The organism is Pseudoalteromonas sp. P1-8 (assembly GCF_001399985.1).
GTDB lineage: Bacteria > Pseudomonadota > Gammaproteobacteria > Enterobacterales > Alteromonadaceae > Pseudoalteromonas.
The window spans coordinates 230,687-287,844 of sequence record NZ_LJSO01000006.1 but is presented as its reverse complement, the minus strand read 5'-3'; the positions used below and the strand labels follow the sequence as shown (position 1 = coordinate 287,844).

General features: G+C 42.6%; 61 protein-coding genes (2 of these 61 running past the window's edge). 21 read left to right on the top strand and 40 right to left on the bottom strand.

Annotated elements, in window-relative coordinates:
* The 16 genes from rpsD to AN213_RS10955 form a co-directional block, all read right to left on the bottom strand.
* Positions 1–169: the beginning of a 30S ribosomal protein S4 gene (rpsD, locus tag AN213_RS11025; RefSeq protein WP_036974007.1), read on the bottom strand. The gene continues 452 nt to the left of window position 1, outside the view; the window shows 169 of its 621 coding nt (coding positions 1–169); it begins with the start codon at positions 167–169; its stop codon lies off the left edge, out of view.
* Between the two features lie 21 nt (positions 170–190).
* Positions 191–577, bottom strand: coding sequence for a 30S ribosomal protein S11 (gene rpsK, locus AN213_RS11020; protein WP_036974009.1), 387 nt, complete (start codon positions 575–577; stop codon positions 191–193).
* 13 nt (positions 578–590) lie between these two features.
* Positions 591–947: a 30S ribosomal protein S13 gene (gene rpsM, locus AN213_RS11015; protein ID WP_054562818.1), complete on the bottom strand. Its 357-nt coding sequence runs from the start codon at positions 945–947 to the stop codon at positions 591–593.
* 128 nt (positions 948–1,075) lie between these two features.
* Complete coding sequence (rpmJ, locus tag AN213_RS20070; RefSeq protein ID WP_002959476.1) at positions 1,076–1,189, bottom strand: 50S ribosomal protein L36; 114 nt, start codon at positions 1,187–1,189, stop codon at positions 1,076–1,078.
* 22 nt (positions 1,190–1,211) lie between these two features.
* Positions 1,212–2,540 carry a preprotein translocase subunit SecY gene (secY, locus tag AN213_RS11010; protein WP_036974013.1) on the bottom strand — a complete coding sequence of 443 codons (1,329 nt, stop codon included), beginning with the start codon at positions 2,538–2,540 and terminating at the stop codon, positions 1,212–1,214.
* Positions 2,541–2,550: 10 nt separating this feature from the next.
* Positions 2,551–2,985 (bottom strand): 50S ribosomal protein L15, encoded by a 435-nt coding sequence (gene rplO, locus AN213_RS11005; RefSeq protein WP_054554386.1) that lies wholly within the window; start codon positions 2,983–2,985, stop codon positions 2,551–2,553.
* Between the two features lie 4 nt (positions 2,986–2,989).
* Complete coding sequence (rpmD, locus tag AN213_RS11000; protein ID WP_016710201.1) at positions 2,990–3,172, bottom strand: 50S ribosomal protein L30; 183 nt, start codon at positions 3,170–3,172, stop codon at positions 2,990–2,992.
* A gap of 3 nt (positions 3,173–3,175) precedes the next feature.
* Positions 3,176–3,682, bottom strand: a complete 507-nt coding sequence (rpsE, locus tag AN213_RS10995; protein ID WP_036974018.1) for a 30S ribosomal protein S5 — start codon at positions 3,680–3,682, stop codon at positions 3,176–3,178.
* Between the two features lie 9 nt (positions 3,683–3,691).
* Entirely contained in the window at positions 3,692–4,042 is a 351-nt protein-coding gene (gene rplR, locus AN213_RS10990) for a 50S ribosomal protein L18 (RefSeq protein ID WP_036974021.1), read from the bottom strand.
* A gap of 9 nt (positions 4,043–4,051) precedes the next feature.
* A complete protein-coding gene (rplF, locus tag AN213_RS10985; protein WP_054554387.1) occupies positions 4,052–4,585 on the bottom strand; it encodes a 50S ribosomal protein L6 in 534 nt (177 codons plus the stop codon).
* Positions 4,586–4,598: 13 nt separating this feature from the next.
* Positions 4,599–4,991, bottom strand: coding sequence for a 30S ribosomal protein S8 (gene rpsH, locus AN213_RS10980; protein WP_054554388.1), 393 nt, complete (start codon positions 4,989–4,991; stop codon positions 4,599–4,601).
* Between the two features lie 21 nt (positions 4,992–5,012).
* Positions 5,013–5,318 carry a 30S ribosomal protein S14 gene (gene rpsN, locus AN213_RS10975; protein ID WP_054554389.1) on the bottom strand — a complete coding sequence of 102 codons (306 nt, stop codon included), beginning with the start codon at positions 5,316–5,318 and terminating at the stop codon, positions 5,013–5,015.
* A 10-nt stretch (positions 5,319–5,328) separates the two neighbouring features.
* Positions 5,329–5,868, bottom strand: a complete 540-nt coding sequence (gene rplE, locus AN213_RS10970; RefSeq protein WP_054554390.1) for a 50S ribosomal protein L5 — start codon at positions 5,866–5,868, stop codon at positions 5,329–5,331.
* 16 nt (positions 5,869–5,884) lie between these two features.
* Complete coding sequence (gene rplX / locus AN213_RS10965; protein WP_054554391.1) at positions 5,885–6,199, bottom strand: 50S ribosomal protein L24; 315 nt, start codon at positions 6,197–6,199, stop codon at positions 5,885–5,887.
* A 10-nt stretch (positions 6,200–6,209) separates the two neighbouring features.
* Positions 6,210–6,578: a 50S ribosomal protein L14 gene (gene rplN, locus AN213_RS10960; protein ID WP_010378257.1), complete on the bottom strand. Its 369-nt coding sequence runs from the start codon at positions 6,576–6,578 to the stop codon at positions 6,210–6,212.
* Between the two features lie 275 nt (positions 6,579–6,853).
* On the bottom strand, positions 6,854–8,797 hold the full coding sequence (locus tag AN213_RS10955) for an AsmA family protein (protein ID WP_055198636.1): 1,944 nt from the start codon (positions 8,795–8,797) through the stop codon (positions 6,854–6,856).
* Between the two features lie 249 nt (positions 8,798–9,046).
* Between AN213_RS10955 and AN213_RS10950 the strand changes: the two genes are divergently transcribed.
* From AN213_RS10950 to AN213_RS10935, 4 genes are all read left to right on the top strand, one after another.
* Positions 9,047–9,466: a hypothetical protein gene (locus AN213_RS10950; protein WP_055198628.1), complete on the top strand. Its 420-nt coding sequence runs from the start codon at positions 9,047–9,049 to the stop codon at positions 9,464–9,466.
* A gap of 8 nt (positions 9,467–9,474) precedes the next feature.
* Entirely contained in the window at positions 9,475–9,675 is a 201-nt protein-coding gene (locus tag AN213_RS10945; protein ID WP_054562820.1) for a helix-turn-helix transcriptional regulator, read from the top strand.
* Positions 9,676–9,826: 151 nt separating this feature from the next.
* Entirely contained in the window at positions 9,827–10,993 is a 1,167-nt protein-coding gene (locus tag AN213_RS10940) for a hypothetical protein (RefSeq protein ID WP_054563031.1), read from the top strand.
* Positions 10,994–11,281: 288 nt separating this feature from the next.
* Positions 11,282–11,959, top strand: coding sequence for a TorF family putative porin (locus AN213_RS10935; RefSeq protein ID WP_054554395.1), 678 nt, complete (start codon positions 11,282–11,284; stop codon positions 11,957–11,959).
* Positions 11,960–12,023: 64 nt separating this feature from the next.
* Here AN213_RS10935 and AN213_RS10930 read toward each other — a convergent pair whose 3' ends face one another.
* Entirely contained in the window at positions 12,024–12,917 is an 894-nt protein-coding gene (locus AN213_RS10930) for an aldo/keto reductase (RefSeq protein WP_055198635.1), read from the bottom strand.
* Positions 12,918–13,087: 170 nt separating this feature from the next.
* On the opposite strand from AN213_RS10930, the gene AN213_RS10925 reads away from it, so the two are divergent.
* From AN213_RS10925 to AN213_RS10910, 4 genes are read left to right on the top strand one after another with little or no spacing between them, the layout of a single operon-like run.
* Positions 13,088–13,798 (top strand): YIP1 family protein, encoded by a 711-nt coding sequence (locus tag AN213_RS10925; RefSeq protein WP_054554396.1) that lies wholly within the window; start codon positions 13,088–13,090, stop codon positions 13,796–13,798.
* 48 nt (positions 13,799–13,846) lie between these two features.
* A complete protein-coding gene (locus tag AN213_RS10920) occupies positions 13,847–15,013 on the top strand; it encodes an efflux RND transporter periplasmic adaptor subunit (RefSeq protein ID WP_055198627.1) in 1,167 nt (388 codons plus the stop codon).
* Complete coding sequence (locus AN213_RS10915) at positions 15,013–15,720, top strand: ABC transporter ATP-binding protein (RefSeq protein ID WP_054562823.1); 708 nt, start codon at positions 15,013–15,015, stop codon at positions 15,718–15,720. Before AN213_RS10920 ends, AN213_RS10915 begins: the two co-directional genes overlap by 1 nt.
* On the top strand, positions 15,713–16,951 hold the full coding sequence (locus AN213_RS10910) for an ABC transporter permease (protein ID WP_054562824.1): 1,239 nt from the start codon (positions 15,713–15,715) through the stop codon (positions 16,949–16,951). Before AN213_RS10915 ends, AN213_RS10910 begins: the two co-directional genes overlap by 8 nt.
* Here the strand turns inward: AN213_RS10910 and AN213_RS10905 are convergent, their stop codons facing one another.
* Positions 16,952–17,275, bottom strand: coding sequence for a Bor/Iss family lipoprotein (locus tag AN213_RS10905; protein WP_055198626.1), 324 nt, complete (start codon positions 17,273–17,275; stop codon positions 16,952–16,954). It lies immediately after the preceding gene.
* Complete coding sequence (locus AN213_RS10900) at positions 17,272–17,586, bottom strand: Bor family protein (protein ID WP_054554401.1); 315 nt, start codon at positions 17,584–17,586, stop codon at positions 17,272–17,274. The genes AN213_RS10905 and AN213_RS10900 overlap by 4 nt, the downstream gene beginning before the upstream one ends.
* 175 nt (positions 17,587–17,761) lie before the next feature.
* Here AN213_RS10900 and AN213_RS10895 point away from each other — a divergent pair, with 175 nt between their 5' ends.
* The 3 genes from AN213_RS10895 to AN213_RS10885 are packed head-to-tail and all read left to right on the top strand — an operon-like array spanning position 17,762 to position 19,694.
* Positions 17,762–18,616, top strand: a complete 855-nt coding sequence (locus AN213_RS10895) for an endonuclease/exonuclease/phosphatase family protein (RefSeq protein WP_055198625.1) — start codon at positions 17,762–17,764, stop codon at positions 18,614–18,616.
* Positions 18,617–18,624: 8 nt separating this feature from the next.
* A complete protein-coding gene (locus AN213_RS10890) occupies positions 18,625–18,987 on the top strand; it encodes a DUF5329 domain-containing protein (RefSeq protein ID WP_236702914.1) in 363 nt (120 codons plus the stop codon).
* A gap of 29 nt (positions 18,988–19,016) precedes the next feature.
* Complete coding sequence (locus AN213_RS10885) at positions 19,017–19,694, top strand: nitroreductase family protein (protein WP_055198623.1); 678 nt, start codon at positions 19,017–19,019, stop codon at positions 19,692–19,694.
* Here the strand turns inward: AN213_RS10885 and AN213_RS10880 are convergent.
* From AN213_RS10880 to AN213_RS10870, 3 genes are read right to left on the bottom strand one after another with little or no spacing between them, the layout of a single operon-like run.
* The gene (locus AN213_RS10880) at positions 19,687–20,748 is read right to left on the bottom strand and encodes an efflux RND transporter periplasmic adaptor subunit (protein WP_055198622.1); all 1,062 of its coding nucleotides are present in this window, start codon (positions 20,746–20,748) and stop codon (positions 19,687–19,689) included. The two genes, AN213_RS10885 and AN213_RS10880, sit on opposite strands and share 8 nt — an antisense overlap.
* Positions 20,738–24,025, bottom strand: a complete 3,288-nt coding sequence (locus AN213_RS10875) for an efflux RND transporter permease subunit (RefSeq protein WP_055198621.1) — start codon at positions 24,023–24,025, stop codon at positions 20,738–20,740. Before AN213_RS10875 ends, AN213_RS10880 begins: the two co-directional genes overlap by 11 nt.
* Positions 24,026–24,028: 3 nt before the next feature.
* Positions 24,029–24,334 carry a metalloregulator ArsR/SmtB family transcription factor gene (locus AN213_RS10870; protein WP_054562831.1) on the bottom strand — a complete coding sequence of 102 codons (306 nt, stop codon included), beginning with the start codon at positions 24,332–24,334 and terminating at the stop codon, positions 24,029–24,031.
* Positions 24,335–24,467: 133 nt separating this feature from the next.
* Between AN213_RS10870 and AN213_RS10865 the strand changes: the two genes are divergently transcribed.
* Positions 24,468–24,656: a DUF2892 domain-containing protein gene (locus AN213_RS10865; RefSeq protein ID WP_054562832.1), complete on the top strand. Its 189-nt coding sequence runs from the start codon at positions 24,468–24,470 to the stop codon at positions 24,654–24,656.
* A 1-nt stretch (position 24,657) separates the two neighbouring features.
* Entirely contained in the window at positions 24,658–25,002 is a 345-nt protein-coding gene (locus AN213_RS10860; protein ID WP_054562833.1) for a rhodanese-like domain-containing protein, read from the top strand.
* Here AN213_RS10860 and AN213_RS10855 read toward each other — a convergent pair.
* From AN213_RS10855 to AN213_RS10830, 6 genes are all read right to left on the bottom strand, one after another.
* Positions 24,999–25,541, bottom strand: a complete 543-nt coding sequence (locus AN213_RS10855) for a PH domain-containing protein (protein WP_055198620.1) — start codon at positions 25,539–25,541, stop codon at positions 24,999–25,001. The genes AN213_RS10860 and AN213_RS10855 overlap by 4 nt on opposite strands.
* 99 nt (positions 25,542–25,640) lie before the next feature.
* A complete protein-coding gene (locus tag AN213_RS10850) occupies positions 25,641–29,957 on the bottom strand; it encodes an alpha-1,6-glucosidase domain-containing protein (protein ID WP_055198619.1) in 4,317 nt (1,438 codons plus the stop codon).
* Positions 29,958–29,979: 22 nt separating this feature from the next.
* The gene (locus tag AN213_RS10845) at positions 29,980–32,874 is read right to left on the bottom strand and encodes a TonB-dependent receptor (RefSeq protein WP_054562836.1); all 2,895 of its coding nucleotides are present in this window, start codon (positions 32,872–32,874) and stop codon (positions 29,980–29,982) included.
* Positions 32,875–33,061: 187 nt separating this feature from the next.
* Positions 33,062–33,679 carry a LysE family translocator gene (locus tag AN213_RS10840; protein ID WP_054562837.1) on the bottom strand — a complete coding sequence of 206 codons (618 nt, stop codon included), beginning with the start codon at positions 33,677–33,679 and terminating at the stop codon, positions 33,062–33,064.
* The gene (locus tag AN213_RS10835; RefSeq protein WP_054554414.1) at positions 33,679–33,858 is read right to left on the bottom strand and encodes a DUF4177 domain-containing protein; all 180 of its coding nucleotides are present in this window, start codon (positions 33,856–33,858) and stop codon (positions 33,679–33,681) included. Before AN213_RS10835 ends, AN213_RS10840 begins: the two co-directional genes overlap by 1 nt.
* Before the next feature lies 1 nt (position 33,859).
* Entirely contained in the window at positions 33,860–34,264 is a 405-nt protein-coding gene (locus AN213_RS10830; RefSeq protein WP_055198618.1) for a DUF3224 domain-containing protein, read from the bottom strand.
* Positions 34,265–34,341: 77 nt separating this feature from the next.
* Here AN213_RS10830 and AN213_RS10825 point away from each other — a divergent pair, with 77 nt between their 5' ends.
* A complete protein-coding gene (locus tag AN213_RS10825) occupies positions 34,342–36,114 on the top strand; it encodes an ABC transporter transmembrane domain-containing protein (protein ID WP_055198617.1) in 1,773 nt (590 codons plus the stop codon).
* Between the two features lie 61 nt (positions 36,115–36,175).
* On the opposite strand, the gene AN213_RS10820 is transcribed toward AN213_RS10825, so the two are convergent.
* Positions 36,176–36,808, bottom strand: coding sequence for an OmpA family protein (locus AN213_RS10820; protein ID WP_054562840.1), 633 nt, complete (start codon positions 36,806–36,808; stop codon positions 36,176–36,178).
* A gap of 80 nt (positions 36,809–36,888) precedes the next feature.
* The gene (locus tag AN213_RS10815; RefSeq protein WP_082401673.1) at positions 36,889–37,668 is read right to left on the bottom strand and encodes an ABC transporter substrate-binding protein; all 780 of its coding nucleotides are present in this window, start codon (positions 37,666–37,668) and stop codon (positions 36,889–36,891) included.
* A 123-nt stretch (positions 37,669–37,791) separates the two neighbouring features.
* On the opposite strand from AN213_RS10815, the gene chrA reads away from it, so the two are divergent.
* Positions 37,792–38,928 (top strand): chromate efflux transporter, encoded by a 1,137-nt coding sequence (chrA, locus tag AN213_RS10810; RefSeq protein ID WP_055020515.1) that lies wholly within the window; start codon positions 37,792–37,794, stop codon positions 38,926–38,928.
* Here chrA and AN213_RS10805 read toward each other — a convergent pair.
* Genes AN213_RS10805 through speA form a run of 4 tightly spaced genes read right to left on the bottom strand, consistent with a single transcriptional unit; the run spans position 38,925 to position 43,904 of the window.
* Positions 38,925–40,175, bottom strand: coding sequence for a mechanosensitive ion channel family protein (locus AN213_RS10805; RefSeq protein WP_054562843.1), 1,251 nt, complete (start codon positions 40,173–40,175; stop codon positions 38,925–38,927). The two genes, chrA and AN213_RS10805, sit on opposite strands and share 4 nt — an antisense overlap.
* Positions 40,172–41,095 carry an acyltransferase gene (locus AN213_RS10800; RefSeq protein ID WP_055198616.1) on the bottom strand — a complete coding sequence of 308 codons (924 nt, stop codon included), beginning with the start codon at positions 41,093–41,095 and terminating at the stop codon, positions 40,172–40,174. Before AN213_RS10800 ends, AN213_RS10805 begins: the two co-directional genes overlap by 4 nt.
* 28 nt (positions 41,096–41,123) lie before the next feature.
* Positions 41,124–42,002 carry an acyltransferase gene (locus AN213_RS10795; RefSeq protein ID WP_054562845.1) on the bottom strand — a complete coding sequence of 293 codons (879 nt, stop codon included), beginning with the start codon at positions 42,000–42,002 and terminating at the stop codon, positions 41,124–41,126.
* Between the two features lie 21 nt (positions 42,003–42,023).
* Positions 42,024–43,904 carry a biosynthetic arginine decarboxylase gene (gene speA / locus AN213_RS10790; RefSeq protein ID WP_055198634.1) on the bottom strand — a complete coding sequence of 627 codons (1,881 nt, stop codon included), beginning with the start codon at positions 43,902–43,904 and terminating at the stop codon, positions 42,024–42,026.
* A gap of 198 nt (positions 43,905–44,102) precedes the next feature.
* On the opposite strand from speA, the gene speE reads away from it, so the two are divergent.
* On the top strand, positions 44,103–44,966 hold the full coding sequence (speE, locus tag AN213_RS10785) for a polyamine aminopropyltransferase (RefSeq protein ID WP_055198615.1): 864 nt from the start codon (positions 44,103–44,105) through the stop codon (positions 44,964–44,966).
* Positions 44,967–45,022: 56 nt separating this feature from the next.
* Here the strand turns inward: speE and AN213_RS10780 are convergent, their stop codons facing one another.
* The 3 genes from AN213_RS10780 to AN213_RS10770 all read right to left on the bottom strand — a co-directional run bounded on the left by AN213_RS10780 (position 45,023) and on the right by AN213_RS10770 (position 48,532).
* Entirely contained in the window at positions 45,023–46,624 is a 1,602-nt protein-coding gene (locus AN213_RS10780) for a methyl-accepting chemotaxis protein (protein WP_054562847.1), read from the bottom strand.
* Positions 46,625–46,698: 74 nt separating this feature from the next.
* The gene (locus AN213_RS10775) at positions 46,699–47,928 is read right to left on the bottom strand and encodes a hypothetical protein (protein ID WP_055198614.1); all 1,230 of its coding nucleotides are present in this window, start codon (positions 47,926–47,928) and stop codon (positions 46,699–46,701) included.
* Complete coding sequence (locus AN213_RS10770) at positions 47,915–48,532, bottom strand: methylamine utilization protein (RefSeq protein WP_054562849.1); 618 nt, start codon at positions 48,530–48,532, stop codon at positions 47,915–47,917. Before AN213_RS10770 ends, AN213_RS10775 begins: the two co-directional genes overlap by 14 nt.
* Positions 48,533–48,692: 160 nt before the next feature.
* Between AN213_RS10770 and AN213_RS10765 the strand changes: the two genes are divergently transcribed.
* Positions 48,693–50,735, top strand: coding sequence for a glycoside hydrolase family 97 protein (locus tag AN213_RS10765; protein ID WP_055198613.1), 2,043 nt, complete (start codon positions 48,693–48,695; stop codon positions 50,733–50,735).
* A gap of 133 nt (positions 50,736–50,868) precedes the next feature.
* On the opposite strand, the gene envZ is transcribed toward AN213_RS10765, so the two are convergent.
* Together envZ and ompR are read right to left on the bottom strand one after the other, a co-directional pair.
* On the bottom strand, positions 50,869–52,164 hold the full coding sequence (gene envZ / locus AN213_RS10760) for a two-component system sensor histidine kinase EnvZ (RefSeq protein ID WP_054562852.1): 1,296 nt from the start codon (positions 52,162–52,164) through the stop codon (positions 50,869–50,871).
* A 5-nt stretch (positions 52,165–52,169) separates the two neighbouring features.
* Positions 52,170–52,889 carry a two-component system response regulator OmpR gene (gene ompR / locus AN213_RS10755; protein WP_055198612.1) on the bottom strand — a complete coding sequence of 240 codons (720 nt, stop codon included), beginning with the start codon at positions 52,887–52,889 and terminating at the stop codon, positions 52,170–52,172.
* Between the two features lie 155 nt (positions 52,890–53,044).
* Here ompR and greB point away from each other — a divergent pair, with 155 nt between their 5' ends.
* The 4 genes from greB to AN213_RS10735 all read left to right on the top strand — a co-directional run bounded on the left by greB (position 53,045) and on the right by AN213_RS10735 (position 57,029).
* Positions 53,045–53,527, top strand: coding sequence for a transcription elongation factor GreB (gene greB, locus AN213_RS10750; RefSeq protein ID WP_054562853.1), 483 nt, complete (start codon positions 53,045–53,047; stop codon positions 53,525–53,527).
* Between the two features lie 114 nt (positions 53,528–53,641).
* The gene (locus AN213_RS10745) at positions 53,642–53,947 is read left to right on the top strand and encodes a hypothetical protein (protein WP_054562854.1); all 306 of its coding nucleotides are present in this window, start codon (positions 53,642–53,644) and stop codon (positions 53,945–53,947) included.
* Between the two features lie 49 nt (positions 53,948–53,996).
* Complete coding sequence (locus AN213_RS10740; protein ID WP_055198611.1) at positions 53,997–54,578, top strand: CBS domain-containing protein; 582 nt, start codon at positions 53,997–53,999, stop codon at positions 54,576–54,578.
* Between the two features lie 135 nt (positions 54,579–54,713).
* Complete coding sequence (locus AN213_RS10735) at positions 54,714–57,029, top strand: Tex family protein (RefSeq protein ID WP_055020521.1); 2,316 nt, start codon at positions 54,714–54,716, stop codon at positions 57,027–57,029.
* Positions 57,030–57,152: 123 nt separating this feature from the next.
* Here the strand turns inward: AN213_RS10735 and AN213_RS10730 are convergent, their stop codons facing one another.
* Positions 57,153–57,158, bottom strand: the 3' end of a protein-coding gene (locus AN213_RS10730) for a S8 family serine peptidase (protein WP_235576227.1). Its footprint extends 4,995 nt past the window's final position; 6 of the gene's 5,001 nt are visible here — the last part of the coding sequence; its start codon lies off the right edge, out of view — the gene reads right to left on this strand; it ends in the stop codon at positions 57,153–57,155.

The window sequence follows — 57,158 nt, the reverse complement described above, 5'->3', positions numbered from 1 at the left end:
CACGTAGCTGTAAACCGTAATCAGATAAGCGACCTTTACGAGCGCCGTGCTGACCAGGTGCAGTCTCAAGTTTACACTTAGAGTCGATAGCTCTTACGCCGCTCTTAAGGAACAGGTCAGTACCTTCACGACGACTCAGCTTGAGCTTAGGGCCCAAATATCTTGCCATGTTATTTCTCCTAACCTATTGTTAAACGCGACGTTTCTTCGGTGGACGACAACCATTATGAGGGATTGGCGTCACGTCAGTGATGTTGGTGATACGGTAACCAGCAGCATTCAAAGCACGTACAGCAGATTCACGACCTGGACCTGGACCTTTGATGAAAACTTCTAGATTTTTTAAACCGTATTCTTGAGCAGCAGTACCTGCACGCTCTGCAGCAACCTGAGCCGCGAATGGAGTAGATTTACGTGAACCACGGAAACCTGAACCACCTGCTGTTGCCCAAGATAGTGCATTACCTTGACGGTCGGTAATTGTTACAATAGTGTTGTTGAAAGAAGCATGAACGTGAGCCATACCATCAGCAACTTGCTTTTTAACCTTCTTACGACGAATTGGTGCTTTAGCCATAATCTACCCCACCTTATTTCTTGATAGGCTTGCGAGGACCCTTACGAGTACGCGCGTTAGTCTTAGTACGTTGACCACGTAGTGGTAACGAACGACGGTGACGTAGGCCACGGAAACAACCAAGGTCCATAAGGCGCTTGATATTTAATGTAACTTCACGACGAAGGTCACCTTCTACAGTGTACTTGCCAACTGCTTCACGCAATACGTCAAGTGTTTCGTCTGAAAGTTCACCGATTTTTGTGGTCTCGGCGATACCAGTCGCTGCTAAGATTTCCTTAGAGCGAGTCTTACCTATGCCATAAATAGCAGTTAAACCGATAACTGCATGTTTATGATCAGGGACGTTAATGCCAGCGATACGGGCCACTAACACATCTCCTATATTTGAATTTGGTAATCATCTGTTTGAAAAGCCCGTAAGGATACTCAAACGAAGACCAAATCACAACTAAAAACACAGGCCGAGTAAATAACTCAGCCTGCACGACTGTTTAATTAGCCTTGCCTTTGCTTGTGCTTAGGCTCACTGCAAATTACGCGTACTACACCAGCACGTTTAATAACTTTACAGTTACGGCATATTTTCTTAACGGAAGCACGTACTTTCATTGCTCAACTCCGTAAAATGACCTTATCGACCGTAGCCTTTAAGGTTTGCTTTTTTCAGCACAGAATCATACTGATGTGACATCAGATGCGTCTGTACTTGTGCCATAAAGTCCATGATTACAACAACGATAATCAAAATTGATGTACCGCCGAAATAGAATGGCGTTTGCCATGCCATAGTCATGAATTCGGGCACCAGACAGATAAAGGTTATATACAAAGCACCTGCCAATGTCAGGCGTGTCATCACTTTATCAATGTATTTAGATGTCTGCTCACCTGGACGAATACCTGGGATAAATGCGCCAGATTTTTTCAGGTTATCTGCTGTTTCACGCGGGTTAAATACCAACGCGGTGTAGAAAAAGCAGAAGAAGATAATAGCCGCAGCTAAAACCATCGCATATAAAGGTTGACCTGGAGTCAACGTTGTAGCGATTGCTTGTAGCACATCAGCGACCGGACCTTCACCCTGGCCGAACCAGCTTGCAATTGTACCAGGGAACAGAATTATACTGCTAGCAAAGATTGGTGGAATAACACCCGCCATGTTTACTTTCAGTGGTAAGTGCGTGCTTTGAGCAGCAAATACCTGACGACCTTGTTGACGCTTTGCATAGTTAACGACGATACGACGTTGACCACGTTCAAAGAATACAACTAGGTAAGTAACAGCGAATACGATTACAGCAATCAATAACAGTACAAGTACATTCAGATCACCTTGGCGCGCCATTTCGGCTGTCGAACCAATAGCAGACGGCAGGTTAGCTACGATACCAACAAAAATCAGAACTGAGATACCGTTACCGATCCCACGTTCTGTAATTTGTTCGCCCAACCACATTAGGAACATAGTACCAGTTACTAAACTCACTACAGCAGTGAAGTAGAAACCGATGCCTGGGTTAACAACTAACCCGTCCATCATGCCCGGTAAGCTGGTAGCAATACCGATTGATTGGATTGTAGCAAGCACAAGCGTGCCGTAGCGTGTGTACTGGCTAATTTTCTTACGCCCTTGCTCACCTTCTTTCTTAAGCTCTATAAACGGCGGATACATATGCGTTAATAGTTGCGTAATAATCGAAGCCGAGATATACGGCATAATACCCAGTGCTAACACTGAAGCTCGCTCAAGCGCACCACCGCTGAACATGTTAAACATTTCAACAATGGTGCCCTTTTGTTGCTCGAAGAAATCGGCAAGTACAGCGGCGTCAATCCCAGGGATCGGCACGAATGAACCTAGACGGTAAATAATGATAGCACCTAATACAAATAGTAATCGACGCTTCAATTCCGAAAGCCCACTTTGTGCACTTTTCATATCTTGACCTGGTTTAGCCATTAGTACTTCCTTAGTCTTCTACCTTGCCTCCGGCAGCTTCGATAGCTTCGCGAGCACCTTTAGTCACTTTAAGACCTTTAACGGTAACTGCGCGTGAAACTTCGCCAGATTTAACTACTTTAACGAACTGGATGTTCTTTTTAACTAGACCAGCTGCTTGTAACGCGTTTACGTCTACTACATCGCCTTCAACTTTAGCGATTTCAAAAAGGTTAACTTCAGTAGATACTAATGATTTACGTGAAGTGAAACCAAATTTAGGTAGACGACGTTGCATAGGCATTTGACCGCCTTCGAAACCAACGCGAACTTTACCGCCAGAACGTGATTTTTGGCCTTTATGACCACGGCCACCAGTCTTACCAAGACCAGAACCAATACCACGACCTAGACGTTTCTTTTCAGTTTTTGCACCAGCAGCAGGTGAAAGTGTATTCAAATGCATCGAATTAACCCTCAACCTTTACCATGTAAGAAACTTGGTTAATCATACCACGCACACATGCTGTGTCTTCTAACTCAACAGTGTGATTGATACGACGTAGACCAAGACCGCGTAATGTAGCTTTATGCTTCGGTAAACGACCGATAGAGCTCTTTACTTGTGTTACTTTTACAGTTTTATTAGCCATGGTTTACCCCGTGATTTCGTCAACGCTAAGACCACGTTTAGCAGCGATTGACTCTGGAGAGTTCATGTTCTCTAGAGCAGCAATCGTTGCACGAACGATGTTGATCGGGTTAGTTGAACCGTATGCTTTTGACAATACGTTCTGTACACCAGTTACTTCTAGTACTGCACGCATCGCACCACCGGCGATGATACCTGTACCTTCAGAAGCAGGCTGCATGTATACTTTAGAACCCGCGTGGCGACCCTTGATTGGGTGCTGTAGCGTGTTACCGTTAAGGTCTACACTGATCATGTTGCGACGTGCTTTTTCCATTGCTTTTTGAATAGCAGCTGGAACTTCACGTGCTTTACCATAACCAAAACCTACTTTACCTGCGCCGTCACCAACTACTGTTAGTGCAGTGAAGCTAAAGATACGACCACCTTTAACCACTTTAGACACACGGTTTACCGCGATTAGCTTTTCAGCCAAATCAGGCTGTTGTTGCTTTGCTTCTACGTTAGCCATTGTCTACTCCTAGAATTGCAGACCGGCTTCACGCGCTGCATCAGCAAGCGCCTTCACACGGCCGTGATATTTAAAGCCACTGCGATCAAAAGCAATCTTTTCGATGCCTTTGTCAGCTGCACGTTCAGCAACCGCTTTACCAACTGCTTGAGCAGCTGCAACGTTACCTGTGCCTTTAACTGTTTCGCTAATTGCTTTTTCAACAGTAGAAGCAGCAGCCAGTACAGTACCCTCAGCAGTAACTACTTGAGCGTAAATGTGACGTGGCGTGCGGTGGATAACAAGACGCGTTGTGCCTTGTTCAATATAATTTCTACGAGTGCGTTTAGCACGACGTAGACGAGCTGTTTTTTTATCCATCGTCTTACCTTACTTCTTCTTAGCCTCTTTACGGCGTACATTCTCGTCCGCGTAACGAACACCTTTACCTTTATAAGGCTCAGGTTTACGGTATGCACGGATGTTAGCAGCTGTTTGACCAACTAACTGCTTGTCTACGCCCTTAACTAGAACTTCTGTTTGGCTTGGTGTTTCAATCGTAATACCTTCTGGTACTTCGAAATTCACTGGGTGTGAGAAACCAAGAGTTAAGTCTAATACTTTGCCCTTAGCTGCTGCACGGTAACCAACACCTACTAACTGAAGTTTCTTCTCGTAACCTTCATGCGTACCAACAACCATGTTGTTGATTAGAGCGCGAGCAGTACCTGCTTGTGCCCATGCATTAGCTACGCCTTCACGAGGTAAAGTTGTAATAACGTTGTCGTTAACTTGTACTTCAACAGCGTCGTTGATAGTACGAGTTAATTCACCGTTTTTGCCTTTAACTGTGATGTCCTGGCCTTTTAATGTAACTTCTACACCGGCAGGAACATTGATTGGTGCCTTTGCTATGCGAGACATAGTTCCCCTCCGATTAAGCTACAAAGCCAATGATCTCACCACCAACGCCGGCACTACGTGCTGCGCGGTCTGTCATTAGGCCTTTAGAAGTTGATACGATAGCGATACCAAGACCACCCATTACCTTTGGTAATTCGTCACGTTTCTTATAGATACGTAGACCAGGGCGGCTAACACGCTGGATGTTTTCAATAACAGCTTTGCCTTCGAAATATTTTAAATCGATAGAAAGCTCAGGCTTCGCTTCACCGCTTACAGCGTAATCTGCGATATAACCTTCATCTTTTAATACTTTAGCTACTGCTACTTTCAGTTTTGAAGTTGGCATCGTTACTGATACTTTCTTCGCTGACTGACCGTTACGGATACGTGTAAACAAATCCGCAATAGGATCTTGCAAGCTCATAGTCTTACTCCCGTGATACTATTACCAGCTAGCCTTTTTAAGGCCAGGAATTTCACCGCGCATAGCTGCTTCGCGAACTTTAATACGGCTCATGCCGAATTTGCGAAGGTAACCATGTGGGCGGCCCGTAACGTTACAACGATTACGTTGACGTGAAGAGCTAGAATCACGTGGTAAAGCTTGTAGCTTTAATACCGCGTCCCAACGATCATCGTCAGATGTATTAACATCACTGATGATAGCTTTTAGTGCCGCACGCTTTTCAGCGAACTGAGCAACTAATTTCGCACGCTTTGCTTCGCGCGCTTTCATAGAATTCTTTGCCATAACCCTACCCTTATTTCTTGAATGGGAAGTTAAACGCTTCTAACAACGCACGGCCTTCATCATCTGTTTTCGCAGAAGTAGTGATTGTGATATCCATACCGCGAACACGGTCTACTTTATCATAATCGATTTCTGGGAAGATGATTTGCTCACGTACGCCCATGCTGTAGTTACCACGTCCATCAAAAGACTTAGCACTTACACCACGGAAGTCACGGATACGTGGGATAGCGATTGAAACCAAACGCTCAAAAAAGTCCCACATACGCTCGCCACGTAGGGTTACTTTACAACCAATTGGGTAACCTTCACGCACTTTGAAGCCTGCAACTGATTTGCGTGCTTTAGTGATTAGAGGTTTCTGACCAGAGATTGCTTCTAGATCCGCAACAGCGTTATCTAGGATCTTCTTGTCAGCTAGAGCTTCGCCCACACCCATGTTTAATGTGATCTTTTCGATCTGAGGGACTTGCATGACAGAGCTGAAACCAAACTTCTCTTGAAGCTCAGCAACTACTTTGTCTTTATATACTTCATGCAGTTTCGCCATCATTCTACTCCAACTATTAGATAGTTTTACCAGTAGATTTAAAGATACGTAATTTCTTACCATCTTCAATCTTGAAACCTACACGATCTGCTTTACCCGTTTCCGAGTTGTAGATCGCAACGTTTGATACGTCGATAGACGCTTCTTTCTCAACAATACCGCCAGCTTGGTTCAACTGAGGAACAGGCTTTTGGTGCTTCTTGATTAAGTTGATGCCTTCGACAAATACTCGACCAGATTCAGCAACAACTGAAAGCACTTTACCGCGCTTACCTTTGTCTTTGCCTGCTAGTACGATTACTTCGTCATCACGACGGATTTTTGCTGCCATGATAGACTCCTTATAGTACTTCTGGTGCTAGTGAAACGATTTTCATGAACTTTTCAGTACGAAGTTCACGAGTCACAGGGCCGAAGATACGAGTACCAATTGGCTGTAAGTTATCGTTTAAGATAACAGCCGCATTGCTATCGAAACGGATCAAAGAACCGTCCGGACGACGAACGCCTTTTTTAGTACGCACAACTACCGCGTTTTTAACATCACCTTTCTTCACTTTACCGCGAGGAATAGCTTCTTTTACAGAAACTTTGATGATATCGCCAACCGCTGCATAGCGACGGTGCGAACCGCCAAGGACTTTAATACACTGCACTTTGCGAGCGCCGCTGTTATCAGCAACGTCCAGCTGAGTTTGCATTTGGATCATGTTAATGACCTCCGGTGTAGAAATTACAACACGCCTTAATTTTGTTTGAAATCAAGACATTTCGGTTAAATTCCACTCAAAAAACAAGCAAGTTGTCTCTTAAGGGCGGGCAATTGTAGCAGCAATGGCAAGGAAGTGGTAGGTTATTTTTTAATTAATTTGGAATTAATCGCAATGCCTGCATTGAAGAATTACAGCAGCTTGCTGGTTTGTTATTGATTATAAAACAAACAGGGCGCAAATGCGCCCTGTTTTTGAGTTTAATTAAATTTTTATTAATTACCAAATAGACCTTTTAACTTGTCTTTAATTTTATCTTTGGCTTTTTCTTTGACTTCTTCTTTCGCCGCATCACTGACATCTAAGCTATAACCAACATCATGGAATGGGCCTTTGATACGCAGTGGAATTTTAAAGCCGGTACTATCATCGGTCGTGCCTTGCCCTTCGATTGAATCAACAATCCCCGTTACCAAGCGATAGTCTACATTCGTCATAGGTAAATCAACTTTACCTGAGCCTGTAATGCGAATAAGCGGGCTAAGTAGCGACAGATCTTTATTTTCACCAACACCGTTAGTGAATACAAAACTGCCCTGCAATGCTGAGAAGTCTGTTTGCTGTGAGTTATCAAAGCCAGTATCTAAACCTTCTGATACTGCGCTTAAGTTACCTTTGATAAGCTCTTTTGCTTTACGAACCATCTCTGCAATGTTGGCCCCTTTTACCGCACCATCAGCAAACTCAAAGCCTAACTTACCATTTAAAGCATTTATAAAGCTCTTTTGGCTTTGGCCTGTGGTCGTTAGCTCCCAGTTTAGAGAACCTTTACCCATTAACTTATCGAAACCAGCCGCATCAGTCAGTAATGGCTGCGCATCAATTTTATCTAAAGAAAAGTTAGTACTAATTTTATAAGGTGTTTGCTTGGCGTTAACGGTTATCACACCTTTACCATTGCCCTCATAAGCAACAAACTTGTCTAGACTGATTTTAGCCACGGCATTTTTTAGGTTCACCGTTAACTGGTTTTCACCAAGGGTAATATCATTGGCTTTTAAGCCACTTGAACGCACGACTACATTTGCATCAAGTGCATTTAAGCCGCTCATATCAATTGCAGTATCATCCCAAACAATTGGTTGTGCTGGCGCATCTGCTGCAGGCTCTGCTTGCTCTTCTTTAGCTACGCCCTCTGGTAGGTAAGGGTTTAGATCAAGCATACCTAAATCAATATCGGCATTCACAGCTAAACGATCACCAAGCTTAATATCGCTTTTACCTTTAATTTGCAGCTCATCTAGGGTGGCAAGTAGCTCAGTAAGCTTAAACTGCTGCCCTTTTAGATGCATTGACCCTTTTACATTAAAGGCATTAAACGCAATTTCTTTTGCATTAAGTTCAACACCTTGCCAGCTCGCAATATTTTTCACTGAGTCACCACTGACAGAAAGAAGCCCTTGCACGTCATTACCCATTTCTGCAATTGCACCTTTAAAATTCAAATCGACTAAGCGTGAATCAACCTCAGTGCTTACATTAAAGGTTTCGCCTTCAATCGCTTTAATAGGTGTATCTAGCGTGACATCTAAATCAAAGCGCTCACCCATATAGGTAATACCGCCTTTTAACTCTAAGGTCTTACGAAGAGAAGGTAATAGGATTGCTAATTCTAAATCGCTTATCTGTTGCTTTGCCCCGGTTTTACCATCTAGATAAGTGAAAGTACCACCGTAGATTGCTACTTCACCAAGTTCGATGTCAAAGTTATCTGGTAAGTTAACAGCGCCAGAACTCTTTTGCTGCTCTGTCTGTGGTTGCTCAGCAACCGCATCAAATAATTGCCAGTTTGCTTTACCATTTTTATCGGTTTCTAACAAAATTGTTGGTTCGTTAATAACGAATTTATCAAGTTTAAACTCACCGCCAAATAACGACATCCACGGGATACGGATAGCAAGTTGCTGCATGCTTGCCATATCTTTTTGTGAGCCTGTTTGCATATTGGCAAAGTGCACATCATTCAATTCGAGTTTTAATGATGGAAATACCGACAGCTTTTTATCGCCATTAATAGTCAGACTACGACCTGTGGTTTGTTCTACTTGCTCCGATACTTTATTAAATATCGCGTCTGTAGGTATTAGGAATGGTGCTGCGACTACCAATGCAATCAGTAATACGAAGATGACACCAACGATTTTCAGTAAGGTTTTCATAATCATCCTTAAAAATGGGCAAACAATGTTCTTATCATAGCGGGAGTTAGGCGCAATTGCATTGCCCAACACATAAAAAGGTTTGTGAACAAGCTTAGGTACAAGAATATGAATCAGCGCTGAAACCATTTGATACCTATAGGTTACAAAAAAATCTTGACCGCATGATACCTTAGGGTTACATTGATACCTGTAGGTTACATTGATACCTGTAGGTTACATTTGAGTTTAAAATAAAAGGAAACGATTATGTCTAAGCAAGATATCAAAACAGAAGAAAAGTTTATGAGTCATAACGCATGGTTTTCAATATTCATGGGAGTCACGTTATTAATTATTAGTGTTTACCCAATGCTCAAGCAAACATCAGCACCGTTACTGTTTATTGGCGGTACCGCATTTTTAGGATCTTTCTTTATGTTTGTAATTAGAGGGGGATTTACATGGAAACTTGGTTATCGCCTTACGTATAAGGATGAATTTTTAAATACGATTGATACCATCGCTTATAAACATGTAGTGCTTGGATTGCTTTTTAGCATGGGGGCTATTTTTTTATTGTCTGATGAACTTGCTTTAAATGTATCTCATAGCATGATGGCCACATTTTACCTTGCTTTGATGTGTTTGATATATGGCGTATCAATTCTTTGGCAAAGTAGAGACTAGGTATAAAAGTGCAAAATAATATCGCTAAATTTCGTAAAGATAAGGGGTTATCGCAGCAAGAACTTGCTGATGCCATTGCAGTATCACGTAAAACCATCAGCACAGTTGAAACCGGCCGCTTTATACCCTCGGTGATTATCGCGTTAAAAATTGCTACTCACTTTGAACTCAGTGTTGAGCAATTATTTACACTCGATGACAATGATTAATAAACCACATCAGCCGCAATCTTACTTATAAATTATCAGTAAGATTGCATCATTCCATTACTTCGGTATGATGCACGACCCTGTTGTTTTTGCACCCTGTGTACTAAAATTAAACAACCCAATTTGGTCAAAACTGGAGTATCGATTAAGCATGAAGAAACTGCTTATTTCACCGTCAAAAATGGCGCTTGGCGAGCAAGAAAGTCAAATTTATCAAAATATCCTCAAGCAAGCCTCTGATATCAGCTTAAACCTTATGGCAGTTAAAGTAGAAAACCACCCTGAAGACTTTTTAGGTTGGTGCTATGAGCTATTAAGTGCAAGCCGTGATCGCATTAACTACGATCTGTTAGAAGATAAGCAATTACCCACTCTTAAAAAACTTCATGACTTATTAATTTCTGCAATCAGTTTTTTGCAGTTAAAAACATTAAGGGTTGCGCCATGGCCTGTTATTGCAGGCTTCATCGAGCAGCATAAAGAGCTTGTAGCCCTTGATGAGCAACTACGCTTAGCTAATTACATTGCCGCAATTAAATCGCAATCCCTAAAAGAGATGATCCCAGAAGACCGTTTAGCGTTTTCAGGTAAACACAGTGCCTCGCTTGATCCAAGCAGCTATAACTTCGACGTTGAATGGTTTGCTTCTACTAAGAACGCAAAAGGTTTCCACCAAATGTTGAGTGATTTACCAGGTGCATTCGATGAGGCGCTTGTACACATTCCACTTGAGGGTGAAGTAACGCAAGAACATTATCAGCATTTTATGGTTGCTTACTTCATGGCATTTAATGGCAGCGATGAAAAGCCAACGCTTGCTCCTGCTACTCGCTTGCTTGCGATGCGCCGACCTGACGTGTTTACACCAATCGTAAATAGTAAACTTGATGCCCTTTGTGCGGCATTAGGCATTACTAAGCTTAATAACCGTGATTTTGAGCGCTACTGGCAAGATGTTGTCGAAGCAATACATAGCATGCCTTGGTTCAAAATGGCCAGTGCAGCAAATGAGCTTGAACAATCTCTGGTTGAAATCAAAGCCCTATTGCCTAGCTTCTTTTATTATGCAGATAAAAGTACCGCTGATAACTCTAACTATATTAAGTTGTTAAACAAACCTAAGAGTACCACAAGCTCAGCAGGTAAAAAGACCGTACGCCGTGGCAAAGAATCAGCAGAGATACTGGTGGACCGAGCATTAGCAAGTGATGATATCCCTGAACATATCAAAGCTAAGCGCGATTCAATCATCAGTGAAGTTGAAAAAGGCCGCAGTGTTGAAGAAACCATTACTCTAATGCGTGCAATTTTCGGCTAAGTTACTCTCAAATAAGCAAAACCCGGTTGCTTCGCAATTGTGCAACCGGGTTATTTTTTGCACCACACATGTGCGCATGAACAATTCAAATAACCATCCTTTTCACAATTAAACAAGTTTAAAAGCCTGTTTTTAAAGCCTTTAAGCATAAAATATCCCGCTCGGAATTAACTTGGCACAACCAGTGCAATATCGTATCCAGACAACACATAGAAAATGTCCTCAAATAATAACCAGACTGCAATCTGAAAATGGGACAAAATCAACATAACAACAGGATACAGAAACATGCTAAAACTAAAAAAAACGGTCGCAGCAAGCGCCCTTGCGCTATTAACTTTGAGCTCAACATATAGCTATGCAGAAGTTACAGCAAACGCTGCGGCAACTTCAAACTACTTATGGCGTGGTCAAGAGCAAGGCGGTGGTGATGCTGCAATCCAAGGTGGTATCGACTACGCAAGTGAATCTGGCTTTTATGCGGGTACTTGGGTATCGAATGCTAGCTGGGCTGACGACATGACTTACGAGCTAGACCTTTATGCTGGTTTTGGCGGTGAAATCAATGAAACCTTTAGCTACGATGTTGGCTACATTTATTATGCATACCCAGATGCAGCATCTTACACTGATGCAGACTTCTCAGAAATCTACGGTAGCATTAGCATGGGTAGCTTCACCTTTGGTGCAGCAGTCCTAGCAACATCAGCAGCAAGCGGTGACGGTACAGATTTTGGTGACTCTCTATATTTAAATGCTGACTACAGTTTCCCAGTTGGCAGTACCGGTGCAGAAATGGCCCTTCACTTAGGTCATTACTCAGGGGATTTCATTGGTGATGATGACATCATCGACTACGGTGTTTCAGTGTCGAAAGACGGCTTTACTTTCGGTCTTTCAGACAACGACATTGATGGTTCAGATGTAAAAGTGTATGTCGCTTACGCGGTTGACTTCACTTTATAAAGAATGTGTTACTTGCTGCAACACGAAGGGCCGTTAAGGCCCTTTTCTCGTTTTGGGCTATATATTAAGGCACACTATGCCCGGTTGAGCCTTGCCAAATGCGATACCATTGTTCACGGTTCATAGTAAGCTGCTTAGCTTCAACAGCTGATTTAACACGCTCAATATTACCCGTACCAAGTACCACAGACGGTGCACTTGGGTGCATTAACAGCCAAGCATAAACAACTTGATCAATGGCTGTGGCGCCAATTTCAGCACCAACCTGCTCCAACACTGTACGTAAACGCACCGCTTTTTCATCATCACTTGAGAATATACGACCCCCAGCTAATGGTGACCAAAGCATAGGTTTGATATCGAGCAATTGACATTGGTCTAAGCTACCATCATCAAGGGCTTTCATTTCGTAAGGTGAAAACTCAATTTGATTAGTCACAAGCTCAAAGTCTAAACGCGACTGCAATAAGCTAAATTGCGATGGGGTAAAATTAGATACACCAAAATCAATCACGTCACCATTTGCTTTTAGGGTATTAAATGCTTGTGCCATTTCATCGGCGTTCATTAAGTAATCAGGGCGATGGATAAGTAATACATCTAAACGATCAGTGTTAAAGTTTTTAAGTGACTGCTGTGCTGAGGCAATTATATGCGCGGCACTTGAATCATAATGGTTTGCTTTGCCTTGTAATCCTAGGCTGGCAAACGCAGGCTTAATACCACATTTAGTGATTATTTTGATTTCATCACGAATACTTGGTTTTAGTTTAAGTGCTTTACCAAATTCGGCTTCACAACCGTATTCACCATAGATGTCAGCATGATCGGTATGTGACACACCCATCTCAATTGCATTTTCTAAAAAACTTAAGCATTGCTGTGGCGTTATCTGCCAATCTAACAAGCGCCAGAATCCTAATACCAACTCATCAATACAACGACCATTGCTATTCACCATAACGACCTACTATTCCTAATAAATTCGACTCAAATTAATCCTTTAACCATATCACAGATTTACTAATCACAGCTGTTAACATACAGTTACAAAACAAATTGCTAATTTGTTACTAAACAGGATATTTTAGTACCTAAAAACAAATGTTATAAAACAAGGAATAAAAAATGAAATCATCAAATGTCATGACCGCATTGGTTGATATTTTTATCAGCCCGAGCAAAGCCTTTAATGGTTTAAAGGAAGCAAAAGGTTGGTCTTTTGTTGCCTTTATTTTACTTGCCGGCATCCTCGCTGCCAGCATGTTTGCTTTTTACAATAAAGCTGACCCGCAGTTTTTAATCGATCAACAAGTGGCTGCTGCCAGTGTTGATGCCACCATTGCAGAACAAAAAATGATTCGCCAAAGCATGGAGCAAACCATAGATATGCAAGTATGGTTTGCTATGTTTGGTGGCATCATTGGTTTGGCTGTTATTAATGCTCTAATGGCAGGCTACTACCTATTTGTATCTAAGCAAGATCCAGAAGCTAACTACGGTTATGGTGCGTGGTATGGCTTTGGTGTGTGGACCATGATGCCAATGATTATCTCAAGTCTTGGTTTACTCATCTTAGTATTAACTGCGAGTACCGACCAAATCTCACAGACGTTATTTAACTATGCTTCGATTAACCAACTTTTAATTGGTTTAGAAATTGGCCACCCATTCTACACCTTACTTGAAAGTCTCAATATCTTTTCTATTTGGGGTATTTTCATCGCAGCTATCGGTTTAAAGAGCTGGACTAATTTCACTTTCAATAAAGCGCTACTGTTTGCAGCTCTACCAAGTATTGTTATTTACGGTATTTGGACTGTAATCGCTCTCGTTTAATTCTGCTTTGAGCGGCAATATGCCGCTCTTAAATACCAAGGAAGTAACATGAAAAAAGCCATTATTATTGGCCTCGCTGTTACGGCATTTGTCGCTTTACTTATTTCAAAACAAGTCACAGTCAATAAAGATGCACCAGAAATGCATATTGCAGAAGTTGAACAAGGCAATATTGCCGATTCAATTTTAGCCTCTGGCAACCTAGTGTTTAATACCCAAGTGCAACTGCGCTCAGAAGTGACAGGCCGTGTAGCGAAAGTGTTTGTAGAGGAAGGTGAAAGTGTCACTGAGGGCGATATTTTAATGCGCCTAGATACGACCGCGTTTGAATCTGAAGTTGCACGCAACAAGGCCGTGCTTCGCGCGACCGAAATCGATATTAAGCATAGCGAAACCCGATTGAAAAATATCGAGCGTCAACTAAGCCGCCAGAAAGAGCTTTATGAAGTTGGCCTTGCAGGCCAAGAAGTGTATGAAAACCTACAAAATGCCCGCGATTTAGCAAAAATAGATATTGAAGCAAGACGTGAAGCTTACAACCAAGCCCAAGCATCGTTATTGATTGCTGAAGACCGTTTAAATAAAAGCGTGTTTCGCGCTCCAATGAGTGGCCTACTTGCTTCGGTAAATATTAAAGAAGGTGAAACTGTTATTGCGGGAACAACTAACATTATTGGCTCAGACTTGATGCTAGTAGCTGATCCAAGCGCAATATTAGCCGAGCTTCGAGTGGATGAGACCGATATTGCCGGTATCAAATTAGACCAACATGCAGATATCTATGCCGCCGCTTACCCAAATCAACCTTTCACTGGCAAAGTAATAAACATTGGCACATCAGCAAAAAATCAAGCCGGTTCTCAGGGCTTATCATTTAAAGTCAAAGTACTGCTTGATGCCACTGACCGCCAGCTTTATGCCGGAATGAGCTGTCGCGCAGAAATCGCCACAAGCATTGCCGAAAATGGCTTAAAACTGCCTATTGAAGCTATTCAAAAAGAGGATGATAGCTACTTTGTCTGGAAGCTTAATGCAGATAATACAGTAACTAAAACAGCTGTTACGGTAGGTATTTCTTCAGATATCGAACAAGCACTAACCAGCGGTGTTGCAAAAGGAGATCGTATTGTTATCGGCCCAGCTAGACCACTTAGCTCACTAAAAGAGGGTGATACGGTAGCCGTTAAAAACAGCCCTGAAAAAGGTGCTAACTAATGTCTGCGGTGATCAAACTCAGTAATATCAATAAACAATACAAAATGGGCGAACAAGTTTTCAAAGCCCTTGATGATATTAATATTGAAATTGCACAAAATGAGTATGTTGCCATCATTGGCCCTTCAGGCTCAGGTAAATCAACCCTGATGAACTTGCTTGGCTGCTTAGATACTCCCACCAGTGGTGACTACTATTTAAAAGATAAGCTAGTAAAGCGCATGACCGAAACGGAGCTTGCTCATCAGCGTAATGAAAGTGTTGGCTTTATTTTTCAAAGCTTTAACTTATTACCACGAGCATCCGCCCTTGAAAATGTTATGCAGCCCTTAGTGTATCGATTTATTTCTGCCAAAGAGCGAAAGCAACAAGCGCTCGAATCATTACAACGGGTTGGTCTTGGCGATAAGGTAAATCACCTTTCGAGCCAGCTTTCTGGTGGCCAACGTCAACGTGTCGCTATAGCTCGCGCACTGGTTACTAAGCCCCACATTCTACTTGGTGATGAGCCTACCGGTAACTTAGATAGTAAAACCACCACTGAAATCATGGCGCTGTTTGATGAGCTTCATAACGAAGGACACACCATCATTTTGGTTACTCATGAACAAGATATTGCTGATCACTGCCAACGTGTTATTCGCTTAGTTGATGGCAAGGTTGTTAGTGATACTCGTAAAGGCGAAGGAACAAGACAACATGTTTAAATCTGCTATCGCTGTAATGGAAGGTACAAAAGCCGCACTGATGGCAATTAAAGCCAATGCGATGCGCAGTGCCCTTACCTGCTTAGGCATTATTATTGGTGTTGCAGCGGTTGTGACCGTGGTGGCAGTGATGCAAGGGTTTACCAAGCAAATTAATGATCAGCTTGCTGATATGTCTCCCGATGTCACCAATATAAAACCTTACACTAGCGTAGAAAAAGAAATGGTAGGTCAACAAGCAAAGTTAACCTACAGCGACTTTTTAACTCTAAAAGCCCGAGTGAAAGAAGCCGAAACCTTTACTGCGCTAATGTTTACTTGGCGCTTTTCTGGTGCAGCAGAGTATGGCAATAAAAGTCATGCTTCACGGGTAATGGGCACCGAGCAAGACTACCAAAAAGCTTATCGCACCTACCCAGAACTCGGGCGGTTTATTCGCGCAGAAGATGATGAAAAACGCCGTCGAGTGGCATTTATTGGCCCTTCAATTATCGAAAAGCTTAACCTGCCTGAAAACCCTGTAGGTGAGTATATCAAACTCGGTGGTGAGTGGTTTCGCATTATTGGTGTTGCTGAAAAACAAGGTAGTTTATTAGGTTTTGACCAAGACGATTACATTAATATTCCAATAAGTACCATGAGTGCGCTAGAAGGCGGCAGTGTTGATACCAATGTACAAATGATGTTTCGTTTGAAAGATGATGCTAACGAAGCGCAAGTATTGGGTAAAATTCGCCGTATCTTACGTCAATTACATAAACTGAAAGACGGTGAAGATGACGACTTTGAATTTGAAACCGCCGAAAAAGCCCGTGCTAATATCGATAAATTTACCGGAAGTGCTACCGCAATTACCGCGGGGATAGTGGGTATCAGCCTGGTAGTTGGTGGTATTGGAGTGATGAATATCATGCTGGTTTCGGTAACAGAACGTACGCGTGTGATCGGCACCTTGAAAGCATTAGGTGCAACACCTGGCTTTATTATGCTGCAATTTTTAGTTGAAGCGGTGGTGCTATCACTGTTTGGTGGTTTAATTGGTTTAGCGATTGGTTATGGTGCTGCGGCACTGATTTCGTTATCAGTGCCGAGCATGCCAGATGCCTACATACCGGGTTGGGCGATTATGCTGTCATTTGGCTTTACTTCATTGATTGGTATTGTGTTTGGCTTAGCGCCCGCTATTAAAGCGGCACGCTTAAACCCAATTGATGCGCTGCGTTATGAATAACTAGTCTGGCTTATAAGGTACTTGAGCGCAGCTTATTTCAACTGTTTTCGGGTACCAAATAGGCCCAACTTGGTTTACTGCAGCTTCAGCTAAACCATTGGTGAACGACTTATAAGTGTGAACAGTTTGCCATTCGGAATCAGGACACTCCTCAGATAAGTCGACAGGCTTTGAACCTTCGTAAAGCGCTGCGGCAAAGTTATGATGCCATTGCTCTGTTGCAGGCGCTTTATTGGCTTGTGCAGCACTGCCATTATCAAAGTAGATATTTGTGCAACCACTTAAGGTTGCTACTAACACAGTTGTTACTAGACGACTTTTCATAGTTGTTGCTCCTGTGCTTGTTGCTCACACCATACTTTTACTGTGTGAGGAGCATAAATTCCGAGTGTAACAAGTCCTAATGCGCCATCAGCGAATGTTTGTTGCGATTGCATTTGGGCAACTTTTTTATCTTGGCAAATAGCCTTTACATCAACGCGCTCTTCACCAACAAGGCCCCACAAAAAGAATGGGCGGCTATCTTGGTAATCAGCTTTAGTGGCTAATTTATTGGTTGTTTTTTCTGGCACTATGGTGACTGATGAACACGCTGTCACCGATAAGGCAAGCAGCATACAGGCCATTTGTTTCATAAGTAGTTCCTTTGTCTGAGTTGTTAAGCTCAGTAAGTATAAGAATATGAGTACACATTTTGGGTAAGAAAGCGTATAAAAATTGTAGGAAATACTACAGTTTCTAACATTTAGCCTTTGAACTAAACTGAGGCTATCGACGACTAACTCTCAAGGAAAGTAACTAAAGGTCATTATGACGGCATATCTGCGTATATTTTTATTACTTGTGTGTTTAAGTGTGCTGCCTTGGTATAGCTTTTCAAGCGATCCTAGCTCTGATGAGCAACAAGGTATAACCAAAACCGCTGTGAACCTTGCTAATTGCCAACAGCAATTAGCGCAAAGCCGCATGCAAACTTACGCTGAACATTATATTTTGCCCTATCAGTTCAAGTTATTGAGTTGGAATATCTACAAAGCACAAATAGATGGCTTACTCACAGATTTACAAAACCTAAATGCCGATGCTGATATTGTGTTATTACAAGAAGCTATCGAAGAACCTTCGCTTACAAAGCTAAAACCTTACTGGCGCTTTGCTAAAGGGTATAAGAGCGGCAGCGTGCAATCAGGAGTTATGACACTCAGCCGCTGGCCAGCTACTGTACATTGTACACTCACCCATAAAGAGCCTTGGCTACGTAGCCCAAAAGCCACCAATATTGTGGAGTATGCGCTGCCAGATCAACAGTTATTACTGAGTATTAACCTACATGCCATTAACTTTACGATTGGCGTTAGTGACTTTAAGCAACAGCTCGACGATGCAGCCGCTATTATGCGAACGCATAAAGGCCCTATTGTATTTGCCGGTGATCTCAATACCTGGAGTGATGAACGCCAAGCCTTATTACAGCAAACATTGACCCAGCTAGGTTTGCACGAAGCTATTTATTTAGATGATAAGCGCACCAAAGCATTTGGATTAGCACTTGACCAAGTATGGGTGCGTGGTGTCAAAATAGAAACTACCGTTGTACCTGAGCTTGCAAGCTCAGATCATAACCCAATAATTGCAACCTTGACGATAGAGCATCAAACGCTATGAGATTATGTATGAGAGGATATTGGTTAATCGCATTAATGTTATTGAGCATCAGCCAACTCAGTGATGCAGCAACCCCAGAACAAGAGATAAAACACCTCATTGATTTTGTTGCTAAAAGCGATGCCGTATTTATTCGCAACGGTACAGAGCACTCAAGCCAAGATGCTTCCGAACACCTTGCTATGAAGTATCGAAAAGCAACCCGCTATGCAAAAACTGCCGAAAAGTTTATCGAGAATCTGGCGAGTAAAAGCTCATGGAGCGGTAAGCCCTATAAAGTAAGACTCAGCAATGGGTCGTTACTCAATGCAAAAGATTGGTTGAGCAATGAATTAAAAGAGTACCGCCGAAACCAACATATTCATAATTAAAATCATCAACACACAAGAAGCGAAAAGCCATGCAAGAACACAAAAATCAGCCACTCAATGACTTTATTGAGTACCCTCATGACGAGATGCTAAAACGCGCCGAAGAGTTTTTAGCCGTGAGTCAGCGTCGCCACAGTATTCGTAGCTTTAGCGACCGCCCAGTGCCAAAAGAAATAATCGAAACCTGTATTAGAGCGGCTGGCACTGCACCGAGCGGTGCCAATCATCAACCTTGGCACTTTGTAGCAATACACAGCAGCGATGTGAAAAAACAAATTCGAGAAGCCGCTGAAAAACTAGAGCGCTCATTTTATGAAGGTCGCGCGGGTGAAGAATGGTTAGATGCCTTAAAACCACTTGGCACCGATGCCAGTAAGCCCTACCTTGAGCATGCACCTTGGCTAATTGCCGTGTTTAGTCAAAAGAAAGGCGGTATTTCTGCCGATGACAAAAATACCAATTACTATGTTCATGAATCTGTTGGCCTAGCAACCGGCTTTTTAATTCAAGCACTACACAGAGCTGGCCTTGCCACCCTCACGCATACACCAAAACCAATGAGCTTTTTAACCGAAATTTGTGGCCGTGATAAAGATAATGAGCGCCCTTACATGCTGCTAATTGCAGGCTACCCAGGCACAGATGCAACCATCCCTGAGCATGCCTTAGTGAAAAAGTCGCTGGACGAAATAGCGACCTTTATTTAGTTTTAAAATCAACAGCCAGCACATCACCTGGGTTTAAACCTGAAACGATGTGCTGCTTGCCATCGAGCATTTCGCCAAGGCGCACATAGCGGCGCACTATCTGATTATTTTCAAGTAAATAGACCATACTCAATTGGCCATATTGGTGCACCCAGCTTGACTCAATCAACACCCCTTTTTCAGTGGCGAGCGGTAATTGTAATTGCGCATAAAGCCCAGGCATTAACCCAGTTTGCGCATCTGTTTCTAAACGGATTTCCATACTACGCGCAGCACTATCAGCAACAGGCACAATTTCTGTCACTGTGGCAGGCATTGACGTAGATAAAGCAGGTAGTTTAACCGTTAGAGTTTGACCAACATTCAACTTAATTGCTTGTTGTTCTCTGACATTAAATGCTAATTGCAATTGTTGTGGGTTATACAGTGCGAGTAATGGCGTGCCAGGAGTTGCGGTATCGCCAGGCTCTGCAAAACGCTCAACCACAACACCTGAAATCGGCGCTTTAATTTGCGTAAAACTCAATGCAACTTGCGCTTGTGTTTGCTGCTGCTTAGCAATCGCTAGGTTCGCCGTTAAATTATCGAACCTTGCTTTTGCATCGTCGTATTCGCTAACAGATACCAAGCCTTGCTTGTATAAATCGTTAATACGCTGTAGTTGTTTCTCCGCTTGAGTCAACGAGGCATTAATTGCATTTATTTGTGCTTCGCTTTGAGCAAGTCCTGCTTTAAAGTCATCTTGCTGCAAGGTAATTAGCACGTCACCTTGTTTTACAGTATCGCCAGCGCGTACATTTAAACGCTCAACTTGTGCCATTACACGAGAAGAGATTTGCGTATTTTGTTTTGCAATCACGGTGCCCGGTACAACTTCATCACGAGCAATATCTGCCAGTGTTACTGTCACTAACTGACCAGTGTAATCATTTGCTGATGGGTTTTTCATGCCTGCAGCTTGCTTATCAGAGAAACTGCCCGCCATGTAAAGTACCGCCACAATGATCACAGATAACGCGATGATTGAACCAATAAGTTTCGATTTACCCTGCATGAGCTTGTTCCTCTTTGGCTGCATCCTTTGCAAACACTAAATAATAAACCAGCGGCACAACAAATAATGAGAACAATGTTGATGCCACAATACCAAAAATAATTGCGATCGCTAGACCGCTAAATACCGGGTCTAGGGTGATCACCAAGTTACCTAATAAGGTGGTTCCCGCAGTCAGTAACACAGGGCGCATACGCACCGTACCTGCGGCAATCAAAGCCTGTTTAATTGCCATACCTTGGCCGCGAGCTTGATTAATAAACTCAACTAAAATAAGTGAGTTACGAACCACAATACCAGCAAGTGCAATCATGCCTATCATGGCTGTTGCGGTGAATAGCACCGGCTCTGGAGCACCAGCAATAGTGCGCTCTCCAAATTGATTCAAAAGCCAAAAGCCCGGCATGATCCCTATTACGGTTAATGGAATAGCCGACATGATGATCAGTGACAAACTCGCAGAGTTTGTTTGAATGCGTAAGATGATGAAAATTGCAGTGAGCGCAAACGCAAAGGCAATCCCCATATCTCTGAATACATCAATGGTAATTCGCCATTCACCTTCACCACTAAAGGTCACGTCAGTGCCAGCAGGTAATTGCCAAGCTTGGCCACCACCATTATTGAAAAAGTGCCTACTTTGCCAATCTGTTTGGCTAAATTCGTCAGTGCTGATGCCTAAGTCGGCGTTAACGTCAGCAATAATTTCAGCGGGTGTACGACCATTTAGCTCAGCCATAACATATACAACATTACGCTGATCTTTACGCATAATTGGCTTGGCAACCTCTTGATGCTGAAATTCACCTAACTCAGATAGCGCCACCAGCGGCCGCGGTGCACTTTGCAGCCCAAATTCGTCACTGGTTTTTGCAAGTTCCCTATCGCCACGCACTTGTAATGCCAGCAATTGAGCAAATTGGTTACGGTCTTGATATGGTAGTTGCAGTTTTATATCGACAGGATCTGTTTCGCCGCTAACATATAACACCCCAACATTTTGCCCATGCGAGGCAATGGCTAAGGTCTGGGCAATATCTTGCGTAGACACCGCCGACAATGACGCTTTACTTTTATCAGTAACAAAACGTTGTAATGGCGCATTGGCAGCAATACTGGTATCAACTTCAACCACATGCGGCTCTTGCTTTAATCTTGCAGCAACAGCAAGGGCTGCTTGATAGTGAGTCTCTGTATCAACAAATGGCTCACTGTAAACTTCGGCCACTAAGGTACTTAAAACCGGCGGACCCGGTGGCACTTCAACCACTTTAATTACAATGCCATCGGTTGCCAGTGGCGCTAATGCGGCACGCAAGCGCATGACCACGCCATGAGATTGATGATCACGCTTAGTTTTATCGAGCAGTAATACTCTGAGTTCAGCTAAATTAGCAGCTTCACGTCGATAATAACCACGCACCATACCATTAAAGTCCATGCTTGATGGCTGACCAACATAGGCTGCCGCCTCACTTACTTCATTTAATTGCCAAGTGATGGTTTGTACTTGTCTAGTGAAAGCGGCGGTTTGCTCAAGGCTCGTGCCTTCTGGCATATCAATTAAAACTTGCAACTCGTTTTTATTATCAAACGGTAATAGCTTTAGAGGCACTGCACGCATTACGGGTAACATGGCACTGGCGACAAACAAAGCTAATGTGGTCCATAAAACGAGTTTGGCGCGGCCTTTAGACTCAAGTAATGGCGATAACATGCGCTCGTATAAGCTATGGGGGTTAGCTTCTAGTTGCATGCTGTCATCGACTGGCGCTTTAAGTAATTTCATGGCTAACCATGGCGTGACAAAAAATGCCACTATGGTTGAAACCATCACACTGACCGGTACATTAAATGCCATCGGTGCCATATACGGCCCCATCATGCCGGTGATAAATGCAAGTGGGATAAATGCCACCATAATGGTCAATGTAGACATAAACAGCGCCACACGAATTTCGCTCATGGCATCAACTATGCGTTGTTTTTTATCGCCTTTTTTTGTTAAAAAGCGACTTATGTTGTCTATCCCAGTAATGGGATCATCAACCAATAGACCTAAAGAAAGTATTAATGCAAACAGCGTAACTCGGTTAATCGTATAGCCAAAGGCAAAATCAAGTGTCAGGGTGATGCCGTAGCAAATAGGTACCGCTAGCCCCACAACAATCGCTGGTCGCCAACCTAAAAATACGCCAACAAAAATAACCACGGTAAATACCGCAAACACTAAGCTCGAGGTAAGGTTATTTACTTTTTCGTTCGCTGTTTGGCCATAGTCACGCAGTACGGTGTAGCCCACTTCATCTGGTAGTAGATTAGCCGATAAACTGTCCATCATGCTGTGCACTTCGTTAGCCACAGCTACCGCATTGGTGCCTGCTTGTTTAGCGACACTAATGGTCACTAAAGGAAGTTGTTGCTGGTTATCTGAATGAGCCAACCATTGATAGCTTTGTGCTTCGCTTGGACCATCACTCACTTGGGCCACATCGCTTAGATAAACACTCTTACCGTTTACCACATTGACAACAAGCCGTTCAATCGCAGATTGAGAGCGTAAAACATCACCCACTTGTAAGGCAATTTGCTGCTTACCCTCAACAACACTGCCCACATTCACTAATTGGTTAGATACGCTAAGCGCATAATACACATCGGTTAATGTTGTTTGGTGTGCAGCAAGAGCACTTGCATCAAGGTTAATCGTTAATTGACGAGTTCGACCAGCAATCACTTTCACTTCGCTGGTATTTTCGATGCGCTGTAAACTGTTAGCGATTTCGTTAGCAAAGCGGGTAAGTTGATAATCATCGTAAAGTTTTGGATCTTTACTAAATAAGCCCAGCATCACAATGGGTACATCGTTCACTTCAACCGGACGTATTTGCCATGAGCTGATCACTGACGCCATCGTGTGTTGATAGCTATAGAGTTTAGCGTAAGTGTCGAGGATGGCTTGCTCACGATCGTGACCAACTTCAAAGCGAAGAGTAACAACAGTAGCATTACTTTGTGTAGTCGAGTAAATATGCTCGACGCCCGTTAACTGCGCCAATAACTTTTCCAATGGTTCAGTTACCAGCCTTGCTACTTCTGGCGCTTCAACGTTTGGCGCTGCCACATATATATCAAGCATCGGAACCACAATTTGCGGCTCTTCTTCACGGGGTGTTTGCTTTAATGCCATTAAACCAAGCAGCACCGACATAATAAAAATAATGACAGGGAGGCGGCCGCTCAAGCTGTTTTTTACTGCATTATCGATAGCATTCATTGCTTAATTACCTTTGCAAAATAAGCCATGTAGGGTCGCTAAGATTGATACCACATTTTCATCCACCACGCGGTAATAAATAGTTTGGCTTTCGCGTCGAGTCGCAACTATCTGAGCTTTTCTCAGCGCCGCTAAGTGTTGCGATAATGCAGACTGCGCCAACGGCACAGCTTCGTTTAATTCGCTCACGCTCATTTCACCATCTTGCAGCGAACATAAGATCATCAAGCGATTTTTATTCGCCAATATCTTTAGCATTTGCTCTGCTTGTTCCACATTGTCGGCCATAGCCGCAAAATCGATGTTCATAATCACACTACTCTATATTCTTAAAATACCGCTAAAGTATAGATTGATATATTAGAAAAGTCTAATATTAGAATTTACTAATGTAGTGTTATCTAATATATTAAATACATCACTCTGTTATCGAGGTCTTATTATGAAACTAAATGACGCGCTTCGCCTAATTGCTGGTGTAATGATCTGTATTTCATTGTTGCTACAACAGTTTCACAGTCCGCTGTGGATTTGGTTTACGGTATTTATTGCTCTAAACTTAATTCAATCGGCATTCACTAAGTGGTGCCCAATGATCACCATTTTACGCAAACTTGGCATGGAGGATTAGTATGCTGACCCCAATTCCTGACTTAATGAAAATTATTGCCCCAAACCAGCGCCGCATTAGCGCTGACCAAGCAAAACAAGAATTAAGCGAAAACCACGGTTTATTAATAGACGTACGAGAACCTGCTGAGCACGCAACTAAAGCAGCAACAGGTGCAATTAATATCCCGCGTGGTGTACTTGAAATGAAATTAATGGAAATTGAAAAAGATCCTGCAAGACCCATTTACTTACACTGTGCAAGTAGTGCCCGCGCCACACTAAGTGCCGAAGCACTGACTCGTGTTGGCTACGAAAATGTCACTGTAATCACCTGTAATGCAGAACAAATCTGTCAGGTTTTTTAACGCTTTTCATCTAATAGCGTAACTAACATTTGCTCAATGTTTTTTACGCTATAAGTAAGTGAGCGCAGCAGTTCTAACTGAGTATCTTCAGGTTGATGCTCAGCTTTAGCACTGCTGCTTTGAGTCATTTCATCTTTTTGTTTCAAGATTGCCTCGCGAAACTTCTCAGCATCAACCACTCCGAGTAATGATACCAATGCACCTTGCCCTGATTGACCTGCCGTTTCAAAACTCAGTCGATAAAGACCAAATTGACGCATCAAAGGACCTTGGCTAAGTGCCACATCGGTTATTTTTTCAAGTGGGATCGATTTTTCTTCTTTAAAGAATACACCGCGTTTTACCACTAACTTACGCGTTAGCAACGTGGCTGACATCGCCGCTAAAATACGCCCTGCCACCAGCCAGATTATTAACGCAACAATGGGAATGAAAGGGATACCTACCATACTAATCACACAGGTAAAAATACCCAGTAATAACCAATATTGTTTTACTTTTGGATCAAAGCTAGCACTCGTTAAACTGGTTTCTGTCATCATAGGCTCCTTGATAGAGAGTTATGACAATATACAAACTTTTCATTAAATACAAAAAAAGCCGAGCAAAAGCCCGGCTTAAGGGTACTGCAGGGAAAGCTATTCCACTGCTTCAACCGTCACTGTTAGTTTACTCAGATCAGGTCCTTGCACTGTAAAACGATAATCGCCAGCAGCTGCAATACTCAAGGTGATATCACCCCCAACGGCTTCTAATAAGGTCGCTTCACCAATAATAGCGATGGGTGAATCACCACTACCGCCATAATTTATGGTGTTCCAGTCACTTGAAGCGACTTTGAATCCATATTCTCCCACTTCAAGTGCCAGTGTCGTACTATATAAAGCATCGCCAGTATAAATTAACGGATCCACTGGATCCCAATTATTCATGCTGCCTCGCAAATAGACTTGAGTGTCACCAAACATTTCTGCATTAAATACGGTCATGAGTGGCTCTTCAAGGTTACTAGCATCAAACACAAACTGATATTGACCATCGCTGGCAATATCAATGGTCATGTTTGAACCTTTTACTGCGAGTAATTTTTCTGTACCTACAGTTACTGCTGCGCTACTTTCACCTGAGCCATAATCGACGGTATTCCAATCACTTGAAGCAAACTTAAAGCTATAACTACCTGTAGTTAATTGTTTAGTGAAAGTATAAACACCTTTGCCTTGGTACATTAATTCATCACTGGTATCCCAACTATTGAAGTCACCGCGCACATAAATTGACGTGCCAACAAATGGCTCTTCGTTGTAGACGTTAAGCACTGGGTTATCGGTGTCTGTGGCATCGAATGAGAACACATAAACAGCATCCATTGCCGCCGTAAAGGTCATATTGGCACCACTGCGTGTCAATGGCTCATCTTCACCTTCTATCACCTCAGCAACATCGGCAGAAAGCGCACCAAAATCAACAGTAGACCAATCTTCAGAAGCCACTTTAAATTCATAGCTACCTGCTGTTAGAGGAATCGCAATTTTGTACTCGCCATTACCCACATATTCAAAGCTATTTGCCGTACCCCAGTCATTTAACGAGCCACGAACATAAACTGTTGTGCTACCAAATGGCACAATATCTGGCGCACCCACAGTCGCATCGGCACTTAAGCCTTCACCTTGTGCATCACCTTGTGGTTTCACAAACACAGCTACAGTATAAGGCGGAACATTAAAGGTACCTTCGCCTTCACCAGCCATAAAACTTGCTGCTGACATACTTGAGTCAACACTCGCTTTTAAAACAGGGTGAAGCTCAAAACCCGCAGCCGTTGATACTGTATGCGATAAGCTTTGCTCCGTACCGTTCATCACCACGACAATGGCATCGTATTGGCTATCTAGGTCAGTCAAACCAATACCATCATCGATACTCATCACGACTAAGCCTTGCTGTTGACGCTTACCAATATTGTGGAAGCCAACGCGGTCTAAAATGTCTTGCTCTGTGGTTAAACTAAATAGTGGGCTGGCACTACGAATTGCTAAGAATTCAGTAAATACATTACTTGCGTACTCAATATCGCTTGCCATCGCTTGTGCGTTAGGATTTGCTGAAATAGGTGCAATTTCGCCCCACTTCGCTTGGTTATCTTGCGCAGGAGGTAGGCCTACATTCCAGTTATTGGTATCCATACTGAAATCAACAAAGTTGAACCAATCACCAGAATCATAGCTGTTACGATCCATTGATTTAGAACGCAGCATATCAGCACCCATTTGCATAAATGGAATACCTTGGCTCATCAGCGGCATAGCTAAAGCCATATTGTGAACACGCACACGCTCTTCAATACTTAAGTTAGTACCATGCTTATATTGCAGCTGATCCCATAGTGTTTCGTTATCATGCTTAGAGACATAGTTAATGCTATCAGCTGGGTCAAGGGCATAAGCTGCTGGCTGACCACCCCAACTAAAGCTGCTGCCTTTTGCTGAATTACCTTTGAAGTCTTTAAGAATGTAGTTTTGTAAGTTACCTGCCAGTGATAAACGCAACGTATCTTGCTCAGATAAATTGCCATCTGTGACATTATTGCTAAAGAATGCACCACCACGAATTGCTTCACGAATACGGTCATTAAAGGTACCTACTTCTGTGCCAGCCATATCCATTTGTTTAGCTTGCACAAATAAACGGTTATCTGCGACTTCATCAAAGTTCCATCCTTCACCGTAGAAGTAGGTATCAGGATCAACTGCTTGCACTGCATTAAGCGCTGCCATAATTGAGGCTTTTGGCATATGCCCCATGACATCAAAGCGGAAGCTATCGTAACCAAAGTCGCGGGCTAATATCACCATAGAATCAGTAACGAACTTATCCATCATGACATGTTCTGTTGCAGTATTCTCACAGCATGTTGAACGTTCGATATCACCAGAGGTTTCGTTGTATCTGTGGTAATAACCCGGAACGAGTTTATCGAACACTGATTTATCCCAAACACCTGAAGAGGTCGTGTGGTTATAAACAACATCTAGCACGACACGTAAACCAATTTCTTGTAAAGACTGGATCATCGCACGCGTCTCTTTGACTCGTGCAATACCTTCAGGTGATGAAGCGTAAGAACCTTCAGGTGCAATAAAATGATGCGGATCATAACCCCAGTTAAAGCTATCAACACCACGCATTGCATTGGCAAGTGCTTGAGCATCATCAGAGCCTGGTAGATATGACGCCATTAAATCAACAATCAAAGCACTCTTATCTTCGGTTTTACATGCATCAGCATCATCGTCAATGCGGCTACATAAATCACCTAAGGTTGCAGTAATATCAACACGCTGACTGGCATCTTCATCAATGGTGCCAATATCTGTCAGTGGTAGTAAATGGAAATGGGTTAAGCCATTATCTGCCAGCTTTTTGAGGTGTTGCATTGGTGCGCTATCAAGCTCAGTAAACGCAAGATACTTACCACGGTTTGCTTCACTGACGGTTTCATCCCGTACACTAAAATCACGCACATGACCTTCGTAAATGACCGCTTGCTCAGGGTAATCAACCGTTGGCACCATACGCTCATCCCAGCCAGTTGGTTTAGTATCTTCATCATCAAGGTTGATCAGTTGGCTATATAGACCATTGGTTGAAACGTTTAATGAATAAGGATCTGTGCTCCATAAGCTTTCAATTTGCTTAGTCGCAGGATGATAAACATCAAATATAAAGCGGTAGTAATGGCGATCGTGACTTATATCGACATTGCTAGACCAAATACCCGTTGTGCTATCAAAGGTCATAGCAAGTTGTTCAAGCTCTGTTTTATCAGCATCATACAGCGCTAATTTCATATTGCTTGCAGTCGGCGCCCATACCGACACATCAATGCCATTATTGGCGTAATGCACACCTAGTTGTGCTTCATTAGCATCACTTTCGCCACTAGTGTATAAGTCATCGAGGGCTTTAGCGGCTTGCACATAAGTGGCTTCTGTTAGCTTGCCATCAGCATCATAGCCTGCCACAACCAGTTGTTGTTTAATAAGCTCTTTTGCAGCGGCTGCATCCCAGTTACCTTGGTATGCATTCCATCCAGCAAGGTGCGGCACTTTAGCGATTTGTTCATCGCTTAAAGATGTCGATGTAAGCTCAACCACTTGACCATTTAACTCACCGGTATCTTCATCGACAGCTAAATCAGCACTGTTTGATGAGTGTAATTTAATAATGCTTGTCAGCTCATTACTTGGCTGGTAAATCACAGTAGACAAATCAATCCAATGCGCTGAAGCACCAGAAATACTCACCGGGCGCTCACCTAAGCTAACTATTGGATATTCAAATACTGATGGTTCACCATGAATAGTAAAGTTCATTCGTTGGAACTTTTCATCGTCCTGCATCAATGGCATTTTTAAATCAACATCACCAAACGCTTTGCCAGACCCTTCGGTACCAATATGCACGATGAAGTTAGCACACTCGTTGTAACCTTCTTTTAATTTTACAACCCAGTACGCGCCATAGTTAGGATCAATACCATCGTATTCATGCCCATTGGCCCAATCAGTGGCATCAAACGGCGCTGCGTACGCATCACAGTCATCGTTATTCCATGAGTGTAATCGATAACCTTCGTAGGCATCATCACTGGTGCGGTTATAGAATAAGATGGCTTCGTCATCTGCAGGGAAAACCACAGGATCAGGCAAAGTGGGATCAGCGCCTACCACGCAGCTTTCATTATTCTCATCGGGTACCGTTGGTGCCGGACAACTAATCGGTGGTGGATCAACACACTCAGTCCCCGCTTCATTGGGAACTTGCGGGACACTACAGGTCAATAAAACTTGCCCAGAATCTATATCGTTACTAGCGCCACCACCACATGCAGTTAGCAATACCATGCTACATGCAATCAGTAAGCGGCTAAAATTAGCTATTATTTTCATATTATTATCTCCAACTTACTGATCAATGGTTATAGGTAAAACCTAGATAAAACTGACGACCAAAAAATTGCGTGGTGCCTGTTTTACTGGTTGTTCCAAAGTAGCTTTGTGTTGGTTCATCGGTTAAGTTATTCACTTGTAATAACATGCCGAATGAATCTGTGAACTGATACGACGTTTGGAAATCGACAACCGTTTCTGCATCAAAATTCACCACTTGCTCATTGACAGCAACTTGCTCTGAAACGAAATCATCGCGATAACGCACATTCAAACGTGTTTCAAAGTTTTCATAGCTGTAAAAAAGTGTGCCGTTAAAGACATTGTTTGAAAGGCCAGGCAAGTCTTGCGACACAGAATCACCACCTAAATCGGTAATAGATTGCACCTCACTCTCGGTATACGAGTAACTGGCGTTAATACCTAAACCTTCAAACGGCGAGGGTAAGAAAGAGAAAACTTGCGTATAGGCAAGCTCAATACCACGAATATAACCGCCTTTGGCATTGTTAACCGCAGTTGTGTACACCCCATTTGTGGTTTCGATTTGCTCACCGCTGACAGGGTCAACAATGTATTCTGGTACGTTAAAACCATTACCCTTAAAGTCAAAGTTCTCGATAGCTACCGTATCTATGAATGAGTCGATATTCTTATAAAACGCAGCAACAACCAGTGCACCATCGGTGTCTTCAAAGTATTGCTCGTACGAGATATCGTATTGATCAGCATAGAAAGGTTTTAAGAATGGGTTATTAGTACTTGAACCGTTAATTTCGCCGTCATTGTTAACCGATGCACTGGCATCACCCGCTAAACGGTTAATCGGAGCGCGCGCCATCACTTTTGCCGCAGCAAAACGAATTTGTGTCGCGTCACTCACTTTAAAGTTCAGATTTAATGAAGGCAGGTAGTCTGTGTATTTAATGCCTAACACGCTTGGCGCATAAAGGTCGTTAACAATGCCATTGTCATCAACAATATATTGCGCTCCTAGCTGCGGATCGCCACCGACGTTTTCGAGTACCGTCGCTGACTGATCGGTATCTACTCGGCGAATACCAATATTACCTGTAACGGGTAGAGTGCCAATTTCAGTATCAATGTTAAGCATAAGATAGGCTGACACTACTTCTTCATACACTGAGCCACTTTGTAACATGGTCCATGAGTAGTTAGTGGTATAGCCTTGCGCATTTGGCTCACCATCACCATCTAAATCCACAACACCATCGGCGTTACCCCAGGTCTGTACTGGCTGCGGAGTTCCATCAGGAAACCATGCGTTGAGTGCTTTATCTAAATCGATCGCTAAATATGATGGGAAATAACTAAACTCACCTTGCCAATCGACTACTGTAGTCATGTCATCAGTAAGACGAAGCGGTGGTTGAGTCGAGGAGAATGCACCATCGTTACCGTATTCAAATACAGAGCGATTATTGCTGTACTCACGGTCTGAATAACGAGCGCCAAATTCAATTGAGCTAAACCAGTTATTCTCTAACTCATACTTAAAATCGAGTCGAAATGCTTTTACTTCATCTTCATTTTCATACGGGTAAATACCGTATTTACTGACCATAACTCGGTCAATATCGCTAAATGCGTCGGCTTGGTTAAAACCTACATCAGGCAAGTTTAAGCCGTTCAATTGATAGTTTAGCGATACATTGGTATCGAACACAGGGTTCTCAACGGTGGCATCTTCTGCTACCAATGCCCATAGTAAACCATTGCGGAAATTACTTTTCGCACGTGATAGCGACACGTCAGCATTGACGTTTAAACGCTCAGTAACTTGCCAATCGGCATTAATGCCATAGCTGTCTACTTCATCAAAGTCTTGGTTATCATCATTAACGATTTCAACACGGGTAAAGCTATTTGATGTGCGGTTAATTGCACCACCAATCACCGCATTACCGTCAAGCACAGGGTTAGCATACACCGCAGACGGACCACCAAACTTAACCCGAAAACCACGGGCAAATGATTCGCTATCAAAACGTGATAAAAACGCATCACCTTTTAGTTTAAAGTTATCGGTTGGCACCCATTCAATTGAGGTTAAATAACCATTACGGGTTTCTTCACCACCTAAGTGCTGAAGCTCAAACCCTTCACTGATGTATTCATTAGCAGGGTTATCTGCAGGGCCATCGGTATCATTTGCTAGCCCATCAACATCTTTATTACCGTTATATGCTAAACCGATAAACTGAGTCGCCACACTTGGTTGGAATAAGCGCGCGTAACCCACTGCGACACCTAGCGTATCGTCAAGAAACTTGCCTTGGTAAGAAAAGCTAATACGGTCGCCATACTCCGTGGCATCAAATACCTCTGAAGCACGGTCGTTATACATACCACGCACATTCGCAGTAAATTTGTGTTGCTGGTCATTATCCAATGGGCTGGCTGTTTGTAGCTCTACCGTACCTGCTACGCCCCCTTCAATAAGTGAGGCCTTAGGCGACTTGTAGACCGCCGCGGAACTGATTAACTCAGACGGGTATTGGTCAAACTCAATACTGCGACTACCACTAGTAGATACTTGCTCTCGACCATTTAATGTCGAAAAAACAAATCCACCAGATAAACCGCGTATGTTGATTTCGGCAGCTTGGCCACCGGTACGTACCGCCGAGATCCCCGGTAGACGTGTTAATGCATCAGCCATAGACACATCAGGTAATGCCCCTAAGTCATCAGCTGATAGTTGCTCAGAGACAGTGTCGCTAAAGCGTTTTTGATTTAATGATTGAATTAAGCTGCGACTAAAGCCGCGCACTTCGATTACTTCTAGCTCAGGATCGATTTCCTTTGCTGATGTGCGTTCTTCTTCCGTCGCCGCTATTGCACTATTTGCTGCCACTAAAGCCAGCATAAGCGCACTTAGCTTGAATTTCCCCATTGGATTTCCACCCTGTTGTCGTTGGAGGTGTTGTATTTGTGGTTATTGTAGTTGTCAAAAAACAACCAATAAAGTGTAACCAAAAGGTAAATATTGTGTGATGAATACGTATGCAATAGGAGGTTGCTGGGGAGAGCAGCGATCACAACCCTTTTTTATTAGTGATGTAATCGCAATATAGAGGGATTTATAGGGTAATAACAACACGAACAGCTAAGGCAATAAAAATCACCCCTAGCAATTTTTCGAGCCATGGATTTGTCTTGGTGAAACCAAAACGCTTTTTTGATATTTCGGTTAACAGTGCAACAAGTAGATACCAGCCTGTATCAAGCACAAATACCGTTAGACACATGATTAAACCAACTTGCAAAGTCAGGTTCTCAGGGTCAATAAATTGCGAAAACAGTGCTAAAAAGAATACCGCAAGTTTTGGGTTTAAAAAGGCAATAGCAAAGCCATCTTGCAGCGCGCTGCGAGGGCTAGGCTTAGTCTGCTCAACATTCAGTGTTTGCGAGCTGGATTTAGCTAACAGAATACGAATCCCCAAATATGCGAGATAGGCTGCACCACCATAGACCAGCACTTGATAAAGCGTTGGTAACTGAGTCATCAGCGCACCTAAACCTAGTAACGAGGCACATGCATAAAAGCCAACCCCAATACCGTGGCTCAACGCCGCTAACATGCCGTTCTTCATACCGCCATGTAAGCTGTGTTTTAAAACCACAGCTAAACTCGGCCCCGGCGACATTGCCCCCATCACGCAAATTAAAACTAAACTCAACCACTCAGTTAGTGTCATTATTCGTTATTCTCAATTAGTAATAAAACGGATGTTATCTGACCATAAACCCCAGTGGCAGTGGTGATTGTTTTCACTTGCCAGCCAGCTTGACCTAATTCGAACACCCGTTGATTTAATGCATCAATATCGATACCGCCGAAAAAGCGCTTCTTTTTAAACTCAACTACTTTTTGCATGTTATACCATCAGTTGGTATTCAAAGTCATAATGATGAATACCCGATTCAATTCGAATTGCCATTTTACCACAGAGACCTTCAAGCTCTCCTGCGCCAGAGTTAGGCACCACTTCTAAAATCAATCGGTCAGCCCCTTTATCCATAGTGCCAAAATGTTGTAGTACAAAACTGCCTTGCTTACCCTCTAAGCTACCGACGACCTGTTCAATCGCTACATAACCTGCACTGCCCTGAGTTGCAGTCATGGCACTGAGCATTTCGCCTTGGCTTGTTGCCTCTAATGGACCTGAAAACTGTTTATCAATCGACATGCGTCCCAAATTTACGCCATCTTGCCCTGTGGCATAGCCGCCAATTGGGTTTAACTTTACGGTGAATTGACCACTGATCGTTGTAGATTCCATACTAATCCCTTAATAACTGTTGATTTTTAGAGCATTGATAACCATATCTATACCCTATTCACCAACAAGAATCTAGCATGTCTAACAATAAAGAAAAGGCCGCATTTAGTAGCCTGTTACCGATTTTAGCTTTTATAAAGCCCTATAAATGGATGGTGTTTGCAGCCCTTGGCGCCTTGCTGCTTACGGCCGGTGTTAACTTGTCACTAGGACAAGGCGTTAAATTTGTTATCGACCATGGCTTTATTGCAGGCTCACAAGCTCAGCTTCAACAAGCGGTGATGGTATTGATTGGTTTAATAAGCTTATTGGCTGTAGGTACTTTTTGTCGCTTTTATTTAATGTCGTGGATTGGTGAGCGAGTCAGTAACGATATCCGTAAAGCCGTGTTTGATCGCATCGTTACATTACACCCAAGCTACTTTGAAGAAAACCGCAGCGGCGAACTGATGTCGCGACTAACCACCGACACCACCTTGTTGCAATCTATCATTGGCTCCTCTTTTTCGATGGCATTACGCAGTAGCTTAATGCTGATTGGTGGCTTGGCTATGCTACTTATCACCAACCTAAAGCTAACTCTTGTGGTTGTTGCCTGCGTACCCGTGGTACTACTGCCGATGATGATTTTTGGCCGAAAAGTGAGAAAGCTGGCTAGCTCAAGCCAAGATGCCATTGCCGATATCAGCACCTATGCTGGTGAGATCATTCAAAATATCAAAGTCGTGCAAAGTTATAGTCACGAAGAGCGTGAAAAAGCCGCATTTAGCGAAGAAACCAACAAGGCGTTTCAAGTAGCGAGGAGCCGAATCAAACAGCGCTCGTTTTTGATTGCAGCGGTAATATTTCTGACCTTTAGTGCTATTAGCGTGATGCTTTGGGTTGGCGGCAGCGACGTATTAGCTGGCACCATGACAGGTGGTGAGCTAGGTGCTTTTGTGTTTTATGCGATTATGGTGGCGATGTCTGTAGCAACCGTTGCCGAAGTGTACGGTGAGTTGCAAAGAGCAGCAGGTGCAGCTGCACGATTATTAGAGCTACTCGCCGTTGAAAGCATGATAAAAAGTCCAGATACAAATCATGATGCACAACTTGAGGAAAACAAGCTTAATCACCCTGCTATCCAGTTTAATGAGGTGTCTTTTCATTACCCTTCAAGGCCAGATAAAGCCGCTTTAAATGCGCTGAATTTACAAGTAAAACAGGGGCAAACTGTTGCAATCGTTGGCCCATCAGGCGCTGGTAAAACAACATTATTTGAATTACTACAGCGCTTTTATGACCCAAGTTCTGGGAGTATTTCGCTGGCAGGAATAAACATAAAAGCACTTTCTCTTGATTGCTTACGCCAGCAAATGGGGATGGTGGCACAAAACCCAATTTTATTTAGCTCAGACGTAATGCATAACATACGTTATGGCAACCCAAGCGCCAGCGACGAGCAAGTATATGCTGCGGCTAAATATGCCCATGCCGATGAGTTTATTAAGCAACTACCAGATGGTTACCACAGCTTTTTAGGGGAGCAAGGTGTTAGGCTCTCAGGTGGGCAAAAACAACGTATAGTACTAGCGCGCGCAATATTAAAAGACCCTGCCATTTTATTGCTTGATGAAGCAACCAGTGCACTCGACGCACAAAGTGAGTTTCATGTACAAGCTGCCCTTGAGCATCTAATGAAAGACAGAACAACACTGATTATTGCCCATCGTTTAGCCACAGTTAAACACGCCGATGTGATTGTCGTGATGGATAAAGGAGAAATTATTGCAACGGGTACGCATCAGCAATTGTTTGAGACTAACCCATTGTATAAACAATTGTGCGAATTACAGTTTAATCGAGATTAAGAAGGGAAATGTCAGGTTTGAAAGGGCATATCAAACCTGACCACAAATCTAGATATAAAATCTAACCTTGTGTATTCGGTACGATCTGAATTTCTACGCGGCGGTTTAAAGCTCGGCCATTTGCTGAGTCATTGCTCGCCACAGGACGTGTTTCACCATAGCCTCGCGTGCTGATACGTGCAGACATAATCTGATGATTAACTAAGTAATCTTTTACGCTTTGCGCACGTTGTTGAGATAACGTCATATTGTAGCTATCTTTACCTGTGCTGTCGGTATGACCTTCAACGCTTAAGTAGGTTTTTTCGTATTTATTCATTACTTTAGCAATTGCGTCTAGGGTGCTATGAAAGCCAGAAGAAATATAAGATTGATCAGTTGCAAAGGTAATATTTGATGGCATCACTAGACGAATATTGTCGCCTTCACGAACCACTTCAACACCTGAACCTGCTAGCTCATCGCGAAATGCTTCTTCTTGCTTATCCATATAATCGCCAACGGCTGCACCTGCTAATGCACCAATAGCCGCACCAATGAAAATACGTTTATCGTCATGGTCACCAGTTGCTTTACCTAGTACTGCACCTGTAGCAGCACCAATCGCAGCGCCTTTACCTGTATTCGTAGTCTCACAACCTGTTAATAGAACGGCTAATACGCCCACTGTTAAAACTGATTTTGTAAAAGTCATGTATCTCTCCATGGCAATTATTCAAATTGAATTGTTAACAATTATGAATGAACGTCTATGAACAAACTATGAAGAATGGGTTACTTATCGATTGCTACAGCAGTAACCGGAGGTAAGTTATAACTTTTGACCAATTCTGTTAAACGGCCATTGAGGACTAACGTATTGAGGCGTTCTTGAATTTTTTCGGCTAAACCCGAGCTTGCAAACTGCTTACTAAGGGCAATGTGACCATAAATAACATCTTTATAGCGATAAGGCATTTTTACGATATCTTGCGAAGGTCGCTGCAAAAACACTGAGGCATGATCAGCTGTGGTTTCAACAGCAATTACCAACTCAACGCGGCCCTTTAATAACATATCAAAAGCATTATGTTCGCTTAACGCTTCGACTTTGGTGAGTGTTTTATCGCTATCAAAACGAGGAAAGTGCGCAGCGCCTCGCATTACCGCAATACGCTTACCGACTAGGTCTTGATAATTGTTTATTTTAAGCTCGCTATCGGCTCTGGCATAAAACACAAAAGAAGATGACAGCATCATGTATGGTGGAGTAAGAAACTGCATTTTTTGCTCACGCGCTTCTGTGCGAATAAGCCCGCCCATTACATCTAGCTCATTTTGCTCGAGCATTTTTAAACAACGAGAAAACGGGCAAGCGACATACTCAAGCTTGATAGGCAAGGTACGCTGCATTTCACGCATAATATCCACTATTGCGCCACTGACTCTACCATCTTCAGAGACCATGCCATAAGGAGGCGCATGATCAACAGCCACCACAACTTTCTCAAAAGAGGTTGCAAGTGCAAAGCTGCTGCAAAGTAATAACAATAAACTGGTAATATAGCGTTTCATAGTGATACTCATAACTACGTTCACTCGTTCTCTATATTGTAGACGGCCTTGTGTCATAAAAACCACAAAAATGTCATACAATTTTGTCATAATAGAAACAATCATCCTGTAACGGCAACAGTAATGTTATTTATCATCTTTAAACAATTCTTTTTATTAGGCTGTATGAGCTTTGGCGGTCCTGCGGCACACCTTGGTTATTTTAAGCGCCACTTTGTTGATAACTTAAAATGGCTCACTGCTGAGCGCTATGCGCAATTGATAAGCCTAAGCCAAGCATTACCAGGCCCTGGTTCAAGCCAAGTTAGCTTTGCTATGGGGGTTGAAAAAGGAGGAGTACTGGGAGGCCTGTGTGCTTTTATTGGCTTTACCCTGCCCTCATTTTTAATTATGTTTTTTCTAGCTCTTAGTGCTCACCAATTTGGTGATATTTACTTTGCGGTAATTGCCGGGCTTAAGCTCTTTGCTGTGGTGATTGTTGCCGATGCGACCTACAGTATGGCAATGAGCTTTTGCAAAAACCACTTACATAAGCTAATCGCGGTATTGAGCACGATTGCACTGATTGTATTCTCACAGTTATCGAGTCAAATTTTAGTACTGATTGCGGCTGCGGCCATAGGTTGGTTTTATCCTCAGCTTAAACTGCCAGAGAACCAAGAACATAAACCTGTGAAAATTGCTTGGTTACCGCTTTTTTTATTTACAGTCTTGTTACTGATCAGCTTTTTACCTTTAGGCGAAGGATTTTCTTTGTTTGCCCCATTTTACCAAACTGGCGCTATGGTCTTTGGTGGCGGCCACGTTGTGTTACCCATTTTACAAGCTGGCGTGCCGAGCCTTGAAACCGAGCAGTTTTTATCAGCTTATGCCAGTGCTCAGGCCATACCTGGACCGATGTTCACAATAGCCACATACTTAGGCGCACAAGTATCGCCAAATACGCCACTTATAGGTGCCATTGTCGCGACCATCATGATTTTCTTACCGGGCTTTTTATTGATGTTAGCCTTTATGAAAAGCTGGCTACAACTGGCTGATAAGCCTCGCTTTGCGGGCAGTATTGCAGCGTTAAATGCGGCCGTAGTGGGCTTTTTAGCTGCCGCCCTTTATTCACCTATTTGGCAATCGGCAGTGCAAAGTTTGTGGCAAGTAGCTTTAGTCATTGCAGCATTTACGTGGCTAAGAATGGCAAAGCCACCTATTTGGTGGCTATTGTTAGGCTTTATTGCACTGAGCGTGCTAGCTAGTCAGTTTTAAGTTTTTTCGCGCACAGGGTTAGCAACCTTAATACTTGGTTTTAGCCCTGTTTGAGCTTCGCTTGTATTTAACTGCCCAGTAACACTTTGATATGGTCTGAGTCCAAAGATTGGCAACACAGCAAGCAGGTGATCCATAATCTCTGCTTGCAAGTGCTCGTATGAAATCCAGCGCTTATCTTCACTAAAGCAGTAAAACTCAATAGGTAACCCGTGATTCATCGGTTGTAGCTCACGCACCATTAAGGTTAAATCACGATTAATTTTTTCATGTTGTTTTAAGTAACCTTCAGCATAACGACGGAACAAGCCAAGGTTTGTCACCGGATCGGGCAAGCTTGAAACACGAATATAGTCGTTAAGTGGAATAGCAGCATCAATTTGCTCTCGAAACGCATCATCAACCAAACGAATACTGTTCATATCAATGTTTAAAGAACGCTTGATACGACGACCACCCGACTCTTGCATGCCACGCCAGTTTTTAAATGACCCAGCAACCAGCATATAAGTCGGAATGGTTGTAATGGTGTTATCCCAGTTACGTACTTTTACCGTATTTAAGCCAAGGTCGATAACCTCGCCATCCGCGCCATAGCTATCCACTTGGATCCAATCGCCATATGTCACTAATCGGTTAGCTGCAATTTGAATACTGGCGACAAATCCCAAAATGGTGTCTTTAAATACGAGTAAGGTCACCGCCGCTATCGCACCAAAGCCAGACAAAATATAAGTTGGCGACTTCTCTAGCAAAATGCTCACAATGAGAATGGCGCAAACCATAAAGGTGATAAGTTTTACAACTTGGATCAAACCCTGAATCGGAATATCGCGGGCAAAATCAAGTTGGTTATAAATGCCACCAGCAATGCTCACCACACTACTTAAAATGAAGCCACCATAAATGATCAATGCAACTTGACCTACGGTTTTAAGTACCAACGCAGCGACATCATGAACTGGATATACATAATCAAAGGTTGCCAAATACAGTACGCAGCACAATATCCCCGCAAAACGACGATTCAGTTTATTGAGCATTGGAGTAAGCGCACCTATGCGCTCTGGAGACAGGCGTGTAACAACCTTTTGAATACCCGGCAACAGCAGTCGACGGGTAAACATATAAATTAATAGTAATGAGCCAACGCCAATCGCTGTAGCCGTTAATGCACTTAACAGCGCCGCGTCTGGCATTGATTCAAACCAAGGCATCACCAGCTCTTGCAGGTGAGTTTGCTTCATGGTGCTTCAACCTCTTTATTGATGTTGGCAAGGTACTCAGCTTGTTGGGCTTGATGATAAGTTAGTAGCTGAGCGTCTTTTTGCAACCATAACTCATTAATATATTGTTGAAAAGCCGTTCTAAATGCGCGGTCATGCTGATAATCACCAATCATCTCTGCGCTAATTGCTTGTACGTGCATTTCAACTTTGATCACATTAAGGCGGCCACGCATCAGATTACGGCAAATATGGTCGCCCTCGCCTTGGTAAATAATCGAGGTATTTAATAATGCATCAAACTGTTCGCCTAACACCTCAAGGGCAAATGCAATACCGCCCGCTTTAGGTTTTAAAAGATAAGTAAACGGACTATTTTGTTTTTTGTGTTTTTGGCATGTAAAGCGCGTACCTTCAACAAAGTTGATAATGGTTGTCGGGTGATTACGGAAGTCGCGGCAACTGCGCTTAGTGCGCTCAACATCGAGACCTTTCAGCTTAGGGTTTTTTGCCAGCTGTGCTTTGCTAACACGTTTCATGAAAGGCATACCCATGGCCCACGCGCCGGTGCCAATGAATGGCACATACTTCAGCTCATCTTTTAAAAAGAACTTTGGCGCGGGTAAAACATCAATCGCACTTAGAACAACAATGTCTAACCAACTCATATGATTAGAGATAAGTAAGTACCAACCATCTGTACTGACTTTGCCTTTAATATCAATATCGATTGTGGGGCAACCTAACCACAAAGCCAAGCGGTTACCTTTACACCAACCGCGATAGGCCGCATGAAGAATGTCGCTAACCACTTTAAATGGAAGTATTAATTTAAGCACACCAAAGAGCAGCACAAGCGTGCCCCAAATAATTACATTAGCAAACAAGACAATGCTAACTAGAACGCCTGTTAACCAATTTGGTAAAAATTTCTTTAACATAAGTGTGCTCTCGACTGCATTAGCAATACTACTGCGTTTTTGCTTCTAACTCGGCTAGCTGCTGGTTTTTTTCATTCCAAATGCGGTTTAATTCAGCTTGAAAGTTAACTCTAAACTCAGCATCACCGGTGTAATCACCGATTAAATTAGGGCTTACTTCCATCACTTCTACTCGCACTTCGACTTCTTTTACACGACCACTGGCAAAGTCTACAAAGCTAGGAATACCACCAGGGTAATGAATAGTAACATTGACCACTTTGGAAATTTGCTCACCCATCGCTTGCATAACAAACGCAACACCACCCGCTTTTGGCTTTAATAAGTGCTCAAAAGGACTATTTTGGCGCGAGTGCTTTTGCGGTGTAAAACGCGTACCTTCAACAAAGTTAACGATACTTACTGGCATTTCTTTGAATTTTTCACAGGCTTTGCGCGTGGTTTCTAAGTCTTTACCACGCAATTTAGGGTTTTTCTTTAACTGAGCTTTACTCGTGCGAGTCATAAATGGGAAATCCAATGCCCACCAAGCAAGGCCTAAAAAAGGAACGTAGATTAGCTCTTTTTTCAAGAAAAAGTTTAAAAACGGTATGCGGCGATTAAACACGCGTTGCATTACAACGATATCTACCCAGCTTTGATGATTTGCGATCACCAAGTACCAGTCTTTCGCTTTTAGTTGCTCAAGACCTGTCACGTTTAGCTTATATGAAGCAAATATATTTTGGTTGATGCTGTTGCAACTCACCCACATAGTGGCGCATTGCTTAGCAATCCAACTCATTACTTTTTGCAATGGCTTAATTGGGATCAGTTTAATCACGCCACAAATAAAGATGGGCACAAACCAAAAAAGTGTATTGAGGGTGTAAAATATAAAACTGAACACACAACGGATCATGGACATTACTACTTATTCCTTTAATGCTTAATCTTCAAAATACGTATAGCCAGCAAGGCCTGCATTTAGTTCTGACAAATATTGTGCCTTAGATTGCTCATCAATTGCCAGTGAGTTAACCCGTTTTGCAAAGTTTTCAGCAAGAATGTCGCTATCATAATCAACAAACTTTAATACGTCCTTAACGCTGTCACCTTTAATTGCGTTAGTCAGCTGATAACCCGCTTCAGTAAGCTCAACATGCACTGAATCTGTGTCACCGAACAGGTTATGTAAATCACCTAAAATTTCTTGATACGCACCCACTAAGAACATCGCAATGTGGTATTGCTGACCTTGCTTGTACTCAGGAATAGGTAAGCTGCTCTCAATACCTGTACCTTCAACATAGTTACGAATTTGTCCATCAGAGTCACAGGTAATGTCTTGAATAATAGCGCGTTGCGTTAATGGCTGATGAAGGTTTTCTACTGGCATTACTGGGAATAACTGCTGAATACCCCAAACATCTGGCAGTGATTGGAATAATGAGAAATTAACAAATAGCTTATCGGCCAGCTTTTCGTTTAAATCATCTAACACTTCACGGTGGGCACGGGCATTCTCGCTGAGAGATGCTCGAACACGGTGTAAAATGGTGAAATACAGCTGCTCGAGCTTCGCCCATTCAAGCATAGTGAGTAGGCCATGCACATATTGGTCATGGGCTTCACTAAATAGATGCATTGCATCATGATAAATTTCTAGTGCCATACGTGGTGTTAAACGCTGTAAGCACTGCCACATTTCATCTAACACTAATACGCTGTCAGCCTCAGGCGCCGTTGGATTCGCATGGTTAGGTGCACGCTCAACATCAATAACATCTGTAATTAATACTGCGTGGTGCGCAGTTAACGCACGGCCAGATTCAGTAATAATGGCTGGGTGCTTAAGATCATGTTGTTGGCATACTTCAGCAAATGCATTCACTACATTACGTGCATACTCTTCAACACTGTAGTTCATCGAACACGAACTACGTGAACCAGACCCTTCGTAATCAACACCTAAACCACCACCAACATCAACTGTATTTAGTGGTACGCCTAACTGCGTTAACTCTGCAAAATGGCGGGCACATTCACGCAGTGCTCGATGAATATCACGGATATTGGCAATTTGAGAGCCGATATGAAAATGCACAAGTTGCATTAAATGGAGTTTATTACGTGACTTAAGTAGCTCAACCGCAGAAAGTACTTGGCCTGCAGTTAAACCAAACTTGCCTTTTTCGCCACCGGTGTTTTGCCATTTACCTTTACCTACCGAGTTTAAGCGAATGCGAATACCGATTGATGGCTCAATACCTAAGTCATCAATTTCAGCCAATAAGGTGGTTAGTTCAGACAGTTTTTCTACAACAATATGAACCTTATGGCCCATGCCTTGACCGATACAGGCTAAACGTAAAAACTCACTGTCTTTGTAGCCATTACAAACAATGGTAATTGGCTCTTGTGCTACACCTAAAATCGCCATAAGTTCAGGCTTTGAGCCGGCTTCAAGGCCGACTAAACCACTTGGATGAGCAAGTAGTTTACTAACCACAGAGCGCTGCTGATTAACCTTGATTGGGTAAACACAGGTATAACTACCTTGGTATTCACGGGCATTACAGGCTTTGGTAAAAGCACTCGTTAGGGTATCAACACGATTTTGTAAAATGTCGGTAAAGCGTACTAGTACAGGTAAAGTAAGACCTTGCTTTTTGAATTGCTCGGTTAGTTCAGATAAAGACACCGCAGCTTTTGTTTGATCGCCATCAGGGTAAGCCACCAGCTCACCTTGTGCGTTAATGTCAAAGTAACCGTCACTCCAATGAGCAACATTGTATGTATCGCGTGCTTTGTCTAAACCCCAAGTCATGGCAATATCTTCTGTAATTTCATTAAATATAAACGCACATTTTAATACGCTAGGGCTGACCACGCTAACAAAAATTGCGCTATATGCCAAAGTGATAAAAAATATTCGCTATACTGATTAAAATTTGATTGAGCAATTGGTCAAGCACTGGCAAAATTGCCCCCCTTTTTTACCATTAACCAAAAGTGTATAAGCAAGATGGCTAATTTAGATCAAAACAACTGGTTCACTGAAATTAGTGACCGTGATGGTAGTGCCTTTTCATTACGCATTACTAAAAAGCTTGATGAACAGCAATCGCCATTTCAAAAAGTAGAAATGTACGAAACAACTGACTTCGGTAATCTGATGATTATTGACGGTTGTACTATGGTAAGTAGCCGTGAAAACTTTTTTTATCACGAGATGATCAGCCATCCGGCATTGCTTGCACACCCAAATCCAAAAAATGTTGTGATCATTGGTGGTGGTGACTGCGGTACTTTACGCGAAGTTTTAAAACACCCAGGTGTTGAGAGCGTAACGCAAATTGATATCGACGAAGTCGTGACACAAATGTCACTTAAATACTTCCCTGAGCTGTGTGAATCAAACCAAGATCCTCGCGCAACAGTGATGTTTGACGACGGCATCAAGTACATGCGTGAAGCAGCGCCAGAATCAATCGATGTAGTAATTGTTGATGGAACAGATCCAGTTGGTCCGGGCGAAGGTTTATTCAACCACGCTTTCTATACTAGCTGTTTAACTGCACTTCGCCCGGGTGGCATCTTAATTCAGCAAAGTGAATCACCACTTATGCATATGCCACTATTAGTAGAAATGCGTGATGCAATGACAGAAGTGGGTTTTGTTGACCTACAAACGCTGCCTTTCCCACAGCCAATTTACCCAAGCGGTTTATGGTCAGTAACCCTTGCTCGTAAGTCAGAAGAATTCGCAGGGTTTCGTGAAGATGATGCAAATACACTGGCGCAAAGCACAGAATACTATAATGCAGGTATTCACCACGGCGCATTAGCGACACCAAATTATATGAAGCGTGCTTTTGAGAAAAAGTAAGCGTTTTTAGCTAGATGTAAAAAGGGCTCATTGAGCCCTTTTTTGTTGGTTTATAATTAGACTTTAAATCGATTCACTAAATGATTGAGCTCATCAGTGAGTTGATTCATACGATTAGCCACTTCTTGTGTTGAACTTGCTAAGCCGCCCCCTTGTTGGGTTTGGTCATTTAAGTCTGATAAATTTTGGCTAATTTCATCTGCTACAGCAGTTTGCTCTTCTGTCGCTTGCGCTGTCTGCATCGCCATATCATTTACCTTAACTGATGACTCTTGCATTGAGTTAAGAACATCATTGGTTTGTGTGAATGACTCAACCGCTTCATCGGCATATTGCTTACCACTGTTAATAGCTTGCAGTGACTGTTCTACGCTTGTAGCAAACTGCTCGACCATAGTTTGAATATCATTAGTGCTATCTTGCGTGCGAGTCGCAAGGGTACGAACCTCATCAGCTACTACCGCAAAACCTCGCCCTTGCTCTCCGGCGCGGGCCGCTTCAATTGCTGCATTCAGTGCAAGTAGATTAGTTTGCTCAGCAATAGCACGAATAACTTCAAGCACTTTAGCAATGTTGTCTGAGCTTTGTTGTAACTCAGTTGAACGCTGGCTGGCATGCTCCATGTTGTCTGATAGCGCAATAATTTTACGGCTTGAATTATCAACCGCAGCTAAACCTTGTTTAGCTAGCTGTTGTGAATTATCGGCTTCGTGAGATGAGTTTTGCGCCACATTAGCTACTTCGCGACTTGCTACACTCATTTCATGTACAGCACTGACTATCGACTCAGAAGCTTGGCTGAGCTTTTGATTAACTTGATGGTTTTGATTAGCAAAGTTATCTAAGTCGTTACCTAGATTGTGTAGCTCTTTCGCTTGCTCTAAAATATCTTTGATTAACTGCTGCAGATTATCTAAAAAACGATTAAATGCGGTTGCTAACTCAGCAAACTCATCTTGCGTTTTAACATTGATACGACCTGTTAAATCACCATCTCCAGAGGCTATTTCGTTAATCCGCTCTGTGACAAAGTTAATTTGTTTTGTAAGCTGGCGCGGCACAAAATAACTAAACCAACCAGCAACAGCTAAAACCACAGCAATCATCACCATAAGCATCACTTTAAAGCCTATTACTTTATCCATCAGCTTTTCTGTCTCTGCTTGAGAGGTTTTGTCTGCCGCTTCTCCGGCTTTATCTAAAATATCACGTAGTGCTGAAAAGCTTTGCTCAGACGCTTGTTTTTGTGAAGCATTTGCTGGGTTATTAATATGAGCTGTTGATGCTGCATACCAAGCGTCAAATGCGCTATCAAAGTTACGAAACTGACCGGTCACCTCAGAATATGGCGACATATAAGATAAATATTGCTTGAAACGGTCTTTAACCTGTTCGGCATTTTCTTGATGGTCAGTAAGTTGGCCTTTATCACCTTTCATTAGGGTAACGAGTTGCAGCTCTGCGACTTTAGCTTGGTATAGGTCTCGGTCAGCATTAACAACCACAGAGACCGCATTTAAGAAGCGTTCTGACTGTGCATCAATCGCTTCTTTTTGAAGGTTAATTAGATAGGTATAGCCAGCAATTAAAATGACGATAGCAATGCCGAGTAGCACAATAGGCAAAGAACTTTTGACGCGAATGCTTTGTAACTTCATACATTATCCTAATTCAAATTCTAATCAGCACGTTCATTAGAATGTTAGTAGAAAAACTGAAAAAGTGTATGAAATTAAAAGTGCCAGCTCGCTGAAAGTTGTAATTGCTGCTGCGAGTTATGCTCATTAAATCCCATACCAGGTCTATTTTGAGCGTCACTGCTCAGCACTGAATATTCAGCACCTACTTGCCACTTGGTCGACAGTTGATAACGCCAACTTGCGGTTAAAGCTTCTCCACGACTTTGATTAGGATCAAATTGCCAATCATCATGATCGCTAACCTTAAAATAATCATACCTAATTGTGAGAAGATGCTGGTCCAACTTGTGACTTAATAGAACAAAATGACTATAAAAATCATTGTCTACCCCACGATTTGTACCCATCGCAGTTTTACCATCAAGGATCTGAACAATAATCCGGGTTTGCTTATTAAACTTATATAACCATGCCGCGCTTAAAAAACGTGTATCCCACGCATACTGACCAGTACGGGTATTCAACGCACCTGGATCGCCATTGTTGTCATAATAATAAACACGTAATTGCGATTTTTTTTGATAATCCCAATGTGCACCGACGTAATAACCAAAGCGCCCATCGACTTCTTCGAAAGGCTCAACATACTCAGCTTGCTTATCTAACTGCGTCCACTCAAAAGAATGTGGAATAGCAAAGTCGATTTGTTCATTGAATGTGGTTTGCCTGTCATGCATAGCGAACCCTCGCCATGACAAGAGTGTTCCAGCTGGATCGTTACCTTTAAAAACCGCAGCAAAGCCTTCAAAGCTATGGTTACTTCTAAATTTTCTACCTGGGCGCTTGATGTTTGCCTCTAAACCAAAGGCCCGCACCTCTTCGCCAATCCAGCTATTAATCGCAGAATTAGTGTAGTTATAAGGTGACATCCAACCACTTTGTGGGTTTTCAAGTGACATTTTTGGATAAAAGCCACCCGCTTTAACAGCCCATTTGTAACGACTTGCAGTGAGCGGTTGATATTGTAAATAAGCCTGAGTAAAACCGACTGTTAGTTCAGGATCAGGATGGGCGTTAAGCACTGTATGCGCAGACCAATCACTCGTTAACTCAAAACGACTACTCAGCATAGCTTGGGATATCACAACACCATCATGCTCTTGGTCATAACGGTATAAGCCAATTCCTTTGCGCTGATAGCTCGCTAGTTGGTCACCACGCACAGCCGAAACAGTTACCAGCCCATCATGCTCAGCAAATGCCACTGCAGGCAACCCAAAAACACTCGCCAGTGCTAAAGCTTGCCATTTATTCATAATCATCAAACTCGTCACTGCTTAATTCTAGTTTTGGTAATAAGGCTTGTTTTAGCTGGTAGCTCAATGACTTTGCATTGTTAGTCATATCGATGGTTTCTGGTGTGCTGATATCATTAAAGCGGTCATGCCAAACAGCCAAAGTAAACTTACCTTCTGGTAAGCTTAACTCAACCATACCTTGCTCATCTGTTTGCCCATAAATACCCCCATCTACAACCACAATGTAACCCAGCATCCAGTCATGAATGTTACAGCCAAGCTCAACAACCCCCGATTGTGCAAAGTTAATCGGTTTTTCTGGTTTATCGTGGTAAAGCTTTAACTCAAATTGCTTTGCTTTAGAAAATGAATAAACGTGGTGCATGATTGAATCAAGGTTAGGAAACTCAACATTAGCCCCTTGTGGCACTGCCAACACATGAGGCACAAAGGCACGTTTTTTTTGGCTCATCGTGTAATGACTATCAAGAGATGTGAGTTGTTTTGAGCCTTTAAGCCAAACCACTGCATTTTTGACAGGTTGATTCTGCTTATCAACTATCTGTATTTGCTGTGCCAATAAACATTGACTAAACAATAGTAGTAGCAACAGGGTTATTCTTGTCATTTTGCTAAACCTTTTTAGGTGCTGGGCTGGATATCGCCGCGTTCACTTTGTTGAATACGTATGCAGATCTCTCGTATTAACCAGCAAGTCACTTTATGCTTTAAGGATATATGTGAATACATGACAACAATCCATAACCATAAGCCGCCAAGGAACAACAATGCGATTAACTGCCTTAATGTTAGCAGCCTTTTCAGGTACTTGCCTAGCACAAACCACAACCGTCAGTTCACCTGATGGGCAGATCAAAGTAACTATCTCAGATGAGCAACACACACCTAGCTACGAAATCAGCTTTGCCGGTAAACAAGTCATTGCTAACTCTTCGTTAGGCCTTGTTTTTAAACAACAACCAGCAATGAGTGAAGGTTATAAAATTAGCAGCCAAACCACTGATTCGGTAAAAAGCAGCTGGGAGCAACCTTGGGGTGAACGCCAAACTGTGGTTGATAACCATAACGAAGTCGCTGTTACCTTTAAAAAACCACAACCACAAGGTGGCACATTTACGGTACGTTTTCGTGCTTTTAATGATGGTGTAGGCTTTCGATACGAATTACCAAAACAAGCTGGCTATGATGATGTAGAAATCACTAAAGAGCTTACAGAGTTTGCTATTACAGATTCATCAGATGCAACAGCTTGGTGGATCCCCGCTCGTGGTTGGAACCGTTATGAATATGTTTATAACACCACCCCACTTCATAAAGCAGCACTTGTGCACACACCATTTACTATAAAAAATAAAGAGGGTGTGCATATCAGTATTCACGAAGCTGCCCTTGTTGATTATGCAGGCATGGTTTTAAATCAACGTCGTGATGGTACCTTCCAAGCCGATCTAACACCTTGGTCAGACGGTGTAGCGGTCAAAAAACAAGGCGCATTTAATACTCCTTGGCGTACAATTCAAATTGGTGATGAAGCCGTTGATTTAATCAACTCAGATATCATCTTAAACTTAAACGAACCAAATAAACTGGGTGATGTATCTTGGGTAAAACCCGGTAAATACGTAGGTATTTGGTGGGGTATGCACATCAATGAAAATACTTGGGGTAGCGGTAAAATTCATGGAGCAACCACTGCAAACACTAAGTATTACATGGACTTCGCTGCTAAATATGGCTTCGATGGCGTGTTAGTTGAAGGCTGGAATATTGGCTGGGATGGCGACTGGTTTTTTAACGGTGACGTATTTAGCTTCACACAACCTTACGACGACTTTGATATTGAAGAGCTGACACGTTACGGCAAAGAAAAAGGCGTACAATTAATTGGTCACCACGAAACTTCGGGCAACGTGACCAACTACCGTAACCAAATGGAAGATGCATTTGCGTTATACGAAAAATCAAATGTAAGCCAAGTTAAAACAGGTTATGTCGCCGACGGTGGTAACATCAAGCGTATCGATGAAAACGGCATTGTACGCAAAGAATGGCACGATGGTCAGTTCATGGTTAATGAATACCTACACAACGTAAAACTAGCTGCAAAGCATAAAATTAGTATCAACACACATGAGCCTGTGAAAGATACCGGCCTACGTCGTACATACCCGAACTGGATTGCTCGTGAAGGTGCCCGTGGTCAAGAGTTTAACGCATGGGGGACACCACCGAACCCACCAGAGCATATTCCAATGCTAGCTTTCACCCGTATGCTTGCAGGCCCAATGGATTTTACGCCAGGTATTTTTGATATGGGCTTTAACGGTTTAGGTGCTGATACCAACCGCCCACAAACAACCCTAGCGAAGCAATTAGCGCTATACGTTGTAATGTACAGCCCAATTCAAATGGCGGCAGATTTACCACGTAACTACTTAGCGAAGCCAGATGCATTCCAGTTTATTCAGGATGTACCAACTGATTGGCAACAAAGTATTGCACTACAAGGTGAAGTTGGCGATTACGTTGTGTTTGCACGTAAAGAACGCAAGCGTGATCAATACTCAGGTAACGACTGGTATCTAGGTGCTGTTACAGACGAAAAAGCTCGCACTTTAGAAGTGAAGTTAGACTTCTTAGATAAAGGTAAAAAGTTTGAAGCGCAAATCTACCGTGACGGTGACAAAGCCGAATGGGTAAATAACCCTTACGACTTAAAAGTAGAAAAACGCATTGTTACTGCTGATGATAAGCTAACGTTAAAGCTTGCCACCAGCGGCGGCACAGCGATTCGATTTAAAGCAATCTAAGCTAAAAGCTGTAAGTTTTAAGCTTCAAGAAAAAAGAGCGCGGCATTTGATGTCGCGCTTTTTTATGGCAATAAAAAAGCAGCCCACTCGGGCTGCTTGAAACTTATAGCTTAAGGCTTAAAGCTAAATACTTTTAAAAAGGCAAATAGATTTGCGCGCTTAGGCCACCTTCTGGACGATTAAGTAGTTGTACTCGGCCGCCGTGCATATCGACAATACGTTTAATTATCGCAAGGCCTAAGCCACTGCCTTCGCTACCGCGAGCGGCATCACCTTGTTTAAACGGTTCAAATACAGTTTCAAGTTCGCTTTCTGGGATCCCCGGGCCGTGATCGTTAACCACGACCATGGCAAACTTTTTATTACTGCTCACGCGGGTTTCAACCTCTATATCACCATCTGAATAGCGAATTGCGTTTTCAATCATATTAGTAACAACACGCTTTATTGCTACCATACTCACTGGTACTTCGCTTAAGCTCGGATTCTCTTTAAAGGTAATAGTGCGGTGATGTTTTTGTTCAGCTTCGACAACTTCTGAAACAATCGCGTTTAAGTCTTCTAGCTCAAGTTCTTCACGTTTATGGTGGCGTAAATATTCAATGAATTGGTCGATAATGGCATTCATGTCTTCAATATCATGAATGATCCCTTCACGCAGGTAATCTTCATCGTCCGACATCATTTCGGTAGCAAGGCGAATACGTGTAAGCGGGGTACGTAGGTCATGGGAAACACCTGCCATTAATAACCGACGGTCGTTCTCAAGAGCTGCAATACCACGCGACATTTGGTTAAACGCACGGGTTACTTCAATAACTTCAGTAGAGCCTTGCTCTTCTAGCTTGGTAGAAAAGTCACCCACCCCTACTTTAACAGCGGCTTGTTGCAGTGCCTTTAAAGGTCTATTTAGATGGCGGGCAAACAACCACCCACCGAGTACACTTAAAAAGCCAATACTCGATAAATAAAAGGTTAAGAATTTTAGGTTGTTTTCTTGCAGGCCGGTGAGCGGCACGCGCACCCAATAACCCGGTGCTTGCGGTGCTTCAACCCAATAAACAAGTGGATCGGTTTGGCTTATTCGTACCCGAGCAGAGCCATTGAGTTCTTTCGACATACTGCGCGATAGCATGGAGTACTCACGAGTTTCAGCCAACCCCTCACTCATCGCTTGACGTTGGGTCATCACTTCGATGCCGGTGATCTCAAAAAACTTGTCTGAGGCTTCCTTGCTTACCTCAACCCCTTCTTCCCATTCGATAAACACGGTTTTCACCTGTTTCGAAAGGATCAGGTTTACTTGTTCTATAGTTGGTTTAACAACATAAAAACTGACCGTGATATAAGAGACAATTTGATTGATTAACAGCAGGGCCGCAACCAAAAATACCGTTTGTCCAAACGCACTACGTGGAAACATGCCCATTACTGTTATTTTTCACCGTCTGGCACAAATACGTAGCCTAAGCCCCATACTGTTTGTATATAACGAGGATTAGCGGCATCCACTTCAATCATACGGCGTAAGCGTGAAACCTGAACATCGATACTGCGCTCAAGCGCACTGTAATCTCGGCCACGTGCTAAGTTCATCAACTTATCGCGACTAAGCGGTTCACGAGGATGAGTCACTAACGCTTTTAATACCGCAAACTCACCACTGGTTAACGACATTGTTTTATCACCATGGTTCATTTCGCGGGTCGCAAGGTTTAGTGTGAAGTCACCAAAGCTAATTTCGTTTTCTTCGGCAGCCGGCGCACCTGGCACTTCTTTAGCACGACGACGTAAAATTGCTTTAATACGCGCTAACAGTTCACGTGGGTTGAATGGTTTAGGAATATAATCATCAGCACCAAGCTCTAAACCGATTATGCGGTCAACTTCATCGCCTTTGGCTGTGAGCATTACAATTGGAATGTCATTTTCTTTTTGACGTAAACGACGGCAAATAGATAACCCATCTTCACCTGGTAACATTAAATCTAATACAATCAAGTGGAAGTTCTCGCGCTCTAATAAGCGATCCATTTGCTCTGAATTTGCTGCTGAGCGAACAATAAAGCCTTGTTCTACAAGGTAACGCTCTAGCAAACTACGTAAGCGCATATCGTCATCAACAACCAATACTTTTGTCGTTTCGTGTCCCATAACTTTCATTCTTTTTGTAATATGTTACTTATTAATATAAATGAAAAAGTTAAGAATAAAAAACGAATTACGCGCTTAGATTGTTACTGAACATTTCAAAATCCGACTCGACAAAGGCATACTTTGCAGCTGGTTTTCTTTTTAGGCTGAATAAAATGGCAAAGACAAATTTAATAACCCGAGAAGGGTATCAGCAATTACAACAAGAACATGACTACTTATGGCATGAAAAGCGCCCTGAAATTACCAAAATTGTTACTTGGGCAGCAAGCTTAGGCGACCGTTCTGAAAACGCCGATTATCAATTTAATAAACGTGTTTTACGACAGATAGATCGCCGCGTACGCTATCTTCGTAAACGCATGCCAGATCTTAAAATTGTTGACTACAACCCACAGCAAGCAGGAAAAGTGTTTTTTGGTGCTTGGGTCGAAATTGAGAATGAACAGGGCGAAACAAAGCGCTTTCGTATTGTCGGCCCCGACGAAATTTACGAACGCAAAGATTACATTTCGATTGATGCACCTATGGCTCGAGCGCTACTTGGCAAACAAGTAGATGATGACTTTTCGGTGAACACGCCTGAAGGCGCAAAAGAATGGTATATCAATGAGATAACTTATCCGGATGCGAAATAATTTTTGCCAGAAAATTCAGAAAGCGTTAATTAGTGATTGTTTAGTCTAAAAATGTGATCTATAACTAAAGGTACTCAAGATAAATCATTACTTGAGTTTTAGAAGGTAGTAAGTATGTCAAACGCAATACAACGCATAATGAGTAATGCCATTGTATTCGCACTATTAATTAGTGTGAGTTTGATATCTTACGCCAGTGATATAGAGAGCCATTCAGACAGTGTTACGCCAACCGCTCACTTTATTGCGTGTGATAGTGCAGACCCTGCCAACTTAGATACCGACCTCGATAAACATACACCTGCGTTCGTTGCTAATGTAGCCCAACCACTGCCAGATGCACGTGTGGTTTCGTATGTTCACCCTTGTAATAAGGTGTCTGTTTATAGCGCGCACCAGCGAGGGCCACCTGCTTTTTAATTAACTCAAATTTTCTATTTCAGTTTTATTAAAATGTATGGTGACCAAAATGAATAATTTCAAAGAATTACGTCTTCAAGATATCTCTAATGGCGCATTATCTAATGCAGTGAATGAAGTTGAGCCAACACTAGATCTCACTTCTTCAGCTTTAAAAGTACTTAATAGCTTTACTAAAAAAGATCCTTTACGTGCACATTACAGCACCACTATTGTTGATGCTTTAAAGCAAACAAATAGCTGTTGCTCAGATTTTATTTTAGTGGTTGATAACGAAGATAAACTACTCGGTATTACTTCTAGTGCCGATCTGCAAAGCTCAAAAATTATGATCCTTGCACAGCGCTTGAACTTACACCGTGAAGAAATTACTTTACACGATGTAATGACGCCACTTAGCAGCTTAGCTGGTGTGAGCCTGCAAAGCATCAGCTACGCAAGTATTGGCGATGCACTGCAAACCATGGAACACCAAGGTATGATGTTCTTATTAGTAACCAGTGCTAAAAAAGAAATATGTGGTTTGATTTCAGCTCGAGAGATCGCTAAAAAATTACATATTCCTGTTAATATCAACCCAATTGCTAATGGCTTTAGCGAAGTATTACAGCAGGTTGATCACCCGCACTAAGCGTTAAAATCTGCGTTGTGTAAGACTATTTTTGCAGGCCTTAAAAGCAGTGCTTTTAAGGCCTTCTTATTGTGATATTATTCAGGCAATTAATCTTCAGTTTTACTGATTTTCTATTTTTAAAAAGGTTTATGCATGAGCAATATCTCTGCACGCTTAGCAACCGAGCTAAGTGCCCAGCAACCACAGGTTGTTGCTGCAATCAAATTACTTGATGAAGGTGCCACAGTTCCTTTTATCGCCCGTTATCGTAAAGAAGTAACTGGTGGCTTAGATGACACGCAACTACGTTTACTTGAACAGCGCTTATCGTATTTACGTGAATTAGAAGAACGCCGTAGCTTTATCCTTAATACTATTGAAGAGCAAGGCAAGCTAACAGCCGAACTAAGTGCTGATATTAATAACGCTGACAGTAAAACTGAGCTTGAAGATTTATATCTGCCTTTCAAACCTAAACGTCGTACAAAAGGGCAAATTGCCATTGAAGCGGGCATTGAGCCGCTTGCCGATGCGCTATTTAACAACCCAAGTCTCGACCCAGAACAACAAGCAAGTGATTACATTAATGCTGATGCAGGTTTTGCAGATAATAAAGCAGTGCTAGATGGTGCTAAATTTATCTTAATGGAACGCTTTGCTGAAGACGCAAAATTGCTAGCTAAATTCCGTAGCCATATCGCACAACATGGTCAGATTGAAAGTACTGTAATTGCTGGTCAAGAAAATGAAGGTGTAAAGTACCGCGACTACTTCGAGCATCAAGAACCGCTTAAAAAAGTACCATCACACCGTGCACTTGCTATGCTACGTGCTCGCAATGAAGGCGTATTACAACTTAGTATCAACCCAGAGCCTAGCGCAGAAAATCCGGCGCAAGTGTGCGCACAAATGATTGCCGATCATTATCGCTTAGATGTTAGCAATTCTGCTGCAAGCGCTTGGTTAATGGGCGTAGTGCAATGGGCATGGAAAATTAAGTTAAGCCTTCACCTTGAGAATGAATTTTTAGGTGCAATGCGCGAAAAAGCAGAAACCGGCGCAATTGACGTTTTTGCTAAGAACTTAAAAGATTTATTAATGGCCGCTCCTGCAGGCCCACGTACCACGTTAGGTCTGGATCCTGGTTTACGTACTGGTTGTAAAATTGCCGTTGTAGATAGCACAGGCAAGCTGTTAACAACACAAACGATTTTCCCGCACGCACCACAAAATCATTGGGACAAATCGCTTCGTACTCTTGAGCAATTATGCCGCCAGCATAAAGTTGAGCTAATCGCTATTGGTAATGGCACGGCTTCACGTGAATCTGACAAATTAGTAGCTGAACTGATTAAAGCCAACACTGAGCTTAAACTTAATAAAGTGATGGTTAGTGAAGCAGGCGCTTCTGTTTATTCGGCATCTGAGTTTGCCGCTAATGAATTCCCTAACCTTGATGTTTCACTACGTGGTGCTGTGTCTATTGCGCGTCGCTTACAAGATCCACTTGCTGAGCTGGTAAAAATTGAGCCTAAATCAATCGGTGTAGGTCAATATCAGCACGATGTATCGCAAAGCCAACTTGGTCAAACGCTAACATCAGTGGTTGAAGACTGTGTAAACTCAGTAGGTGTAGACCTAAATATGGCGTCGGTGCCACTACTTACCCGCGTATCTGGCTTAAACAAAACCTTAGCACAAAATATTGTTAGCTACCGTGATGCGAATGGCTCATTCAGCAAACGCTCTGAACTGAAAAAAGTTGAACGTTTAGGGCCTAAAGCCTTTGAGCAAGCTGCCGGTTTCTTACGTATCAGCACAGGCTCAGATCCTCTTGATAACTCGTCAGTTCACCCTGAAGCCTACCCGGTTGTTAAGCGTATCTGCGAGAAGAACAGCTTAGATGTAAACAGCCTAATTGGTAACTCTGACATCCTAAATAAGCTCGTTGCAAACGACTACACAGACGAAAAATTTGGTTTACCAACTGTTACCGACATTATCAAAGAACTTGATAAACCGGGTCGTGACCCGCGTCCTGAGTTTAAAACAGCTGAATTTAAAGCCGGTGTTGAAACTATTAACGACCTAAAACCAGGTATGATTTTAGAAGGTGTAGTGTCTAACGTTGCTAACTTTGGTGCCTTCGTTGATGTGGGCGTACACCAAGATGGTTTAGTGCATATTTCTGCGATTACTAACAAGTTTATCTCTGATCCACGTGAAGTGGTTAAAGCTGGCGATATTGTAAAAGTAAAAGTAGTTGAAGTAGATGCTGCTCGTAAACGTATTAGCTTTACCATGCGTTTAGATGATGATGTTGATACCAGCAATAAAGCCGCACCAGCTAGCAAACCTAAGCCAGCTGCGAAAGCGAAAAGTGCACCTAAGCAAAAACGCGAATTTGGCAATGTTGCCATGGGTAATGCCTTTGCAGATGCATTTGCCAATGCAAAAGTGAAAAAATAATAGACTGTAGGCATAAGTCGAAAAAGACCGCGTAAGTGTAAACTTACGCGGTTTTTTATTTGTATAGCAACTTAATCAGTCTCGTTGCTATGAAAGGCTCAATAAACTGAGCCTTTATCGCTATTACTT

Coding starts and splice junctions, on each gene's coding strand:
- rpsK (WP_036974009.1), bottom strand. CDS start 577: ATGGCTAAAGCACCAATTCGTCGTAAGAAGGTTAAAAAGCAAGTTGCT.
- rpmJ (WP_002959476.1), bottom strand. CDS start 1,189: ATGAAAGTACGTGCTTCCGTTAAGAAAATATGCCGTAACTGTAAAGTT.
- secY (WP_036974013.1), bottom strand. CDS start 2,540: ATGGCTAAACCAGGTCAAGATATGAAAAGTGCACAAAGTGGGCTTTCG.
- rplO (WP_054554386.1), bottom strand. CDS start 2,985: ATGCATTTGAATACACTTTCACCTGCTGCTGGTGCAAAAACTGAAAAG.
- rpmD (WP_016710201.1), bottom strand. CDS start 3,172: ATGGCTAATAAAACTGTAAAAGTAACACAAGTAAAGAGCTCTATCGGT.
- rpsE (WP_036974018.1), bottom strand. CDS start 3,682: ATGGCTAACGTAGAAGCAAAGCAACAACAGCCTGATTTGGCTGAAAAG.
- rplR (WP_036974021.1), bottom strand. CDS start 4,042: ATGGATAAAAAAACAGCTCGTCTACGTCGTGCTAAACGCACTCGTAGA.
- rplF (WP_054554387.1), bottom strand. CDS start 4,585: ATGTCTCGCATAGCAAAGGCACCAATCAATGTTCCTGCCGGTGTAGAA.
- rpsH (WP_054554388.1), bottom strand. CDS start 4,991: ATGAGCTTGCAAGATCCTATTGCGGATTTGTTTACACGTATCCGTAAC.
- rpsN (WP_054554389.1), bottom strand. CDS start 5,318: ATGGCAAAGAATTCTATGAAAGCGCGCGAAGCAAAGCGTGCGAAATTA.
- rplE (WP_054554390.1), bottom strand. CDS start 5,868: ATGGCGAAACTGCATGAAGTATATAAAGACAAAGTAGTTGCTGAGCTT.
- rplX (WP_054554391.1), bottom strand. CDS start 6,199: ATGGCAGCAAAAATCCGTCGTGATGACGAAGTAATCGTACTAGCAGGC.
- rplN (WP_010378257.1), bottom strand. CDS start 6,578: ATGATCCAAATGCAAACTCAGCTGGACGTTGCTGATAACAGCGGCGCT.
- AN213_RS10955 (WP_055198636.1), bottom strand. CDS start 8,797: ATGAAAACCTTACTGAAAATCGTTGGTGTCATCTTCGTATTACTGATT.
- AN213_RS10950 (WP_055198628.1), top strand. CDS start 9,047: ATGTCTAAGCAAGATATCAAAACAGAAGAAAAGTTTATGAGTCATAAC.
- AN213_RS10940 (WP_054563031.1), top strand. CDS start 9,827: ATGAAGAAACTGCTTATTTCACCGTCAAAAATGGCGCTTGGCGAGCAA.
- AN213_RS10935 (WP_054554395.1), top strand. CDS start 11,282: ATGCTAAAACTAAAAAAAACGGTCGCAGCAAGCGCCCTTGCGCTATTA.
- AN213_RS10925 (WP_054554396.1), top strand. CDS start 13,088: ATGAAATCATCAAATGTCATGACCGCATTGGTTGATATTTTTATCAGC.
- AN213_RS10920 (WP_055198627.1), top strand. CDS start 13,847: ATGAAAAAAGCCATTATTATTGGCCTCGCTGTTACGGCATTTGTCGCT.
- AN213_RS10915 (WP_054562823.1), top strand. CDS start 15,013: ATGTCTGCGGTGATCAAACTCAGTAATATCAATAAACAATACAAAATG.
- AN213_RS10910 (WP_054562824.1), top strand. CDS start 15,713: ATGTTTAAATCTGCTATCGCTGTAATGGAAGGTACAAAAGCCGCACTG.
- AN213_RS10905 (WP_055198626.1), bottom strand. CDS start 17,275: ATGAAAAGTCGTCTAGTAACAACTGTGTTAGTAGCAACCTTAAGTGGT.
- AN213_RS10900 (WP_054554401.1), bottom strand. CDS start 17,586: ATGAAACAAATGGCCTGTATGCTGCTTGCCTTATCGGTGACAGCGTGT.
- AN213_RS10895 (WP_055198625.1), top strand. CDS start 17,762: ATGACGGCATATCTGCGTATATTTTTATTACTTGTGTGTTTAAGTGTG.
- AN213_RS10890 (WP_236702914.1), top strand. CDS start 18,625: ATGAGAGGATATTGGTTAATCGCATTAATGTTATTGAGCATCAGCCAA.
- AN213_RS10885 (WP_055198623.1), top strand. CDS start 19,017: ATGCAAGAACACAAAAATCAGCCACTCAATGACTTTATTGAGTACCCT.
- AN213_RS10880 (WP_055198622.1), bottom strand. CDS start 20,748: ATGCAGGGTAAATCGAAACTTATTGGTTCAATCATCGCGTTATCTGTG.
- AN213_RS10875 (WP_055198621.1), bottom strand. CDS start 24,025: ATGAATGCTATCGATAATGCAGTAAAAAACAGCTTGAGCGGCCGCCTC.
- AN213_RS10870 (WP_054562831.1), bottom strand. CDS start 24,334: ATGAACATCGATTTTGCGGCTATGGCCGACAATGTGGAACAAGCAGAG.
- AN213_RS10865 (WP_054562832.1), top strand. CDS start 24,468: ATGAAACTAAATGACGCGCTTCGCCTAATTGCTGGTGTAATGATCTGT.
- AN213_RS10860 (WP_054562833.1), top strand. CDS start 24,658: ATGCTGACCCCAATTCCTGACTTAATGAAAATTATTGCCCCAAACCAG.
- AN213_RS10855 (WP_055198620.1), bottom strand. CDS start 25,541: ATGACAGAAACCAGTTTAACGAGTGCTAGCTTTGATCCAAAAGTAAAA.
- AN213_RS10850 (WP_055198619.1), bottom strand. CDS start 29,957: ATGAAAATAATAGCTAATTTTAGCCGCTTACTGATTGCATGTAGCATG.
- AN213_RS10845 (WP_054562836.1), bottom strand. CDS start 32,874: ATGGGGAAATTCAAGCTAAGTGCGCTTATGCTGGCTTTAGTGGCAGCA.
- AN213_RS10840 (WP_054562837.1), bottom strand. CDS start 33,679: ATGACACTAACTGAGTGGTTGAGTTTAGTTTTAATTTGCGTGATGGGG.
- AN213_RS10835 (WP_054554414.1), bottom strand. CDS start 33,858: ATGCAAAAAGTAGTTGAGTTTAAAAAGAAGCGCTTTTTCGGCGGTATC.
- AN213_RS10830 (WP_055198618.1), bottom strand. CDS start 34,264: ATGGAATCTACAACGATCAGTGGTCAATTCACCGTAAAGTTAAACCCA.
- AN213_RS10825 (WP_055198617.1), top strand. CDS start 34,342: ATGTCTAACAATAAAGAAAAGGCCGCATTTAGTAGCCTGTTACCGATT.
- AN213_RS10820 (WP_054562840.1), bottom strand. CDS start 36,808: ATGACTTTTACAAAATCAGTTTTAACAGTGGGCGTATTAGCCGTTCTA.
- AN213_RS10815 (WP_082401673.1), bottom strand. CDS start 37,668: ATGAAACGCTATATTACCAGTTTATTGTTATTACTTTGCAGCAGCTTT.
- chrA (WP_055020515.1), top strand. CDS start 37,792: ATGTTATTTATCATCTTTAAACAATTCTTTTTATTAGGCTGTATGAGC.
- AN213_RS10805 (WP_054562843.1), bottom strand. CDS start 40,175: ATGAAGCAAACTCACCTGCAAGAGCTGGTGATGCCTTGGTTTGAATCA.
- AN213_RS10800 (WP_055198616.1), bottom strand. CDS start 41,095: ATGTTAAAGAAATTTTTACCAAATTGGTTAACAGGCGTTCTAGTTAGC.
- AN213_RS10795 (WP_054562845.1), bottom strand. CDS start 42,002: ATGTCCATGATCCGTTGTGTGTTCAGTTTTATATTTTACACCCTCAAT.
- speA (WP_055198634.1), bottom strand. CDS start 43,904: ATGACTTGGGGTTTAGACAAAGCACGCGATACATACAATGTTGCTCAT.
- speE (WP_055198615.1), top strand. CDS start 44,103: ATGGCTAATTTAGATCAAAACAACTGGTTCACTGAAATTAGTGACCGT.
- AN213_RS10780 (WP_054562847.1), bottom strand. CDS start 46,624: ATGAAGTTACAAAGCATTCGCGTCAAAAGTTCTTTGCCTATTGTGCTA.
- AN213_RS10775 (WP_055198614.1), bottom strand. CDS start 47,928: ATGATTATGAATAAATGGCAAGCTTTAGCACTGGCGAGTGTTTTTGGG.
- AN213_RS10770 (WP_054562849.1), bottom strand. CDS start 48,532: ATGACAAGAATAACCCTGTTGCTACTACTATTGTTTAGTCAATGTTTA.
- AN213_RS10765 (WP_055198613.1), top strand. CDS start 48,693: ATGCGATTAACTGCCTTAATGTTAGCAGCCTTTTCAGGTACTTGCCTA.
- envZ (WP_054562852.1), bottom strand. CDS start 52,164: ATGGGCATGTTTCCACGTAGTGCGTTTGGACAAACGGTATTTTTGGTT.
- ompR (WP_055198612.1), bottom strand. CDS start 52,889: ATGGGACACGAAACGACAAAAGTATTGGTTGTTGATGACGATATGCGC.
- greB (WP_054562853.1), top strand. CDS start 53,045: ATGGCAAAGACAAATTTAATAACCCGAGAAGGGTATCAGCAATTACAA.
- AN213_RS10745 (WP_054562854.1), top strand. CDS start 53,642: ATGTCAAACGCAATACAACGCATAATGAGTAATGCCATTGTATTCGCA.
- AN213_RS10740 (WP_055198611.1), top strand. CDS start 53,997: ATGAATAATTTCAAAGAATTACGTCTTCAAGATATCTCTAATGGCGCA.
- AN213_RS10735 (WP_055020521.1), top strand. CDS start 54,714: ATGAGCAATATCTCTGCACGCTTAGCAACCGAGCTAAGTGCCCAGCAA.